46 protein-coding genes and 3 riboswitches (1 of these 49 cut by a window edge) are annotated in these 57,472 nt (G+C 73.1%); of the genes, 20 read left to right on the plus strand and 26 right to left on the minus strand.

The genetic code is table 11. The features are described from left to right. Window positions 1-133: 133 nt before the first annotated feature. The 4 genes from IF45_RS0117300 to IF45_RS0117315 form a co-directional block, all read right to left on the minus strand. Complete coding sequence (locus IF45_RS0117300) at window positions 134-1,600, minus strand: maltokinase N-terminal cap-like domain-containing protein (RefSeq protein ID WP_003950950.1); 1,467 nt, start codon at window positions 1,598-1,600, stop codon at window positions 134-136. A 319-nt stretch (window positions 1,601-1,919) separates the two neighbouring features. Continuing rightward, on the minus strand, window positions 1,920-3,659 hold the full coding sequence (gene treS, locus IF45_RS0117305) for a maltose alpha-D-glucosyltransferase (protein WP_003950951.1): 1,740 nt from the start codon (window positions 3,657-3,659) through the stop codon (window positions 1,920-1,922). After that, window positions 3,656-5,659, minus strand: a complete 2,004-nt coding sequence (locus IF45_RS0117310) for an alpha-1,4-glucan--maltose-1-phosphate maltosyltransferase (protein ID WP_030308257.1) — start codon at window positions 5,657-5,659, stop codon at window positions 3,656-3,658. Before IF45_RS0117310 ends, treS begins: the two co-directional genes overlap by 4 nt. 536 nt (window positions 5,660-6,195) lie before the next feature. Continuing rightward, a complete protein-coding gene (locus tag IF45_RS0117315) occupies window positions 6,196-7,410 on the minus strand; it encodes a S8 family peptidase (protein WP_030308259.1) in 1,215 nt (404 codons plus the stop codon). Between the two features lie 332 nt (window positions 7,411-7,742). Here IF45_RS0117315 and glgP point away from each other — a divergent pair, with 332 nt between their 5' ends. Next, window positions 7,743-10,403, plus strand: coding sequence for an alpha-glucan family phosphorylase (glgP, locus tag IF45_RS0117320; RefSeq protein ID WP_026282216.1), 2,661 nt, complete (start codon window positions 7,743-7,745; stop codon window positions 10,401-10,403). A gap of 79 nt (window positions 10,404-10,482) precedes the next feature. Here the strand turns inward: glgP and IF45_RS0117325 are convergent, their stop codons facing one another. Further along, the gene (locus IF45_RS0117325) at window positions 10,483-12,057 is read right to left on the minus strand and encodes a M4 family metallopeptidase (protein ID WP_008406742.1); all 1,575 of its coding nucleotides are present in this window, start codon (window positions 12,055-12,057) and stop codon (window positions 10,483-10,485) included. Between the two features lie 391 nt (window positions 12,058-12,448). Beyond that, window positions 12,449-12,832 carry a winged helix-turn-helix transcriptional regulator gene (locus IF45_RS0117330; RefSeq protein WP_030308261.1) on the minus strand — a complete coding sequence of 128 codons (384 nt, stop codon included), beginning with the start codon at window positions 12,830-12,832 and terminating at the stop codon, window positions 12,449-12,451. 99 nt (window positions 12,833-12,931) lie between these two features. Here IF45_RS0117330 and IF45_RS0117335 point away from each other — a divergent pair, with 99 nt between their 5' ends. Beyond that, entirely contained in the window at window positions 12,932-13,576 is a 645-nt protein-coding gene (locus tag IF45_RS0117335; protein WP_008406740.1) for an NADPH-dependent F420 reductase, read from the plus strand. A 58-nt stretch (window positions 13,577-13,634) separates the two neighbouring features. Here IF45_RS0117335 and IF45_RS0117340 read toward each other — a convergent pair whose 3' ends face one another. Next, window positions 13,635-15,500 carry an ABC transporter ATP-binding protein gene (locus IF45_RS0117340; RefSeq protein WP_018893504.1) on the minus strand — a complete coding sequence of 622 codons (1,866 nt, stop codon included), beginning with the start codon at window positions 15,498-15,500 and terminating at the stop codon, window positions 13,635-13,637. Beyond that, the gene (locus tag IF45_RS0117345; RefSeq protein ID WP_078842888.1) at window positions 15,497-17,368 is read right to left on the minus strand and encodes an ABC transporter ATP-binding protein; all 1,872 of its coding nucleotides are present in this window, start codon (window positions 17,366-17,368) and stop codon (window positions 15,497-15,499) included. The genes IF45_RS0117340 and IF45_RS0117345 overlap by 4 nt, the downstream gene beginning before the upstream one ends. 176 nt (window positions 17,369-17,544) lie before the next feature. Here IF45_RS0117345 and IF45_RS0117350 point away from each other — a divergent pair, with 176 nt between their 5' ends. After that, complete coding sequence (locus tag IF45_RS0117350; protein WP_030308263.1) at window positions 17,545-18,447, plus strand: ABC transporter ATP-binding protein; 903 nt, start codon at window positions 17,545-17,547, stop codon at window positions 18,445-18,447. Further along, window positions 18,444-19,211, plus strand: a complete 768-nt coding sequence (locus tag IF45_RS0117355; RefSeq protein WP_003950961.1) for an ABC transporter permease — start codon at window positions 18,444-18,446, stop codon at window positions 19,209-19,211. Before IF45_RS0117350 ends, IF45_RS0117355 begins: the two co-directional genes overlap by 4 nt. Before the next feature lie 36 nt (window positions 19,212-19,247). On the opposite strand, the gene glgX is transcribed toward IF45_RS0117355, so the two are convergent. Further along, entirely contained in the window at window positions 19,248-21,407 is a 2,160-nt protein-coding gene (glgX, locus tag IF45_RS0117360) for a glycogen debranching protein GlgX (protein ID WP_174905217.1), read from the minus strand. A gap of 343 nt (window positions 21,408-21,750) precedes the next feature. Here glgX and IF45_RS0117365 point away from each other — a divergent pair, with 343 nt between their 5' ends. The 5 genes from IF45_RS0117365 (at window position 21,751) to IF45_RS0117385 (ending at window position 27,080) form a co-directional block, all read left to right on the plus strand. Beyond that, window positions 21,751-22,923 carry a L,D-transpeptidase gene (locus tag IF45_RS0117365; RefSeq protein WP_037638183.1) on the plus strand — a complete coding sequence of 391 codons (1,173 nt, stop codon included), beginning with the start codon at window positions 21,751-21,753 and terminating at the stop codon, window positions 22,921-22,923. A 197-nt stretch (window positions 22,924-23,120) separates the two neighbouring features. Then, complete coding sequence (locus IF45_RS0117370) at window positions 23,121-24,377, plus strand: L,D-transpeptidase (protein WP_015507074.1); 1,257 nt, start codon at window positions 23,121-23,123, stop codon at window positions 24,375-24,377. A gap of 104 nt (window positions 24,378-24,481) precedes the next feature. Then, window positions 24,482-25,249 carry an enoyl-CoA hydratase/isomerase family protein gene (locus tag IF45_RS0117375; protein WP_003950965.1) on the plus strand — a complete coding sequence of 256 codons (768 nt, stop codon included), beginning with the start codon at window positions 24,482-24,484 and terminating at the stop codon, window positions 25,247-25,249. A gap of 347 nt (window positions 25,250-25,596) precedes the next feature. After that, complete coding sequence (locus IF45_RS0117380; RefSeq protein WP_018893499.1) at window positions 25,597-26,055, plus strand: ATP-binding protein; 459 nt, start codon at window positions 25,597-25,599, stop codon at window positions 26,053-26,055. 404 nt (window positions 26,056-26,459) lie between these two features. Beyond that, window positions 26,460-27,080, plus strand: a complete 621-nt coding sequence (locus tag IF45_RS0117385; protein ID WP_015507073.1) for an ADP-ribosyltransferase — start codon at window positions 26,460-26,462, stop codon at window positions 27,078-27,080. A 79-nt stretch (window positions 27,081-27,159) separates the two neighbouring features. Here IF45_RS0117385 and IF45_RS0117390 read toward each other — a convergent pair whose 3' ends face one another. After that, window positions 27,160-27,714, minus strand: a complete 555-nt coding sequence (locus IF45_RS0117390) for a glycoside hydrolase family 25 protein (protein WP_003950968.1) — start codon at window positions 27,712-27,714, stop codon at window positions 27,160-27,162. Between the two features lie 180 nt (window positions 27,715-27,894). On the opposite strand from IF45_RS0117390, the gene IF45_RS0117395 reads away from it, so the two are divergent. After that, window positions 27,895-28,638, plus strand: coding sequence for an NADPH-dependent F420 reductase (locus tag IF45_RS0117395; protein WP_256251080.1), 744 nt, complete (start codon window positions 27,895-27,897; stop codon window positions 28,636-28,638). An 8-nt stretch (window positions 28,639-28,646) separates the two neighbouring features. On the opposite strand, the gene IF45_RS0117400 is transcribed toward IF45_RS0117395, so the two are convergent. Then, window positions 28,647-29,258, minus strand: coding sequence for a histidine phosphatase family protein (locus IF45_RS0117400; RefSeq protein WP_030308269.1), 612 nt, complete (start codon window positions 29,256-29,258; stop codon window positions 28,647-28,649). Window positions 29,259-29,439: 181 nt separating this feature from the next. Further along, window positions 29,440-29,532: riboswitch (adenosylcobalamin (AdoCbl) riboswitch) on the plus strand. 42 nt (window positions 29,533-29,574) lie between these two features. Between IF45_RS0117400 and IF45_RS0117405 the strand changes: the two genes are divergently transcribed. Together IF45_RS0117405 and IF45_RS0117410 are read left to right on the plus strand one after the other, a co-directional pair. Continuing rightward, window positions 29,575-29,793 carry a CbtB domain-containing protein gene (locus IF45_RS0117405; RefSeq protein ID WP_003950971.1) on the plus strand — a complete coding sequence of 73 codons (219 nt, stop codon included), beginning with the start codon at window positions 29,575-29,577 and terminating at the stop codon, window positions 29,791-29,793. Between the two features lie 22 nt (window positions 29,794-29,815). Beyond that, complete coding sequence (locus IF45_RS0117410) at window positions 29,816-30,580, plus strand: CbtA family protein (protein ID WP_003950972.1); 765 nt, start codon at window positions 29,816-29,818, stop codon at window positions 30,578-30,580. A 144-nt stretch (window positions 30,581-30,724) separates the two neighbouring features. On the opposite strand, the gene IF45_RS0117415 is transcribed toward IF45_RS0117410, so the two are convergent. The 11 genes from IF45_RS0117415 to kdpF all read right to left on the minus strand — a co-directional run bounded on the left by IF45_RS0117415 (window position 30,725) and on the right by kdpF (window position 43,823). Beyond that, window positions 30,725-31,144, minus strand: coding sequence for an Asp23/Gls24 family envelope stress response protein (locus IF45_RS0117415; protein WP_003950973.1), 420 nt, complete (start codon window positions 31,142-31,144; stop codon window positions 30,725-30,727). Between the two features lie 165 nt (window positions 31,145-31,309). Then, the gene (locus tag IF45_RS0117420) at window positions 31,310-32,257 is read right to left on the minus strand and encodes a carbon-nitrogen hydrolase family protein (protein ID WP_003950974.1); all 948 of its coding nucleotides are present in this window, start codon (window positions 32,255-32,257) and stop codon (window positions 31,310-31,312) included. After that, complete coding sequence (locus IF45_RS0117425) at window positions 32,254-33,249, minus strand: LysR family transcriptional regulator (protein WP_015507071.1); 996 nt, start codon at window positions 33,247-33,249, stop codon at window positions 32,254-32,256. Before IF45_RS0117425 ends, IF45_RS0117420 begins: the two co-directional genes overlap by 4 nt. Before the next feature lies 1 nt (window position 33,250). Beyond that, window positions 33,251-34,363 carry a phenylacetaldoxime dehydratase family protein gene (locus tag IF45_RS0117430; RefSeq protein WP_003950976.1) on the minus strand — a complete coding sequence of 371 codons (1,113 nt, stop codon included), beginning with the start codon at window positions 34,361-34,363 and terminating at the stop codon, window positions 33,251-33,253. Further along, window positions 34,360-35,745, minus strand: coding sequence for an MFS transporter (locus IF45_RS0117435; protein WP_030308271.1), 1,386 nt, complete (start codon window positions 35,743-35,745; stop codon window positions 34,360-34,362). Before IF45_RS0117435 ends, IF45_RS0117430 begins: the two co-directional genes overlap by 4 nt. 246 nt (window positions 35,746-35,991) lie before the next feature. Continuing rightward, entirely contained in the window at window positions 35,992-38,517 is a 2,526-nt protein-coding gene (locus tag IF45_RS0117440; RefSeq protein WP_030308273.1) for a DUF4118 domain-containing protein, read from the minus strand. Between the two features lie 35 nt (window positions 38,518-38,552). Further along, a complete protein-coding gene (locus IF45_RS0117445; protein WP_008406727.1) occupies window positions 38,553-39,236 on the minus strand; it encodes a response regulator in 684 nt (227 codons plus the stop codon). A gap of 47 nt (window positions 39,237-39,283) precedes the next feature. Further along, window positions 39,284-39,952: a potassium-transporting ATPase subunit C gene (locus tag IF45_RS0117450; RefSeq protein ID WP_030308275.1), complete on the minus strand. Its 669-nt coding sequence runs from the start codon at window positions 39,950-39,952 to the stop codon at window positions 39,284-39,286. A 6-nt stretch (window positions 39,953-39,958) separates the two neighbouring features. Continuing rightward, entirely contained in the window at window positions 39,959-42,064 is a 2,106-nt protein-coding gene (gene kdpB, locus IF45_RS0117455; protein WP_030308277.1) for a potassium-transporting ATPase subunit KdpB, read from the minus strand. Continuing rightward, window positions 42,061-43,725 (minus strand): potassium-transporting ATPase subunit KdpA, encoded by a 1,665-nt coding sequence (kdpA, locus tag IF45_RS0117460; RefSeq protein WP_030308279.1) that lies wholly within the window; start codon window positions 43,723-43,725, stop codon window positions 42,061-42,063. Before kdpA ends, kdpB begins: the two co-directional genes overlap by 4 nt. A gap of 8 nt (window positions 43,726-43,733) precedes the next feature. Beyond that, entirely contained in the window at window positions 43,734-43,823 is a 90-nt protein-coding gene (gene kdpF / locus IF45_RS32425; protein ID WP_008406723.1) for a K(+)-transporting ATPase subunit F, read from the minus strand. 492 nt (window positions 43,824-44,315) lie between these two features. On the opposite strand from kdpF, the gene IF45_RS0117475 reads away from it, so the two are divergent. Then, window positions 44,316-45,101: an SAM-dependent methyltransferase gene (locus IF45_RS0117475; protein WP_030308281.1), complete on the plus strand. Its 786-nt coding sequence runs from the start codon at window positions 44,316-44,318 to the stop codon at window positions 45,099-45,101. A gap of 79 nt (window positions 45,102-45,180) precedes the next feature. On the opposite strand, the gene IF45_RS0117480 is transcribed toward IF45_RS0117475, so the two are convergent. The 4 genes from IF45_RS0117480 to gcvT form a co-directional block, all read right to left on the minus strand. Continuing rightward, a complete protein-coding gene (locus IF45_RS0117480) occupies window positions 45,181-46,563 on the minus strand; it encodes an L-serine ammonia-lyase (protein WP_018470872.1) in 1,383 nt (460 codons plus the stop codon). Between the two features lie 168 nt (window positions 46,564-46,731). Beyond that, complete coding sequence (glyA, locus tag IF45_RS0117485; RefSeq protein WP_003950986.1) at window positions 46,732-48,003, minus strand: serine hydroxymethyltransferase; 1,272 nt, start codon at window positions 48,001-48,003, stop codon at window positions 46,732-46,734. Window positions 48,004-48,022: 19 nt separating this feature from the next. Continuing rightward, window positions 48,023-48,400, minus strand: coding sequence for a glycine cleavage system protein GcvH (gene gcvH, locus IF45_RS0117490; protein WP_010642089.1), 378 nt, complete (start codon window positions 48,398-48,400; stop codon window positions 48,023-48,025). A 98-nt stretch (window positions 48,401-48,498) separates the two neighbouring features. Next, window positions 48,499-49,623: a glycine cleavage system aminomethyltransferase GcvT gene (gene gcvT / locus IF45_RS0117495; RefSeq protein ID WP_010642087.1), complete on the minus strand. Its 1,125-nt coding sequence runs from the start codon at window positions 49,621-49,623 to the stop codon at window positions 48,499-48,501. A 39-nt stretch (window positions 49,624-49,662) separates the two neighbouring features. Beyond that, window positions 49,663-49,782, minus strand: a riboswitch (glycine riboswitch). After that, a riboswitch (glycine riboswitch) is annotated at window positions 49,783-49,888 on the minus strand. Window positions 49,889-50,128: 240 nt separating this feature from the next. On the opposite strand from gcvT, the gene IF45_RS0117500 reads away from it, so the two are divergent. From IF45_RS0117500 to IF45_RS0117530, 7 genes are all read left to right on the plus strand, one after another. Further along, entirely contained in the window at window positions 50,129-50,851 is a 723-nt protein-coding gene (locus IF45_RS0117500; RefSeq protein ID WP_010642085.1) for an AAA family ATPase, read from the plus strand. A gap of 106 nt (window positions 50,852-50,957) precedes the next feature. Further along, window positions 50,958-51,728, plus strand: a complete 771-nt coding sequence (locus tag IF45_RS0117505; RefSeq protein ID WP_003950990.1) for an enhanced serine sensitivity protein SseB — start codon at window positions 50,958-50,960, stop codon at window positions 51,726-51,728. A 120-nt stretch (window positions 51,729-51,848) separates the two neighbouring features. Beyond that, the gene (locus IF45_RS0117510) at window positions 51,849-52,631 is read left to right on the plus strand and encodes an enhanced serine sensitivity protein SseB C-terminal domain-containing protein (RefSeq protein ID WP_003950991.1); all 783 of its coding nucleotides are present in this window, start codon (window positions 51,849-51,851) and stop codon (window positions 52,629-52,631) included. A 636-nt stretch (window positions 52,632-53,267) separates the two neighbouring features. Continuing rightward, window positions 53,268-54,944: an ABC transporter substrate-binding protein gene (locus tag IF45_RS0117515; RefSeq protein WP_008410644.1), complete on the plus strand. Its 1,677-nt coding sequence runs from the start codon at window positions 53,268-53,270 to the stop codon at window positions 54,942-54,944. 213 nt (window positions 54,945-55,157) lie between these two features. After that, on the plus strand, window positions 55,158-56,162 hold the full coding sequence (locus IF45_RS0117520) for an ABC transporter permease (protein ID WP_003950994.1): 1,005 nt from the start codon (window positions 55,158-55,160) through the stop codon (window positions 56,160-56,162). Window position 56,163: 1 nt separating this feature from the next. Further along, window positions 56,164-57,117, plus strand: coding sequence for an ABC transporter permease (locus tag IF45_RS0117525; protein ID WP_003950995.1), 954 nt, complete (start codon window positions 56,164-56,166; stop codon window positions 57,115-57,117). Between the two features lie 2 nt (window positions 57,118-57,119). Then, window positions 57,120-57,472 carry the 5' end (the start) of an ABC transporter ATP-binding protein gene (locus IF45_RS0117530; RefSeq protein ID WP_030308282.1) on the plus strand. 817 nt of this gene lie beyond the right edge of the window, so 353 of the gene's 1,170 nt are visible here — the first part of the coding sequence; it begins with the start codon at window positions 57,120-57,122; its stop codon lies off the right edge, out of view.

A 57,472-nucleotide genomic window follows, 5' to 3' on the forward strand; every position in this document is an offset into this window, starting at 1 on the left:
GCTCGGGGCCGGGCCGGAGCGGGTCGGGTGGGGAGGGGTGGTGGGCGGCGCCGGGGCGGGCCGCTCCGGCGGGGACCGGCGCGACCTGCCCGGGGCGCGGGACAGGGGAGTGGTGGGGGAGGGAGGCGGCCGGTCAGTCCAGGCCGTGGCCGAGCGGGCCGCCGGTGTCGGCGCGCGCCCCGGCCGGGACGGGGGCGGCCAGCCGCTCCACCGCCGCCAGCGGGACGGGCAGCCAGTCGGGCCGGTGCCGGGCCTCGTAGAGCGCCTCGTAGACCGCCTTGTCGGTCTCGAAGGCGCGCAGCAGAACCGGTTCGTCGCGGGGGTCGCGGCCGTGCGCCTCCGCGTATCCGGCGCAGTACGCGTCCCGGCAGCGGTCGGCCCACTCCGGTGCCCACGGCTGGTGGGAGCGGGCCGCGTAGTCGAAGGAGCGGAGCATGCCGGCGACGTCGCGGACCGGGGGCTGGGGGAGCCGCCGTTCGGCCAGCGGCTTGACCGGCTCGCCCTCGAAGTCGATCAGCGACCAGTGGCCGTCGGGCCCGCGCAGGCACTGCCCGAGGTGCAGGTCGCCGTGGACCCGCTGGGCGGTGAGCGAGGTCCCGGCCAGCGAAGGGTCGGCCATCGCCTCGAAGGCGGTGCGCAGCCCCGGTACGTGCCGGTGGAGCGCGGGGACCGCCTGTGCGGCGGCGTCCAGCCGCTCCGTCATCTGCGCGGCCAGCGCCGCCAGCCGGGCCGGGCCCAGCGTCACGGTGGGCAGCGCTTCGGCCAGTGCCGCGTGCACCTCGGCGGTGGCCCGGCCCAGCGCGCGGGCCTCGCCGGAGAAGTCCTCACCGCGGGCGAGCGCGCCGAGCGCCAGCTCCCAGCCGTCGTCGCAGCCGCGCAGGAACGGCTGGAGGACGCCGAGGACCAGCGGCTCCGCGCCCCCGTCGGCCTCCAGCCAGGCGAGGGGCGCCGGCACCCGGGTGGAGCGGCCGGCGGCCAGTGCCCGGGGCAGCTCCAGGTCCGGGTTGACGCCGGGGACGACCCGGCGGAAGAGCTTGAGGATCAGCCGTTCGCCGTAGACGAGGGAGGAGTTGGACTGCTCGGCGCCGAGGACCCGGGCCGGCAGCCCGGCCGGGATGTCGCCCTGGCCGGCGCGGGCGAAGCGGAGCGCCCCGAGCCGCCCGGGCAGCCGCAGCCGCTCCAGGAGGACCTCGGTGAGGCGGGCGTCGTGCAGCGCGTCGTAGACGGCCTGCCCGGCGAGCGGTCCGTCGGCCGGACGGCCGATCAGCGCGGGGGCCAGGCGCGGCGGGAGGGTCCGGCGGACCCCGATGAGGAGCTGGTAGGTGTCACCCGGATCGGTGGCGGCGCCCGGGCCGGGACCGGCCGGCTGCTGGGCGCGGACCAGGAGGTGGAGCAGGCCGGGGCTGTCCGGTTTCGGACGGCCCGGCGGGCCCGGCGGCAGCAGTTCGGTGGCGGCGACCAGGGTGAAGCCCGTGACCGGGCGGCCCTTGCCGGCGAACCACCGCTGTCTGGGCAGCCAGGGGCGCAGCAGCGGGTCCAGGGAGGCGAGCAGCCCCCCGGACGCTGGGGAAGGAACGAGCGTGCTGGAGGCATCCGACATTGGCGGCGTCGCGTCCTTTCCCCGGGTACACCTCAATATCGCCCGACAGTGACCCGGATTGCGGCATTTGACGGTCCGGCGGTGCGCCCGGTCCCCTCATCGGCCGCAGAAGGCGGGCGTACGGGGTGGTGAAGTGCCCCGGACGGTGCGGGGCTCAGGGAGCGTGAAGGGGCGGGCTTGGTGCTCCGGGCGGGGCCGGGGGAGGTGCTCCCCGGTCCCGGTGACCGGCGTGCTGCGCGCGCTTGATGCGGTTACGCGTGCCCGGTGCGGGAGGGCCGTAACCGTCCCGCACCGGACACTTGGGGCTTCGCGGCCGCCGTCAGGGGGTGACGGCGGTGACCGCCGCCTCCTTGCGCAGGCGGAACCAGTAGAAGCCGTGGCCGGCCAGGGTCAGCAGGTACGGCAGGTCACCGATGGCGGGGAAGCGCACCCCGCCGGTCAGCTCCACCGGATGGCGTCCGGCGAAGGTCTGCAGGTCCAGCTCGGTGGGCTGGGCGAACCGCGAGAAGTTGTGCACGCACAGGACCAGGTCGTCCTCCTCCCCGTCCGGCCCGGGCGGGGCCTCGCGCAGGAAGGCGAGGACGGCCGGGTTGGTGGAGGGCAGTTCGGTGTACGACCCGAGCCCGAAGGCACGGTTCTGCTTGCGGATCTCGATCATGCGCCGGGTCCAGTGCAGCAGGGACGAGGGCGAGGACATGGCGGCCTCGACGTTGGTCACCTGGTAGCCGTAGACCGGGTCCATGATCGTGGGCAGGAAGAGCCGGCCCGGGTCGCTGGAGGAGAATCCGGCGTTCCGGTCGGGCGTCCACTGCATCGGCGTGCGGACCGCGTCGCGGTCGCCGAGCCAGATGTTGTCGCCCATGCCGATCTCGTCGCCGTAGTAGAGGATCGGCGAGCCCGGGAGGGAGAGGAGGAGGGCGGTGAAGAGTTCGATCTGGTTGCGGTCGTTGTCGAGCAGCGGGGCGAGGCGGCGCCGGATGCCGATGTTGGCCCGCATCCGCGGGTCCTTGGCGTACTCGGCGTACATGTAGTCGCGCTCTTCGTCGGTGACCATCTCGAGGGTCAGCTCGTCGTGGTTCCGCAGGAAGATGCCCCACTGGCAGCCCGAGGGGATGGCCGGGGTCTTGGCCAGGATCTCCGAGACCGGGTAGCGGGACTCCCGGCGGACCGCCATGAAGATGCGCGGCATCACCGGGAAGTGGAACGCCATGTGGCACTCGTCGCCGCCCTTGGCGTAGTCGCCGAAGTAGTCGACGACGTCCTCCGGCCACTGGTTGGCCTCGGCGAGCAGGACGGTGTCCGGGTAGTGGGCGTCGATCTCCTCGCGGACCCGCTTCAGCATGGCGTGCGAACGGGGGAGGTTCTCGCAGTTGGTGCCCTCCTCGGCGTAGAGGTAGGGCACGGCGTCGAGGCGGAAGCCGTCGATGCCGAGGTCCAGCCAGAACTTCAGCGCGGAGAGGATCTCCTCCTGGACGGCCGGGTTCTCGTAGTTGAGGTCCGGCTGGTGGGAGAAGAAGCGGTGCCAGTAATACTGCTGGCGGACCGGGTCGAAGGTCCAGTTCGACGCCTCGGTGTCGACGAAGATGATCCGGGCGTCCTGGTACTGCTTGTCGTCGTCGGCCCAGACGTAGTAGTCCCCGTAGGGGCCGTCCGGGTCGCGCCGGGACTCCTGGAACCACGGATGCTGGTCGCTGGTGTGGTTCATGACGAAGTCGATGATGACCCGCATGCCCCGCTGGTGGGCCGCGTCGACGAACTCCACGAAGTCGGCGAGGTCGCCGAACTCCGGGAGCACCGCCGTGTAGTCCGAGACGTCGTAGCCGCCGTCCCGCAGGGGCGACTTGAAGAACGGCGGCAGCCAGAGGCAGTCCACCCCCAGCCACTGGAGGTAGTCGAGCTTGGCGGTGAGGCCCTTGAGGTCGCCGATGCCGTCGCCGTTGCTGTCCTGGAAGGACCGGACGAGCACCTCGTAGAAGACGGCTCGCTTGAACCACTCGGGGTCACGGTCCTTGGCAGGGGTGTCCTCGAAGGTGTCCTGGACGGGTTCGTTGACGATCATGGTGTGGGTGACCCTCCGATCGGTGAGGACGGTCGCAGGACGAACAGGTGCGCGGGCGTGACGCCCGGCTCTAGACGCACGTAGTTGGCCCTGCCCCAGTGATAGGTCTCGCCGGTGAGCTCGTCGCGCACCGGTGTGGTGTCGTCCCAGCCGAGGCCGAGGCGCGGCATGTCCAACGAGACCGTGGCTTCCTGGGTGTGGTGCGGGTCGAGGTTGACGACCGTCAGGACCGTATTGCCACCCGATTGCTTGCTGTAGGCGAGCAGCGCGTCGTTGTCGGTGTGGTGGAAGTGCAGATCACGCAGTTGCTGGAGGGCCGGATTGCGGCGCCGGACCCGGTTCAGCGCGGTCAGCAGCGGGGTCAGGGTGCGCCCCTCCCGCTCGGCCGCCGCCCAGTCGCGCGGACGCAGCTGGTACTTCTCCGAGTCGAGGTACTCCTCGCTGCCCTCGCGCAGAGGCTGCGCCTCGCACAGCTCGAAGCCCGCGTAGACCCCCCAGCTGGGCGAGAGGGTCGCCGCCAGCACCGCCCGCGCCTCGAAGGCGGGGCGGCCCCCGTGCTGAAGGTACGCGTGCAGGATGTCCGGCGTGTTGACGAAGAAATTCGGCCGCATGTACGCGGCCGCGTCGCCGGTCAGCTCGGTCAGGTAGTCGGTCAGCTCCTGCTTGCCGTTGCGCCAGGTGAAGTAGGTGTACGACTGCTGGAAGCCGACGGCGGCCAGCGCGTGCATCAGCGCCGGCCGGGTGAACGCCTCGGCGAGGAAGACGACGTCCGGGTCGGTCCGGTTGATCTCGGTGATCACCCGCTCCCAGAAGACCACCGGCTTGGTGTGCGGGTTGTCGACGCGGAAGATCCGCACCCCGTGGTCCATCCAGAGCCGCAGCACCCGCAGGGTCTCGGCGACCAGGCCGTCCATGTCCTTGTCGAAGGCGATGGGGAAGATGTCCTGGTACTTCTTGGGCGGGTTCTCGGCGTACGCGATCGAGCCGTCGGGCCGGTGGTGGAACCACTCGGGGTGCTCCGTCACCCATGGGTGGTCCGGGGAGCACTGGAGGGCGAAGTCCAGCGCGATCTCCAGCCGCAGCTCGGTGGCGGTGCGCACGAAGGCGTCGAAGTCCTCGAAGGTGCCCAGCTCCGGGTGGATCGCGTCGTGCCCGCCGTCGGCGGAGCCGATCGCCCAGGGCACGCCCACGTCGTGCGGGGTGGGGGCGAGGGAGTTGTTGCGGCCCTTGCGGTGGGTGGTGCCGATCGGGTGGATCGGCGGCAGGTACACCACGTCGAAGCCCATCGCGGCGATCGCGGGCAGCCGGGCCGCCGCCGTCCGCAGCGTGCCGGAGACCGGCGGGCCGCCGTCCTCGGGCACCACGGCGCCCTCGGAGCGCGGGAAGAACTCGTACCAGGAGCCGAAGAGCGCCCGCCTCCGTTCCACCAGCAGCGGCAGCGGTTCGGAGGCCGAGAGCGGCTCGCGCAGCGGGTACCGCTCCAGCGCCGCCACCGCCTGCGCCTCCCCGGCCGCTGCGAGCCGCTGCCCGTCGCCGAGCGAGGTGTCCCGCAGCGCGTCGGCGACGGCGAGCACCGCCTCCCGGCGCCCCTTGGCCTTCGGTACGCCCTTGGCGGCGCGTTCGTGCAGCTGGGCGCCCTCTTCGAGGACCAGCTCGGTGTCGATCCCGGCCGGGATCTTCACGGCGGCGGTCCGGCGCCAGGTGGTCAGCGGGTCGCCCCACGCCTCCACCCAGTACGTCCAGTGGCCTTCCTCGGCCGGGGCGACCACGGCGCCCCAGCGGTCGGTGCCGGGCGCCAGCTCGCGCATGGGCGTCCAGGGGCCGGAGCGGCCGTCCGGGCCGCGCAGCACGACGTTGGCGGCGACGGCGTCATGGCCCTCGCGGAAGACGGTGGCGGTGATCTCGAAGGACTCGCCGCTCACCGACTTGGCGGGGCGTCTGCCGCCCTGGACGAGCGGTCGGACGTCGAGGACGGGGATGCGTCCAATGGGGGTGTTCACGGCATCACCTGCGGATCGTGCGGGTACGGGGGTGGCCGGGGACTCGGGCGTCCCGGCCGTCGTCCTCTCTATCGGCAGCTTTCGCCGTCCCTTTGACGCCTCGTAAGGGCGGGGGACCGGGCCGGGGACGCGATGGGGGCATGGAGGCTCCTTGCCGTTCGCTTCGACCGCGCGCCGGGGGGACGCGCCGGGGGACGTACGTCGGGTGCCTGCGGCGGAACCGCGGCACCGGGCCGGACGGGGCCGGCGGGGCCGTGCGGGAAAGCGTGACGCGGGAGTACCGGGACAGCCTTCCCCCACCCGAAGGGCGACCAATCCGCCCCTCACCCACCTACTGACGCGTACCCCCGATTTCCCCCACCCCCACTGCCCCTGGCATGTGCCCTCCGCGAAAACCCCAGGTTGTGACGGGTGTGACCAGTGGGGCGCAATGCACCTCGGCCCCCTTAGCCCGGCCGGCGCTTGAGGCCAACGAAAACGGCCCGCAGGCCGGGGGCTGGACGTCCCCCGATCTGCGGGCCAATGGGCCCGCCCCGCTAGGGCGAGACCTGGAGAAGCCGGTCCGGCGACCCGATCCGCCGGCCCGAGATCTGCCCCGTGGCGGCCTTGCCGACAATCCCCTTCTCGACCGTCGCCGGCGTCGCCTTCGGGTTGGCCGCCAGGTACAGCGCGGCAGCCCCGGCGACGTGCGGCGCCGCCATCGAGGTCCCGTCGAAGGTCACGGTGCCGGTGTCGTTCTTGTGCGAGGCGGACTTGATGTCCTCGCCCGGGGCGAACAGGTCGACGACCGGACCCCAGTTCGAGAAGTACGAGCGCTCGTCCCAGCGGTTGGTCGCCCCGACGGTGATGGCCTGCTTCACCCGGCCGGGCGAGGTGGTCTCGGCCGGCAGCCCCTCGTTGCCCGCGGCCACCGTGTAGGTGATCCCGGAGGCGATGGAGGTGCGGACGGCCTTGTCCAGCTCGGGGCTGACCCCGCCGCCGAGGCTGAGGTTGGCCACGGCCGGCTTGACGGCGTTCTTCGTCACCCAGTCGATGCCCGCGATGACCTGCGCGAGGGTCCCCTCGCCGTAGGCGTCGAGCACCCGCACGCCCACGACCTTGGCCTTCTTCGCCACGCCGTAGGTGGAGCCTACGGCGGTGGCCGCGACATGCGTGCCGTGGCCGTTGGAGTCCTGGGCGACCTTGTCCTTGCCGACGAAGTCGTACCCGTTGCGGGCCCGGCCGCCGAACTCCTGGTGGCTGATCCGGATGCCGGTGTCGATGACGTACACCGTGGCGCCCGCGCCGCCGCCGTCCGGCGAGGTGTACCGCTTGTCCAGCGGCAGGGCCGGCTGGTCGACGCGGTCCAGGCCCCAGACCGGGTTGGTCTGGGTGGCCGAGGCGCGCACCTTGACGTCCTGGGCGACCGAGGCCACGGCGGGGTCCGCCGCGAGCCGCCGGGCCTGGACGGCGTTGAGCTTCACCGCGTACCCGTTGAGGGCCCGCTGGTAGGTGTGGCTGATCTTGCCGCCGTACCGGCTCGCGAGCTTGACGCCCGCGGCCGACGGTGCCTTGACGCCGGACTTCAGCGTCACGATGTAGCTGTCGCGCACCACGTCGCGGGGGTTGTCGGCCTGACGGACCGTCCCCAGCTTCGGGCCCCCCGGCCCTGCGGGTGCCGCCTGGGCGGGCAGTGTGCCCACCGCGAGCGCCGCGACCGCGGCGGCGGCCACGGCCACCGTCCGGCGCGGAATGCGTATGACCTCGCTCATCTGCGAGTTCCCCTCCTCATGTCGACCCCGCGGTCCCGCCCATCGCGGGCCCGGCGGTGTCAGGCGTCAGCGTGTCGGGCCGGGGCCGCCCGGGCAACGGGTCAAGAGGGGGAAGACCGGGGCGAATGCGTCGTGAAGCCGCGGTAAAGGTTGTGTGATTGTTGCAACGGAACCGCCTGGCCGGGGCGACCGGGCCTCCGTCTCCGCGTGCGCCGCCGACGCCCCGTCAGCCGGGGCCGCGCGCCCCGTACGCGCCCTGCCGCGCGCCGGTCCTGACGCCCCATGATGCGAGCCGCCCCGCAAAAGCGGATGAATCCTGCGAAGGTGGAACCGTGAAGGCAATGCGTCGATTCACCGTGCGTCCCGTCCTCCCCGAACCCCTCCGCCCCCTCAGCGACCTGGCCCGCAACCTGCGCTGGTCCTGGCACGCGGAGACCCGCGAGCTGTTCCAGTCGGTCGACCCGGCCCGCTGGGCCGCCACCGGCGACCCGGTCCGGCTGCTCGCCGCCGTCCCGCCCGAACGCCTCGACACCCTCGCCGCCGACCGGCGCTTCCGGCTCCGCCTGGCCGCCGCCGTCGACGACCTCACCGACTACCTCGAAGGCGACCGCTGGTACCAGCGCCAGGAGGGCTCCCCGCCCGCCGCCGTCGCCTACTTCTCCCCCGAGTTCGGCGTCACCGCCGCCCTGCCGCAGTACTCCGGCGGCCTCGGCATCCTCGCCGGCGACCACCTCAAGTCCGCCAGCGACCTCGGCGTCCCGCTGATCGGCGTCGGGCTCCTCTACCGCCACGGCTACTTCCGCCAGTCCCTCTCCCGGGACGGCTGGCAGCAGGAGCACTACCCGGTCCTCGACCCGGACGAGCTGCCGCTCACCCTGCTCCGCGAGACCGACGGCAGCCCCACCCTGATCCGCCTCGCCCTGCCCGGCGGCCGGCTGCTGCGCGCCCGCGTCTGGCAGGCCCGGGTCGGCCGCGTCCCGCTGCTCATGCTCGACTCCGACGTCGAGGACAACGACGCCGCCGCCCGCGAGGTGACCGACCGGCTCTACGGCGGCGGCAGCGAGCACCGGCTCCACCAGGAGATGCTGCTCGGCATCGGCGGCGTCCGCGCGGTGCGGGCGTACTGCCGGCTCACCGGGCACCCGGCGCCCGAGGTCTTCCACACCAACGAGGGCCACGCCGGCTTCCTCGGCCTGGAGCGCGTCCACGAACTGGGCACGCCCGCCCCCGACGGGCCCGGCCTCGACTTCGACCAGGCCCTCCAGGTGGTGCGCGCCGGCACCGTCTTCACCACCCACACCCCGGTCCCGGCCGGGATCGACCGCTTCGACCGCTCGCTGGTCGCCCGCCACTTCGGCGAGGGCGCGGAACTCCCCGGCATCGACACCGGGCGCGTCCTGGCGCTGGGCACCGAGACCTACCCGGGCGGCGACCCGGGGCTCTTCAACATGGCCGTGATGGGGCTGCGGCTCGCCCAGCGCGCCAACGGCGTCTCCACCCTGCACGGCCAGGTCAGCCGGGAGATGTTCGCCGGGCTCTGGCCGGGGTTCGACGCCGAGGAGGTGCCGATCACCTCGGTCACCAACGGCGTGCACGCCCCCACCTGGGTCGCCCCCGAGGTGCTGCGGCTCGGCGCCCGCCGGGTCGGGACCGCCCGCGCAGAGGAGGCGCTGAGCGTCGGCGGCCCCGAGCGGTGGGACGCCATCGGCCAGATCTCCGACCAGGAGATCTGGGAGCTGCGCCGCACCCTGCGCGAGCAGCTGGTCGAGGAGATCCGCACCCGGCTCACCGCCGGCTGGCGCCAGCGCGGCGCGGGCCCGGCCGAACTCGGCTGGATCGACACCGCCTTCGACCCGTCCGTGCTGACCATCGGTTTCGCCCGGCGCGTCCCCTCGTACAAGCGGCTCACGCTGATGCTCCAGGACCGTGACCGGCTGCGGGCGCTGCTGCTCCACCCGGAGCGGCCGGTGCAGATCGTGGTGGCCGGCAAGGCGCACCCGGCCGACGACGGCGGCAAGCGGCTGGTGCAGGAGCTGGTCCGGTTCGCCGACGACGCGGGGGTCCGCCACCGCATCGCCTTCCTGCCCGACTACGGCATGGCGATGGCCCAGAAGCTCTACCCGGGGTGCGACGTCTGGCTCAACAACCCGCTGCGCCCGCTGGAGGCCTGCGGCACCTCCGGGATGAAGGCCGCCCTCAACGGCTGCCTCAACCTCTCCGTCCTCGACGGCTGGTGGGACGAGTGGTACGACCCGGACTTCGGCTGGGCCATCCCCACCGCCGACGGCGGCGGCGACCTCACCGCCAAGGAGACCGAGCGCCGCGACGCCCTGGAGGCCACCGCCCTCTACGAACTGCTGGAGCAGCGCGTCGCCCCGCGCTTCTACGAGCGGGGCCGCGAGGGGCTGCCCGACCGCTGGATCGGCATGGTCCGCGAGACCCTGACCCGGCTCGGCCCGAAGGTCATCGCGGGCCGCATGGTCCGCGAGTACGTCGAGACCCTCTACGCCCCGGCCGCCCGCGCCCACCGCGCGCTCGGCCCTGAGCAGGCGCGCGAACTGGCCGCGTACAAGGAGCGGGTGCGCTCCGGGTGGGCGCAGGTCGCGGTGGAGCACGTGGACGCGGGGGCCGACGGTCCGGACGGCGACGGCTCCCCGGCCCAGCTCGGCGCCACCCTCGCCCTGCGGGTCCGGGTGCGCCTGGGCGAGCTGGCGCCCGAGGACGTGGAGGTGCAGGCGGTCTCCGGGCACGTCGACGGGGACGACCGGATCAGCGGGGCCACCCGGGTGCCGCTGAAGCCCGCGCCGGGCGGGCCGGACCTGGACGGCCGCTGGACCTTCGAGGGCCCGCTCGCCCTCGACCGCACCGGCAGCTTCGGCTACACGGTCCGGGTGCTGCCCAGCCACCGGCTGCTGGCCTCCGGCGCCGAGATGGGGCTGATCGCCGTCCCGGCGGAGGCGGCGGGCCGGGAGGCCGGCGTCCTGCTGCGCTGAGCACGACGAAGAGGCGACGGAAAAAGCGGCACCCGGGGCGAGCGCTCAGCCCCGGGTGCCGCGGTCTTCCGCCGGTGCGTCAGCTGACGTTGACCGCCGCCCAGGCGCGGTCGACGCCCTGGTACTCGGCCGAGTCGGCGCCGTACAGCTCGCTCGCCGCCTCCAGGGTGGCCTCGCGGGCCGCCGCGTAGTCGGTGGTGGAGGTCATGTACTGGGTGAGCGCCTTGAACCAGATCTGCTCGGCCTTCTCGATGCCGATGCCGGTGACCGGCTCGCCGTCGGAGGTCGGCGAGTCGTAGGAGACGCCGTTGATCTCCTTGGCGCCGCTGCCCTCGGAGAGCAGGTAGAAGAAGTGGTTGGCGACGCCCGAGGAGTAGTGGACGTCGACGTTGCCGATGCCGTCGTACCAGTAGTCCTCGGAGGAGCCGTCCTTCGACGGTTCGTCCATGTAGCGCAGCGGGGAGCCGTCGCCGTTGATGTCGATCTTCTCGCCGATGAGGTAGTCCGGGACGTCGTCCTCGCTGTCGGCGTGGAATTCGACCGCGGTGGCGAAGATGTCGCTGGTCGCCTCGTTGAGGCCGCCGGACTCGCCGGAGTAGATCAGCCCGGCCGTCACCGAGGTGACGCCGTGGGTCATCTCGTGGGCGGCGACGTCGAGCGAGGTGAGCGGGGCGGCGTTGCCCGCGCCGTCGCCGTAGGTCATGCAGAAGCAGGAATCGGTCCAGAAGGCGTTGACGTAGTTGTTGCCGTAGTGGACGCGCGAGTACGCGCCGACGCCGTCGCCCTTGATGCCGGAGCGGCCGTGCACCTGCTCGTAGTAGTCCCAGGTGGCGCCCGCGCCGTAGGCGGCGTCGACGGCGGCGGTGGCCGGGTCGTTCGGCGTGCCGTCGCCCCACTTGTCGTCGTCGTCGGTGAAGAGGGTGCCGGTCCCCGAGGAACCGTTCTTCAGGTCGTAGGTCTTGTGGCCGCCGCGCTCGCCGTCGGTCAGCTCGAAGGCGCCGCCGGAGGCGGTGGTGCCGATCTCGACGGTGCCGCTGTACTGGCTCTCGCCGGTGCCGGCGTGGACCGCGTCCCACTGGAAGAGCTGCTTGCCGGTGGCGGCGTCGGTGACGGTGTGCAGCTCCTGCGGCGTGCCGTCCTTCTTGGTCCCCTTGGTCACCTTCTCGAAGGCCAGCTTCGGGGTGCCCTCGGCGGCCCAGACGACCTTGCGGGCGCCCTTCGGGGTGGCGGCCGTGGTGACGGTGTCGACCTTCAGCTCGGCCTTGACGGCCTTGGTGACGCCCTCGGTGGCGCCGGCCTTGTCGGTGTGGACCACCAGGTCGCCGCCGAGGACGGGCAGGCCCTGGTAGGTGCGCTCGTACCGGGTGTGCAGGCTGCCGTCGCGGTCCTTGACCACGTCGCGGACGACCAGCTTCTCCTGGGCGCCGAGGCCGATCGCACGGGCGGTGTCCGCCTTCGCGGTGTCCGCCTCCTTGAGCAGGCTCGCCTTGGCGCCCGCGGAGAGGGTGGCGGGGGCGGCCGCGGGCACCTTCTCGGCGGCGGCGGGCTGGGCGACGGCCCCGCCGGAGGAGAGCCCGGCGGCGAGCAGCGCGCCGGCGGCGACGGCGGTGGACAGGGCAAGGCCGGTACGGCGGCGGGATATGTGGGGGGTCACGCGCGCTCCCTGGTGAGGACCGGCCGGGGCGGTGGCCGCCGGGCCGGATGTGGGGGACCGGGCCGCATGGCTGCGGTCCGGGTGGGGAAGTAGCGGTGTACGTGCGGCCACCCGGGGGCGTGGGGCGCTCCGGGTGACGCGGCTGAGGTGCGGGTGAACAGTGGTTGTCGTGCGGGGGAAGCGTGTCACTCGTGGCGTGTACATGCCATGCATGGGGCGGAGGTTGGCCGGAAATCGTCCGCCCAGAGGTGGCCGAAGTCCGCTATGCGGGGACTGTCCTGGCAGGGCCGCGCACGGCCGGTGACATGAGGTGAGGGACGGCCGGGCCGGCAACTCATTTCCGGCCGTGGCTTGTTGCTGCCGGTCGCCGGAGAGGGGAGGCCGCCCGCGCTCAGGGGCCCGTCGTTCTCCGAGCCGCGTTCTCCTGGGCTGCCAGCAGCTCGTCACCGTGGTCGACCGCCCAGCGTCCGAGCGCCACCATGGGGCCTTCGACGAGGCTCTGCCCCAGGACTGTGAGGCCGTACTCGACGCGAGGGGGCGCTTCGGCGTGTGCGTGGCGGCCGACCAGGCCGCCGGCGAGCAGACGGCGCAGGGTGTCGGTCAGGACCTTGTCGCTGATGCCGCCGATCGCGGCGCGCAGCTCGCGGCGTCGGCGCGGGCCCGCGCGCAGAGCCGCCAGCACCACGGGGTCCCAGGTGTGGGTGAAGAGATCGGTGGCCGCCCGCAGACGGCAGTCGGCGACCCACTCGTGGCCGCGCCCTTCGTGATCAGTCATCTCGCTCCCCATCATCGCGCGGGTGTCACGCACCGACCGGTGCGTGACGGCTTCCCTAGCGTGAGGGCCCGACTGACCGCCACGGGAGAGGAAGCGACGATGCGTATCGGGATCCTGGGAACAGGAAGGCTGGCGGCGGCCCTGGGGGAGGGCTGGTCAGGCGCGGGCCATGAGGTGGCGATCGGCGGGCGGTCGCGGGACAAGGCCGAGAGGCTGGCCGAGCGGCTCGGGCGCGGAGTGCTCGCCGTCACGCCCCGGGAGGCGGCCACCGGGCGCGACGCGGTGCTGCTCGCCGTGGCCTGGGACGGCGTCGCCACCATGCTGGGGCTGGCGGGCGCCTTCGACGGCGCCCTGGAGGGGACGCCGTTGATCGACCCCACCAACGCCGTGGCGCACGGCGTGGGCGCTCTGCTCACCGAGCCCGGCGAGTCGATGGCGGGGCGGATCGCCGGGCTCGCTCCGGGAGCCCGGGTCGTCAAGGCGTTCCACCTCTTTCCCGCTGACCGGTGGGGGAGTTCTCCCGGCGGAGGCCGGTCCGGCGTGACGGTGGCGATGTGCGGCGACGACGACGCCGCCCTGCGTGTCGTCGGCGAGCTGGTCCGTGACGTCGGCGGGACGGCGGCCGTTCTCGGGGCGCTGGACCGCGTCCGCCAGCTGGAGGAGGCGGCGGGCTTCGTCATCGGGCTGTCCTTCGCCGGCTTCGATCCCCGCTCGGCGGTCCCCGGGGTCCCCGCGTCGGCGTGACGCGAGCGGTTCACGGCCCTCCGCCCGGGCGGCCGCGAACCGCTCACCGGCGGGCCCCTCAGCCCGCCATACTCTCCCGCCACGCCCGGTGCAGTCCCGCGAACTCCCCGGTGCCCGCGATGAGTTCCTCCGGGGTGCCGTCCTCGGCGATCCGGCCGTCCGCCATCACCAGGACCCGGTCGGCGATGGCCACCGTCGAGAGGCGGTGGGCGATGACCACGGCGGTGCGGCCGCGCAGCACCGTCGCCAGGGCCTGCTGGACGGCGCGCTCGCCGGGGATGTCCAGCGAGCTGGTCGCCTCGTCCAGGATCAGCACCGCCGGGTCGGCGAGCAGGGCGCGGGCGAAACCGACCAGCTGGCGCTGGCCCGCCGAGATGCGGCCGCCGCGCTTGCGCACATCGGTGTCGTAGCCGTCGGGCAGCTCGGCGATGAACGCGTGGGCGCCGATCGCGCGGGCCGCCGCCTCCACCTCGGCGCGGGTCGCGTCGGGGCGGCCGATGGCGATGTTCTCCGCGACGGTGCCGGAGAAGAGGAACGCCTCCTGGGTCACCATCACCACGCCGCGCCGCAGGTCGGGCGTGGCCAGAGTGCGCAGGTCCACGCCGTCCAGGAGGACCTGGCCGGCCGAGGGGTCGTAGAAGCGCGCCAGCAGCTTGGCCAGGGTCGACTTGCCCGCGCCGGTGGAGCCGACCACGGCGACCGTCTGCCCGGCCGGGATGGTGAGGTCGAAGCGGGGGAGCACCTCGCCGCCGGTGCGGTAGCCGAAGGAGACCCCGGCGAACTCCACGGTCCGGCCCGGTCCGGCACCGGTCGGCGCGGGCAGCGCCACCGGCGTCTCCGGCTCGGGCACGGCGGGGCGCTGCGCCAGCAGGCCCGCGATCTTCTCCAGGGAGGCGGCGGCCGACTGGTAGGCGTTGAGGAACATGGCCATCCGGTCGATCGGGTCGTACAACCGCCGGACGTACAGCACGGCGGCGGCCAGGACGCCGAGGGCGAGGGCGCCGTCCGCGACGCGCCAGGCGCCCCACAGGACCATCCCGGCGACCGCCGTGTTGGCGACCAGCCGGGAGCCCACCACGTACCGGGCCATCTCCAGCAGGGCGTCGCCGTTGGAGCGTTCGTGGGTGCGGTTCAGCTCGGCGAACTCCGCGTCGTTGGCCTCCTCGCGGCGGAAGGCGCGGACCGGGCGGATGCCGTTGACCGTCTCGGTGAACTTGACGATGACCCGGGCGATCGCCGTCGACCGGCGTGCGTACACCCGGCCCACCCGGCGCTGGTAGAGCCGGATCAGCAGGTAGAGCGGGACGAAGGAGAGGACCGCCACCGAGCCGATGCCCAGGTCCAGCCAGAGCAGCATCCCGCCGATGTAGACGAAGGAGACCAGGACCGTCACCAGCTCCTGGAGCCCCTCGTCGAGCAGTTCGCGCAGCGACTCCACGTCGGTGGTGGCCCGGGAGATCAGCCGCCCCGAGGTGTACCGCTCGTGGAAGTCCAGGCTCAGCGCCTGCCCGTGCCGGAAGATCCGGCCCCGCAGGTCGAGCAGGACGTCCTGGCTGACCACCGCCGACCGGGTCAGGAAGGCGTACTGGAGCAGCCCGCCGGCCAGCGCGCACCCCAGATACCCGGCGCCGACCGCCACCAGCGGCCCCCACCGGCCCTCCCGCACGGCCGGCACACCCTGGTCGATCGCGTACGCCACCAGCAGCGGCCCGGCCTGGATGGCGGCCTGCTGGAGCAGGAGGAGCAGGACGACGAGGCCGACCCGGGCGCGCATCGGCGCCAGCAGGGAGCGCAGCAGCGAGGCGGTGGCGCCGGGCGGGGTGGGCAGGTCGTCCTGGTCGAACGGGTCGGGGGCCGGGACGGCGAGGGCCGCCGGCGTCCGGCCGTCCTCCGGGGTCTCCTTCGGGCGGGACTCGGTGGTCATCGGCTCGTTCCCTTCGCCAGCTCGGCCGGGCCGGGCCCGCCGGTGCCGGGCGGCGCGTCGGCCCCCGACATCAGCCAGGCGTACTCGGCGTTCTCCCGCAGCAGTTCCTGGTGGGTGCCGACGGCGGCGATCCGCCCGCCGGAGAGCAGCGCCACCCGGTCCGCCAGCAGCACCGTGGAGGGGCGGTGCGCCACCACCAGCGCCGTGGTGCCCTTCAGCACCCGGCGCAGCGCCTCCTCGACCAGTGCCTCGGTGTGCACGTCGAGGGCGGAGAGCGGGTCGTCCATCACCAGGAAGCGGGGCGCGCCGACCACCGCCCGGGCCAGGGCGAGCCGCTGCCGCTGGCCGCCGGAGAGGCTGAGCCCCTGTTCGCCGACCTCGGTCGCCGTGCCGTCGGGGAGCCGGTCCACGAAGCCGGCCTGGGCCACCTCCAGGGCGCGGCGCAGCTCCGCCTCACCGGCCCCGCCGTCCGCGCCCATCAGGACGTTCTCCCCGACCGAGGCCGAGAAGAGGGTCGGTTCCTCGAAGGCGAGCGCCACCCGCGACCGCAGCTCGGCGCGGGGCAGCGCGGTGATGTCCTCCCCGTCCAGGGTGATCCGCCCGGCCGTCACCTCGTGCAGCCTGGGCACCAGCGCCGTCAGGGCCGTCTTGCCGCTGCCGGTCGCGCCGACCAGCGCCATCGTCTCGCCGGAGCGGACGTGCAGGTCGATGCCGTCGAGCACCGGCGGCGAGTCCGGTGCCGCGTCGGGGAAGCGGAAGACGACGTCGGCGAAGCGCAGCCCGTCGGCGGGCCCGTCCGGGTCGCCGCCCGGCGCCGCCCCGGGGAGCGCGTCGGGCCCGACCGACTCGCGGGCCGTGTCGATCACCTCGAAGTACCGCCGGGTCGCCGTCGCCGCCTCCTGGCACATCGCCAGCAGGAAGCCGATCGACTCCACCGGCCAGCGCAGCGCCAGCGCCGTCGTCAGGAAGGCCACCAGGGTGCCCGCCGACAGGGCGCCGTCGGCGACCTGGACCACGCCGAGGACCAGCGCCCCGCCGAGCGCCAGCTCCGGGAGGATCACGATGACCGCCCAGATCGAGGCGAGCAGCCGGGCCTTGGCCAGCTCGGTGGTGCGCAGCTGCCGGGACTGCTCGCCAAAGGCCCGCGCCTGGCTGCGGTGGCGGCCGAAGCCCTTGATGATCCGGATGCCGAGCACGCTCTCCTCGACCACCGTCGTCAGGTCGCCCGCCTGGTCCTGGGCGCGCCGGGCGACCCGCGCGTACCGGGACTCGAAGAGCGAGCAGACCGCGATCAGCGGCAGGACGGGCAGGAGCAGCACCAGGCCCAGCGTCCACTCCTGCGCCAGCAGGACGGCCATGCCGACGACGATGGTGGCGCCGTTGACCACCAGGAAGGTCAGCGGGAAGGCGAGGAACATCCGCAGCATCATCAGGTCGGTGGTGCCGCGCGACAGCAACTGGCCCGAGGCCCAGCGGTCGTGGAAGGCGACCGGCAGCCGCTGGACGTGGGCGAAGAGGTCACCGCGCAGCCGCGCCTCCACCCCGGCCAGCGGTCGCGCCACCAGCCACCGCCGGAAACCGAAGAGCACGGCCTCCGCGACCCCGATGCCGAGCAGCAGCAGGGCGCCCAGCCAGACCCCGCCGGGATCGCCGCCGGCCACCGGGCCGTCGACGATCCACTTGAGGACCAGCGGGATCACCAGGCCGACGCAGGAGGCGGCGATGGCGACGACCACGGCCGTGAACAGCCGCGCCCGTACGGGACGGACGTACGGCCACAGCCGCAGCAGCGTCCGCACCGCCGACGGCTCGGGTCTGTCCGGCGGGGTGTCGGGGGCGGTCTCGGGGTGCGAGGGAGAGTCAGACATCAGGAGTGAGCGTACGGTTCGCCCCTGACACCGACCAGCGACTTTTGACCCAGCCGGGCTCGGTCCCCGGACCTGCCCCTGACCCCTCGTCCCCCGCTCCTGGGGGTCCGTCCAGGGACCCGCCTCATCCGATCGGATGAGGCCCGCGTCACACCTTGACGGCCATACTCCCGTCCATGCCCATCATCGAAGTCAGCGGAGTACGCAAGGCGTACGGCGGCCGCACCGTCGTGGACGGCATCTCGTTCACCGTCGAGGAAGGAGAGATCTTCGGCATCCTCGGCCCCAACGGCGCCGGCAAGACCACCACCGTGGAGTGCGTGGAGGGGCTGCGCCACCCCGACGCCGGGACGGTCAAGGTGGCCGGACTCGACCCCGTACGGGACCGGGACGGCGTCACCCGGGTGCTCGGCGCCCAGCTCCAGGAGAGTGAGCTGCAGCCGAAGATCACCGTCCAGGAGGCGCTCCAGCTCTACGCCGCCTGCTACCCCGACCCCGCCGACTGGCGCGCGCTCGCCGAGCGCCTCGGCCTCACCGAGAAGCTCTCCACCCGGTTCGCCAAGCTCTCCGGCGGCCAGAAGCAGCGCCTGTTCATCGCGCTGGCCCTGATCGGCAACCCGCGCGTCGTCGTCCTGGACGAGCTGACCACCGGCCTGGACCCGCGTGCCCGCCGGGAGACCTGGGCGCTCATCGAGGAGGTCCGCGACAGCGGCGTCACCGTCCTGCTGGTCACCCACTTCATGGAGGAGGCCCAGCGGCTCTGCGACCGGATCGCCGTCATCGACAAGGGCCGCGTCGCCGCCCTCGACACCCCGGCCGGGCTGGTCAGCCGCGCCGCCGGAGCGGTCGTCACCACCTTCACCCCCTCCGCCCCGCTGCCCGCCGCCGACCTGGCCGCGCTGCCGCGGCTCGCCTCCCACGAGGAGCGCGACGGGAACGTCACCCTCACCGGCACCGACGAGACCGTCACCGCGCTGCTCGCCCTCCTCGCCCGCACCGGCACCACCGCGCACCGGCTGCGGATCGTCGAGGCCACCCTCGACGACGCCTTCCTCGACCTGACTGGAGAAGCCGCATGACCAGCGCCGCCGCCCCCGCCAAGGCGTCGCCCGGCCGCGCCGTGCTGCGCACCGAGACCCGCCTGTTCCTGCGCGAGCCGGGCAGCCTCTTCTGGATCATCGGCTTCCCCGTCCTGCTCCTCGCGATCCTCGGCGCGATCCCCGGCTTCCGCGAGCCCGACCCGGCCAACGGCGGGCAGCGGATCATCGAGTTCTACGTGCCGACCGCCGTGGTGCTCGCGATGATCATGGCCGGGCTCCAGGCGATGCCCCCGGTCATCACCGGCTACCGGGAGCGCGGCATCCTGCGCCGGATGTCGGTCACCCCGGTCCGCCCGCAGGCGGTGCTCGGTGCCCAGATGGGGCTGCACGGGGTGGCCTCGCTGGTCTCCGCGCTGCTGGTGATCGTCGTCGGCCGGCTCGTCTTCGACGTGGCGCTGCCCGGACAGCCGGCCGGTTACGTGCTGGCGCTGCTCCTGGCCATCGTCTGCGCGCTGGCGCTGGGCGCCTTCATCTCCGCCGTCGCCCCCACCACCAAGATCGCCACCGCCATCGGCTCGATCGTCTTCTTCCCGTCGATGTTCACCGCCGGCGTCTGGCTGCCGATCCAGGCCATGCCCGACCTGCTGGCCGACATCGTCTCCTTCACCCCGTTCGGCGCGGCCGTGCAGGCCCTCGACCAGGCCGCCGCCGGGGACTGGCCCTCCTGGTCGCACCTGGGGGTGGCCGCGCTGTGGGCGGCGCTGCTGTCGCTGGGCGCCGTCCGCTGGTTCCGCTGGGAGTGAGGCGTACGCGCCGGGGTCCCGGCGCGTACGCCCGGCTCACTCCACGACCCGCAGCACCAGCACCGAGCGGCCCGGCACGGTGACGGTGGCGCCGCCCGGGTGCGCGGTGCCCGGCTCCGCCGCCTGCTCCTCGGCGGCGGTGTCGACGGCCACCTCGTACCGGGCGGCCCAGGGCGTGCCCGGCAGGGTGACCTCGACGGGGGCGTGCCCGGCGTGCAGCACGATGTGGAAGCTGGCCCCGGTGACCGGCGTACCGCGTTCGTCCTGGTCGGGGATGTCGCGGCCGGAGAGGTAGAGGGCGAGGGTGTCGGTGGGGGCGTACCACTCGTCCTCGGTCATCTCGGTGCCCCGAGCGGTGAACCAGGCCAGGTCCCGCAGCCCGTCCTCGGCCTGGGCCCGCCCGGCGAAGAAGGAGCGGCTGCGCAGGACGGGGTGGGCGCGGCGCAGCGCGATCAGCCGGCGGGTCAGGGCCAGCAGGCCGGCCCAGTCCGGGTCCTCGCGCAGCGACCAGTCGACCCAGCTCGTCCCGTCGTCCTGGCAGTAGGCGTTGTTGTTGCCGCCCTGGGTGCGGCCCATCTCGTCGCCGGCGGTGAGCATCGGGACGCCGGTGGAGAGCAGCAGGGTGGTCAGCAGGTTGCGGAGCTGGCGGTGGCGGAGCGCGGTGACGGCCGGGTCGTCGCTCTCGCCCTCGGCGCCGCAGTTCCAGGAGCGGTTGTCGTCGGTGCCGTCGCGGTTCTCCTCGCCGTTGGCCTCGTTGTGCTTGCGTTCGTAGGAGACCAGGTCGCGCAGGGTGAAACCGTCGTGGGCGGTGACGAAGTTGACGGAGGCGTGCGGGCGGCGGCCGCCCCAGGCGTAGAGGTCGCTGGAGCCGGAGAGCCGGTAGCCGAGGTCGCGTACGTCGGGCAGGGCGCCGCGCCAGAAGTCGCGGACGGCGTCGCGGTAGCGGTCGTTCCACTCGGTCCACAGCGGCGGGAAGGCGCCCACCTGGTAGCCGCCCGTGCCGACGTCCCACGGTTCGGCGATCAGCTTGACCCGGCGCAGCACCGGGTCCTGGGCGATCACTGCGAGGAACGGCGAGAGCATGTCCACGTCGTGGAAGGAGCGGGCCAGCGCCGCCGCCAGGTCGAAGCGGAAGCCGTCCACGCCCATCTCGGTGACCCAGTACCGCAGCGAGTCGGTGATCAGCCGCAGCACGTGCGGCCGGACCACGTGCGGGGTGTTGCCGCAGCCGGTGTAGTCGGCGTAGCGGCGGGCGTCGTGCTGGAGGCGGTAGTACCCGGCGTTGTCGATGCCCTTGAGGCTGAGGGTGGGGCCCAGCTCCCCGGCCTCGGCGGTGTGGTTGTAGACCACGTCGAGGACGACCTCGATGCCGGCCGCGTGCAGCGCCCGGACCATCGCGCGGAACTCGCCGACCTGCTGCCCGGTGCTGCCGCCCGCGGCGTAGGCGGCGTGCGGCGCGAACCAGCCCAGCGAGTTGTACCCCCAGTAGTTGCCGAGCCCGCGCCGCAACAGGTGGTCCTCGTGGGCGAACTGGTGCACCGGCAGCAGTTCGACGGCGGTCACTCCCAGCTCGACCAGGTGGGCGACGGCCGCCGGGTGGGCGAGCCCCGCGTAGGTGCCGCGCAGCTCCTCCGGGATGTCCGGGTGGCGCATGGTGAAGCCGCGCACGTGCAGCTCGTAGATGACGGTGTCGGCCCACGGCGTCTTCGGCCGCACGTCGTCCCGCCACTCGTCGGGCCCGTCGTCCTGGACGACGACGCCCTTGGGGACGTACGGCGCCGAGTCCCGGTCGTCGCGGACGGTGTCGGCGTACTCCTGCTGGGGCCAGTCGCGGACGTGCCCGTAGACCTCGGGCGGCAGCCGCCGGTAGTCGGCGCCGCGCGGGGCGTCGACGGCGCGGGCGTAGGGGTCTAGGAGGAGCTTGGCCGGGTTGAAGCGGGCGCCGGTCCACGGGTCCCAGGGGCCGTGCACCCGGTAGCCGTACCGGCGGCCGGCGCCGACGCCCGGCAGGAAGCCGTGCCAGATGCCGTGGGTGAACTCGGGCAGCGGGCAGCGCGTCTCCCGGCCGTCCTCGTCGAAGAGGCAGACCTCCACCGCCTCGGCGCCGCCCGCCCACAGCGCGAAGTTGGTGCCCCTGACCCCGCCGGGCCCGGTGCGCGGGCGGGCGCCCAGCGGATGGGGGGCGCCGGGCCACACCGGCACACCCGGGGCGCCCGGGGAGCGGGACGGCCCGCTCGGGTACGGGGTGGGCGCGGGGGGCCCTGCCCCGCCCGGCCCGTCCTGGAGGGTTCGCTGTTCGGCTGCGCTCGACACCTGCCGGCCTCCCGCGGTCGAATCGGACCGGCACGGCACCGACGGGTCCCGGCCGCCGCCCGTACCCGGTCCTGTTCCTCTGTTACTGCCCAGGCCGCGGGCTTCGTACTGTCACTGGGCCGAAGTGGCGGCGCGCACTGGGGTGACGTTTCCCCAGGCGCGGCCCGTCGTTGCATCCGTCGTGAAGAACGACAGAGCGCGCGTGCGGCGCGCAGCGGCGGCAGCGGTGGCGGTGCTGGCCCTGGTGGCGGGCCTCGCCGGGTGCGGGGCGGGGGAGGGCCCGGGCGACGATCCGGCGGGCGGGGGCGGTCCCGGCGGGCCGGTGCGGATCACCGTCACCCCTTCGGACGGCAGCGTGGAGGTCGGTCCCGACCGGCGGCTGGAGGTGCGGGTGGACCGGGGGCGGCTGGAGTCGGTGAAGGTGGTCCGGGTGCGGGACGCCCGCGAGGAGCAGGTCCCCGGCGAGCTCTCCGGTGACGGGCGGCGGTGGCGGCCGGTGGACGGGGCGCTGGCGCTGGCCGCCAGGTACACCGTGGACGCGGTCGCCTCGGACGGCGGGCGCCGGGCGGCCCGGCACGCCTCCTTCACCACGGTGGTGCCCCAGGAGCGGTTCATCGGCTACGTGACGCCGGAGAACCGCGCGACGGTCGGCACCGGCATGATCGTCTCGCTGGAGTTCAGCCGGGAGATCACCGACCGGGCGGCGGTGGAGCGCGCGGTGCGGGTCACCGCCGACCCCGAGGTACCGGTCGCCGGCCACTGGTTCGGCCGCGACCGGCTCGACTTCCGGCCCGAGGAGTACTGGCGTCCCGGCACCGAGGTCACCGTCGACCTCGCGCTGCGCGACGTCGAGGGGGCGCCCGGGGTCTTCGGCCTCCAGCGGAAGGCGTTCACCTTCACCGTCGGCCGCAGCCAGGTCTCCACGGTCGACGCGGCCGCGCACACCATGCGGGTGGTCCGCGAGGGCGAGGAGCCGGCGCTGGTGCCGGTCACCGCCGGCGCGCCCGAAACCCCCACGTACAACGGCAAGATGGTGGTGACCGAGATGCTCGACGTCACCCGCATGGACGGCTCCACGGTCGGCTTCGGCGGCGAGTACGACATCCCGGACGTGCCGCACGCGATCCGCCTCAGCCGCTCGGGCACCTTCCTGCACGGCAACTACTGGGCCGACTCCTCGGTCTTCGGCCACGGCAACGTCAGCCACGGCTGCGTCGGGCTGCGCGACGTCAAGGGCGGGGGGCGCGCCACCCCGGCCCGCTGGTTCTACGACCGGAGCCTGATCGGGGACGTGGTGGAGGTGGTCAACTCCGACGACCGGACCGTGGCGCCCGACAACGGGCTGGGCGGCTGGAACCTCGACTGGCGTGCGTGGCGGGCCGGTTCGGCACTCGGCTGACCTTCGCACGGCCTGTGGGCACGCCCTTGCGCCAGTTGGGACCGAACGGTGACATCCCTCCGGGGTCACCCCCCTGAGCTGTGTGGTTATCTAACCGGTGCCGCCCCCGTGACCGATCCGGGAGCGGCGCTGGGCGGGCGCGGATCACGCGCCGCGAGTGCGGGCCTGGGGGCAGGCCGTGCGAGGGGAGAAAGACTGTGAACGGGCGACCGATATCGGGGGCGTCGGTTGGCGTGCGCGCCAGGCGTACGCGGGGCGCGACGAGCCTCGTGCTGGGGGCGATGCTGGTGGCGCTGACCGCCTGCGGCTCCGGCGGGGACGGCGCGGCGGAGGACGGCAAGGGGGGCGGGGGCAAGCCGGCGGCGGCCGACAGGACGGCCCCGTCGAAGGCGGTCGTGTCGATCGCGCCGAAGGACGGCGCCAAGTCGGTGGCGACCAGCGGGGCGCTGAAGGTCACCGCCGAGCAGGGCAAGCTCTCCTCGGTGAAGGTCTCCGACACCAAGGGCAACGAGATCGAGGGCACCGTCGCCAAGGACGGCGCCTCCTGGAAGCCGGCCCACCACCTGGCCGCCGCCACCGAGTACCGGGTGCACGCGGTGGCGAAGGACGGTGAGGGCCGCGAGTCCGCCAAGGACCAGACCTTCACCACGCTGGTCCCGGAGAACACCTTCGTCGGGCACTTCACCCCGGAGGACGGCTCCAAGGTCGGCGTCGGCATGCCGGTCTCGCTCCGCTTCACCCGGGGCATCACCGCGCCGGAGGCGGTCGAGCGGGCGGTCACCGTCACCGCCGAGCCGAAGGTCGAGATCCGCTCGCAGTGGTACGGCAACGACCGGCTCGACTTCCGGCCCGAGGAGTACTGGGAGCCGGGCACCAAGGTCACCGTCAAGCTCAACCTGGACGGCGTCGAGGGCCGCCCCGGGGTCTACGGCGAGCAGGCCAAGGAGGTCTCCTTCACCATCGGCCGCTCGCAGGTCTCCACGGTCGACGCCAAGAAGAAGACGATGAAGGTCGAGCGGGACGGCAAGGTCCTCAAGACCATCCCGATCACCGCGGGCGCCCCCGGCACCACCACCTACAACGGCGAGATGGTCATCACCGAGAAGCACGAGGTCACCCGCATGAACGGGGAGACCGTCGGCTTCGGCGGCGAGTACGACATCAAGGACGTGCCGCACGCGATGCGCCTGTCGACCTCGGGCACCTTCATCCACGGCAACTACTGGTCCGGCGGCGCCTTCGGCAACTACAACGCCAGCCACGGCTGCGTCGGCCTGCGCGACACCCGCGGCGGCTGGGACAAGAAGGCCCCCGGCGCCTGGTTCTACGACAACTCGATGATCGGCGACGTGGTCGTGGTCAAGAACTCCGACGACAAGAAGATCCAGTGGTGGAACGGGCTCAACGCCTGGAACCTCGACTGGGAGAAGTGGAACCCGCAGCCCAAGCGCTGACCCTCCGTCCCGCACACGGGCCCCGGCCGACGACCAGGCCGGGGCCCGTCGGCGTTCTTGGGGGTACGGATGGGGCCGGCGGGGCGGCCGATAGCCTGCCCGCCATGACTGTGCATCTCGACGTCGCCGACGGCATCGGCACCATCCGGCTCGACCGCCCTCCGATGAACGCCCTGGACATCGCCGTCCAGGACCGCCTCAAGGCCCTCGCCGAGGAGGTGACCCACCGCGACGACGTACGCGCCGTGATCCTCTACGGCGGCGAGAAGGTCTTCGCGGCCGGGGCCGACATCAAGGAGATGCGGGAGATGGACCACGCGGCGATGGTCGCGCGCTCCCGCGGCCTCCAGGAGGCGTTCACCGCCATCGCCCGCATCCCCAAGCCGGTCGTCGCGGCCGTCACCGGGTACGCCCTGGGCGGCGGCTGCGAACTGGCGCTCTGCGCCGACTACCGGATCGCCGCCGACAACGCCAAGTTCGGCCAGCCCGAGATCCTGCTCGGCCTGATCCCGGGCGCCGGCGGCACCCAGCGGCTGCCCCGCCTGATCGGCCCGTCCAAGGCGAAGGACCTCATCTTCACCGGCCGCCAGGTCCGCGCCGACGAGGCCGAGCGGATCGGCCTCGCCGACCAGGTGGTCCCGGCCGCCGAGGTGTACGAGGCGGCCCGCGCCTGGGCCGCGCGGCTCGCCAAGGGCCCCGCCCTCGCGCTGCGCGCCGCCAAGGAGGCGGTCGACGCCGGGCTGGAGACCGACATCGACACCGGGCTCACCGTCGAACGCACCTGGTTCGCCGGGCTGTTCGCCACCGAGGACCGGGAGCGCGGGATGCGCAGCTTCGTCGAGGACGGCCCGGGCAAGGCCCAGTTCCTCTGACCCCTCCCCGGACCGGCCGGGGTCATGTCAACTCGCGCGAAGAGGCGCGGAGTTGACCGCCCCAAGGGTGAACCGCACCCCCGAGACCCCCGTTCGGGGGTGCGGGCCCCGCCGCCGTCCGCCGCGCACATGACCTCCGGTGACCGCGCCCGGACGGTGTGTAAGCACAGGTCAGCCCGTACTTTTCCACCCCTGCTATGCCCACGGCATATGTCCGGAGCCGACAGGGTCCCTCCCGAGAGGCGGGTCCTATTCCTCGGGAACGGGCCCGAACGGCCCTATCGGCCGCCATGATGGTGCGCATGGCGGGGTTGGAGGGCATCGAGCAGCCGCAGCGACGAGGCGGCATGGTCGCGGACCGGCGAGGGCCGGCCGTGGAGGACGAGCAGGCGCGCGAGGCGCTGGCGGAGTACGGCAGTCCGGCCGATCACGAGGTGACCATCCCCTCGCGGTCCGACGCCGCGCGCACCGTCCGCCGGCTCACCCGGCTCGTCGTCATCCACCAGTGGGGGCTGAGTCCCCAGCTGAGCGAGGTGGCCGTGCTGCTCGCCTCGGAACTGGTTTCCAACGCCGTCCTGCACACCGGCGCCAGCCGTTTCGGCCTGCGCATCACCCGCACCCGCGGCCGGATCAAGGTCGAGTTACGCGACCCCTCGCGCGGCCTGCCCTGCATGCTGCCGGTCCGGCCCACCGACATCGGCGGCCGCGGTCTCTTCCTGGTCGACAAGCTCTCCGACCGCTGGGGCGCCGACCTGCTGCCCATCGGCAAGTACGTCTGGTTCGAGCTGCGCGTCATCGACCGCTGAGCCGGCCGGGTCCGCCGGGCCCCGCATACGCAGAAACCCCCTGTCGCCGTCGGTGGGGCGCTGCGGGGGTTTCTGGGAACGCCGCGGACAAGGGGGTGTGGTCCGCGACGTCGAGGACAGCCTCGCCCGGGTCAATGGGGGCCGTGTCCCCGACTATGGCAGAGAGGTGTCCTCGCGGCCAAAAGGCCGAAGAGGGTAAAAGCGGGCAATTCCGGGCATCGCTTCGAAAATCTATGGTGAGGTCGGCCACGCGCCGCAGGAAAGGCAGGCGTGAGGCGGGAAATCCTGCCGATTGACATGATCGGGACGGGTGGCCGCCGCCGGTCGTCAGCTTCGCGCCCGCGACACACCGCCATCAGGTGACGGTCCCCGCCCCGGGGTGCGCCGTCCCCGATCGTGCCCGCGTGATCATGACCCGTCTGCGCCGCCGTGCCGCCGCGCTCACCCTGTCCCTGTCCGCGCTGCTCGCCGCCCCGGCCGTCTCCGCCGCCGAGCCCGCGGCTCCCGCCGCCCCGGCCGCGCCCCGCGCCGCCGCCGCGAACTGCCCGGTCGTCGAGGACCCGCTGACGGCCGCCGCCGACCCCCGGGTGGACGCGGGCCGCATCACCCCCGAGCCGGCCTTCCGCGACAACTGCTCCCAGCTCTACCGCGCCGACGGCCGCCCGCCCGCCGTCATCTTCGACGAGGGCTTCCTGCCGAAGGACACCGTGAACGGCCAGTACGACCTGGAGGCGTACGTCCTCGTCAACCAGCCCTCCCCGTACGTCTCCACCACGTACGACCACGACCTGTACAAGCAGTGGAAGAGCGACTGGAACTACTACATCGACGCCCCCGGCGGCATCGACGTGAACCGCACCATCGGCGACACCCACCGCTGGGCCGAGCAGCGCGAGGTGGCCTTCGCGGGCGGTATCCGCAGTGAGTTCATCGTGGGCGCCTGTCCGATCGACCGCGCCGCCAAGCAGGAGATCATGGGCGAGTGCGTCGACAACCCCCAGTACCGCCCCTGGCGCCGCCGCTGACGCGCGGGGTGCGGTGACAGGTCGCCCGGAACTGCTGGTTCCGGGCGACCTCGTGCGTACGGGGTCGTCCCGCCGGAGGTCAGCCCCGGCGTGCCCAGGCCGTCAGCTCCTCGCGGTCGCCGAAGTCGGCGACGTTCTGGTCGAGCGGGGTGTCCGTGTACTGGTGGATGCACCAGTCGGCCTTGATGCGGGGCTTGCCCTTGGTGACGTAGTCCGCGATCCACAGGCCGTCGCCCGCGTAGGAGGTGGTGTCGCGGTTGAGCCAGAAGTCGCGGTTGCAGTAGAGCAGGACGCGGTGGTCCGGGCGGAGCCGCTTGATCTCGCGGAGGAAGGCGTCCTTCTCCTTGCCGGTGGCGGCGGTGCCGTCGCCGGTGCGCTCCCAGTCGAGGGCGAGCAGGTCGCCCTCGCGCTCCTCGGTCTTGGCGAGGAAATACTCCGCCTGCGCCTCGATGTTGCCCGGCCAGAGGAAGTGGTAGAAGCCGACGGTGCATCCGGCGTCGCGGGCCCGCTTGGTCTGGTCGGCCAGCTGCGGGCTGACGTAGGACCTGCCCTCGGTCGCCTTGATGAAGACGAAGTCGACCCCGTCGGTCTCGAACGACTTCTGGTGGGAGCTGATGTCGATGCCGTGCAGCACGGTCCCTGCCTCCTGTGGTCGCCGGTGCGCTCTCGTCCCCTCGGCCTACCCGGGAAGGTCCCGCCGACGCCCCCACGCCGCCTTGGAGCGTCCGATGCGCCGCTCACGCCCCTCGAAAGGGTGATGAGGGGTGAGGAATGCGGAGATGGACGGGAATAGCTGGTCGGCATCGTCCCGTTGATGGCCTGTCAGGAGCCCCCGCCGGGGGCCGCCGGACGCGCCGTGCGGGCGTCCGCCCACCGCAGCACCGTCGGAAGGTCTGACATGAGGATCGGCATCATCGGAGCGGGCAACATCGGCGGCAACCTCACCCGCCGCCTCACCGCCCTCGGCCACCAGGTGACCGTCGCCAACTCCCGCTCGCCCGAGACGCTCGGCGCCCTCACCGAGGAGACCGGGGCCACCGCCGCCGAGGCGGCCCACGCGGCCGACGGCGCCGAACTGGTCATCGTCACCGTCCCGCTGAAGAACGTCCCCGACCTGCCCGAGGGCTTCCTCGAAGGGGCCGTGCCCGGCGCCGTCGTGATCGACACCAACAACTACTACCCGCAGCAGCGGGACGGCCGGATCGACGCCATCGAGGACGGCCTGCCCGAGAGCCGCTGGGTCTCCGCCCGGATCGGCCACCCGGTGGTCAAGGCATTCAACGGCACTTACGCCCAGGACCTCCTGGACCGCCCCACCGCGCCCGGCACCCCGCACCGCCACGCCCTGCCCGTCGCCGGCGACGACCCGGCCGCCAAGCAGGTCGTCCGGGACCTCATCGACGCCCTCGGCTTCGACACCGTCGACACCGGCACCCTCGACGACTCCTGGCGCCAGCAGCCCGGCACCCCGGTCTACGGCAGCCGGGGCGACGCCGAGGAGGTCCGCCGCCTGCTGGACGAGGCCCGGCCGGAGCGTCCGGCCGAGTTCCGCGCCTGACCCGGGGGTCAGCCCTCGCCGCGTGCCGCTCCGGCCGGGGCGAGGGGCCGGCCGGTCGCCAGGTTCCAGCGGCCCGGCCGGCCGGTGAGGGTGGTCAGGGTCAGCGGGCCCGTGTCCAGGCGCCAGAAGGCGGCGGGCGGGAGGGTCAGGGCGTGGGTGACGGCGGCGCGGACGACGGCCGGTTCCACCACGGCGAGCAGGCGGACCACGCCCCGCGCCGGGGGCCCGCTCCCGCCGTTCCCCGCGCCCGCGTCCAGCCAGGCGCCCACCCGGTCGAGCAGCTCGTCGAGGCTCTCCCCGCCGTGCGGGGCGGCCCCGGGGTCGCTCGCCCAGGCGGCCACCGCCTCCGGCTCGGCGGCCGCGACCTCGTCCAGCCGCAGCCCAGACCAGCGGCCCAACTGCCATCCCGCGGGCGCCACTTGGAGGTCGTCCGGCGCGCCCAGGCCCAGCTCGCGGGCGGTGGCGCGGCAGCGGCCCGAGGCCCCGGCGGCGTACCGGTCGGCGGCGGGCAGGTGCGGGGCGGCCGTGCGGGCGGCGCGGGCGCCGGACGGGTCGAGCGGGGTGTCGCCGTCCAAGCGGGCCTCGCGCAGGGCCGGGTTGAGGGCGGGTGAGACCAGCATCACCCGCAAGGTCGGCGTCGTCACCCTCAGTGCTCCCGTCCGGCGTCCCGGGCGGTGCGCGCGGGGGCGCCCGCCACCCTCAGTTGGTCATGAGCACCACATCACGCCTGGCCAGAGGGGTCCAGTTGGTGAGTGGCCGTAGCGGTGGGGGCGACAGCGGCGGTATGGTCCCCTCGTTCATGACGACGGGCGGACGGAAGCCGGTGGGAATCCGGCACGGTCGCGCCACTGTGTACCCGCGAGACGCGGGAAGTCAGACCCGCCCCCGGTCGTCCCAGGCACCACGATCGGGACGCGTGTTCCCACAGGAGCTGTCATGGCGCAATCAGTCGCCCCCGCCGACGCGGGCATACCCGCGATCACCCCCCTCTCGCTGAAGGCCATCGCCCCGTGGGCGGTCTTCATCGGCCTCCTCGCCCTGGTCCTGCTCTACTTCGTCGGCGCCGAACAGGGCGCCACCGCCCTCGTCTCCGGCGAGGGCATCCACGAGTGGGTCCACGACGGACGCCACCTCCTCGGCTTCCCCTGCCACTGAGCGAAGAGGGGAACCGGAACCCATGAACACCCTCTCGGTCCGCGCCCTGCTGGTCCGCGGCATGCTCGCGGGCCTCGCGGCCGGCGTCGCCGCCCTGCTCGTCGCGTACTTCCTCGGTGAGTCCCGGGTGGACGCCGCCATCGCGCTGGAGGAGCACGCGGCCGGCGGCCACCACGACCACGGCGGCGGCGAGGAGGAACTCGTCAGCCGCGCCCTGCAGGCCACCGGCGGCCTCGCCACCGGCGTCCTGGTCTTCGGCGTCGCCATCGGCGGCATCGCGGCCATCGCCTTCTGCGTCGCCCTCGGCCGGATCGGCCGCTTCGGCCCGCGCGCCACCGCCGCCTTCGTCGCCCTCGGCGGCCTGATCGCGGTCTACGTGGTGCCGTTCCTCAAGTACCCGGCCAACCCGCCGGCCGTCGGCGACGGCGACACCATCGGGAAACGCACCGCGCTCTTCTTCCTGCTGGTGCTGCTCAGCGTGCTGCTCGCGGTCGGCGCCGTCCTCCTCGGCCGCCGGCTCGCCCCGCGCCTCGGCAACTGGAACGCGACCGTCGCCGCCGGCGCCGCCTTCCTGCTCGCGGTCACCCTGGCCTACGTCTTCCTGCCCTCGTACAACGAGGTCGGGCCGGACTTCCCGGGCCAGCTGCTGTGGCAGTTCCGCCTCGCCACCCTCGCCGTGCAGGCCGTCCTGTGGACCGTCTTCGGCCTGGTCTTCGGGGCGCTGGCGGAGCGGCTGCTCACCCCGGAGTCCGCGCGCCCCCGGCCCGCGGAGACCGTGGCGGCCTGACCGCGCACCGGACGCACGTGACAGCGGGGTCCCGCCGGGCCGTTGCCCGGCAGGGACCCCGCCGCGTGCGCCGTCCGCTCCACCGCCGTACCCGCGCTCGTGCGCGGGCTTGGCGGACCGAGGGGGCCCGGTGGCCCGGCCCGGTCACTGGACGCGGGACGTGGACTGCTCCTCGTCCTCGTCCTCCTCGCCCTCGATGTGCACGTCGTCCACCGCGATGTTGACCTCCACGACCTCCAGCGCCGTCATCTGCCCGATGGCCCGGGCGACGTTGGAGCGGATCTGGCGGGCCACGTCGGAGATGGACTCGCCGTACTCGACGACGATGTCCAGGTCGACGGCGGCCTGCTTCTCGCCCACCTCGACCTTGACGCCCCTGGTGGGGTCGCTGCTGCTGGAGACCCGGTCGCGCACGGCTCCCAGCGCGCGTTTCATGCCGCCGCCCATCGCGTAGACCCCGGAGGTCTCCCGGGCGGCGATACCGGCGATCGTGGCCACCACCGAGTCGGCAATGGTGGTCCTGCCCTTGACGGGACCGTTGCGGTCCGCACCGTTCTCGGCCATACGGCTGTCCTCACTGCGCTCGCGCGGTCACGCTCCACCCGCCGACCCGTCGGCGACGGACCGGCCGCGATGTCGCGAAAGCGGCCTTCTGCGCGCTTCCCTCCCAGTCTGCGACGGGGTGGAGCGGCCCGCCATTCGAGTGAGCGGCGGGCCGGTCCCCGCCGCTCAGGCCGGGGCGGGCCCGGCGGTCCCGTTCCCGTAGGTGACGGGGCGCTTGGGGGCCGTGTCCACGGCCAGGGAGAAGATGTCCGGCCGGGCGTAGTGACCGGTGACGTCCATGTCCAGGCTCTGCCGGACGATCTCCGCGCGGTCGATCTCCGCGTACAGCAGGGTCTCCTCGCCCCAGACCGGGCCCGCCACCACCTCCCCGCGCGGGGAGACGACCGCCGAGCCGCCGCGCATCAGCACGTCGTCCGGCTCGGTGGCGAAGAGGGCGGCGTAGTCGTCCGGGTAGTCGGAGCGGCGCATGACCTGGCAGGCCGTCACCACCCAGCAGCGGCCCTCCAGCGCGATGTGGCGCATGGTCGGCAGCCAGGTCTCGCGGTCGTCGGCGGTCGGCGCGCAGTACACCTCGACGCCCTGCCCGTACATCGCCGCCCGCAGCAGCGGCATGTAGTTCTCCCAGCAGATGACGCTGCCCAGCGCCCCGGCCGGCGAGTCGACCACCGGCAGCGTCGAGCCGTCGCCGAAGCCCCAGATCAGCCGCTCGGCGCCGGTCGGCATCACCTTGCGGTGGTGCCCGGCGAGGCGGCCCCGCTCGTCGATCATGACGACCGTGCAGTACAGGGTGCGGCCGGCCCGCTCGATGATCCCCATCACCACGAAAACGCCCTGTTCACGGGCGGCCTCCGCGACCGCCGCCAGCTCCGGCCCGTCCAGCTCGACCGCCGCCTCCCAGGAGCGCAGGAACTCGTCCCGCCCCTCCTCGGTCCGCCGCCCCACCGGCGAGCCGAACGACAGCGCCTTCGGGTACGTCCCGAGGAACGCCTCCGGGAAGACGATCACCTCGGCCCCCTCGGCGGCGGCCTCGGCGAGCGCGGCGACGGCCTTGCGGACGGTCGCCGCGGCGTCGAAGGCGACCGAGCCGAGCTGGGCGACGGCGATTCTGGTCATACGGGGTCTCCGTTCATCGAGGGCGCCCCGTCCCAGGGCGCGGGGGAGTCGGTGCCGCCGGGCGGCGGCATCAGGGTGCGGGCCAGTTCGCCCAGGGTCTCGACCAGCCAGCGCACCCGGGGGTCGCCGGAGCTGCTGCGGTGCCAGAGCGCGGAGACGGTGAACCGGGGCAGGGTGATGGGCGGTTCGCAGACCTGGAGGCCGAAGCGGGCGCCGAGGACCTCGGCGGCGTGCCGGGGCATCGTCGCCACCGAGGCCGTCCCGGCCAGCAGCAGCGGTGCCATGGCGAAGTGGGCCGTCGAGGCGACCCGGCGCCGGGTCAGGTTCTCGGCGTCCAGCACGTCGTCGACGACGCCGCGGGTGCCGTCGGCCGAGATCATCACGTGCGGCAGGGCGAGGTAGGCGGCCCGGGTGAGCGGAGCCGGGCTGCCGACCGCCACCGGGTCGTAGAGGCAGGCGTACCCCGACTCGAAGAGGGTGCGGCTGCGGATGTCCGGGCCCCAGGCGGCCGAGGCGGCGACGCCGACCTGGGCGCCGCCGGAGTCCAGCAGGTCGGCGACGGTCATCCGGTTGGCCTGGAGGCAGAAGACCGAGGAGGCCGGGCTCGCCGCCGTCACCGTCGCGATCAGCTCCGGCAGCAGCAGCGCCTCCAGGTCGTCGGACATGCCGAGCCGGAAGACGGCGGCGTCCCGCGCCGGGTCGAACTCCGGCTCGCCGGCGATCGCCACCTTCAGGCTGTCCAGGCCCTGGCGGACGGGGCCTTGCAGGCTCCGCGCCCGCGCGGTCGGCGCCATCCCGCCGGGCGCGCGGACGAAGAGCGGGTCGCCGAAGAGCTTGCGCAGCCGCCCGAGGGCCGCGCTCACCGCCGCCTGCGACATGTGCAGCTGCTCGGCGGTCCGGGTCACGTTCCGCTCCCGCAGCAGCACCGCGAGGACGACCAGCAGGTTCAGGTCGTACCCGCGCAGGTCGGTCACGGGATCGTCGGCGGCCACCTCAACCCCCGTACGCGGCCGGGGAGTCGCCCGCCGGGCCGTCCGGCTCGACCGCCAGCACCGAGGTGGCGTAGGGCAGGATGCCCGTCGCCGGATGGCAGTTGACGTAGGCGAAGGCGGCGGTGCGGGGCAGGACGAAGACCTCGTGCCAGGTGACGACGGTGCGGGCCTCGCCGTACTGCCGGTTCTTGGCGATGGCGTGCTCGTAGATCGCGGCGTGCGTGGCGTGCCCGGCCGCCCACCCCTCCAGCGCGGCGAGGGTGTGGAAGTGGCCGAGCACCGAGGTCTCCCGCAGCGGCCGCAGCGTCTCGCGGTCCAGGCTGGTCATCACCCGCAGCGACAGAGTGCCCTCGGCGTCGGCCGCCTCGCGCAGGTGGGCCATGCCCGCCATCAGCTTGGGCTCCAGCGCCTCGGTGTAGTCGGCCAGTTGCTCGCCCTCGGCTTGCTGCCAGTACTGGCCCGAGCGGATCACCGCCGTGTTGTGCCCGCACTCGGCGCGCAGCCGGCGCCCCTCGGAGGCGGCCGGGCGTGCCCGGCGGCGGTGCGGGACCGCCGCCTCCAGCGGGTCGATCGCGGAGAGGGGGAGCCGGTCGCGGGCGGCACCGAAGTAGCCGTTCACCGTCATCGACTCGCGCCGGGTCCCTGGGCAGGCGGCGAGGCCGAAGGCGCGGCGCGGGTCGGAGTAGATCGTCTCCACCCGGTCCAGCGGCACCTGCACCACCTCGTGCCAGGCGCCGAACGGCACGGCGGCGGCGTCCAGTTCCGCGAACCAGCGCGGCAGCGGGGCGGTGGCGAGCCAGCGGGCGTGGGAGGTCGCGTCCCGCCAGTAGCCGAGGTGGACCAGGTTGTGGCGGCCCGCCTCGTCGGTGAAGGAGAGCAGTTCCCACGCCTCGGGGGCGTCGGCGCCGTCCCGCCCGGTGTGGCAGGCGCGGACCCGCTCCAGGAACGGGCCGACGGCCGGGTCGTCGGGGCCGGCGCACTGGAGCGCCAGGTAGTCGCTGGTCACCAGGGAGAGCGGCGCGTCGAAGCCGAGGGTCCAGCGGGGAGCCCGGGGCCGGTGGCCGGGCGGGCGCCGCTCGGGAACGGTGCGCGGGTAGTCGGGGGTCCAGCTCATCGCGTGGCGCCTTCCTGCTCGGTACGGGCCGGGCCGCGCTCCCGGAACGGCGAGGTGACCGCGCCCAGGTCGATGCCCTTCGTCTCCCGGACGAGGGTGCCACCGAGGATCGCCAGCGAGGAGAGCACCCCGACCCAGATCCAGAAGCCCCAGCCGATCCCGGACTGGTCGAACCAGGTCATGAGGTACGGCGCGGTGCCGCCGAAGAGCGCCACCGAGACCGAGGTGGCGAAGGCGACCCCGGCGGCCCGGGTGTGGGTCGGGAACAGCTCGGAGATGAACGCCGGGTACATCGCGGCGCCCATCGCCCACACGCCCATGCCGACGGTCTGGGCGACGAAGAGCGTCCACGGGGCGTCGCTGATCAGCAGCGACAGCGGGTAGTAGAGGACGATCGCGGCGACGCCCATCGCGATGATCATCGGGCGGCGGCCGACGCGGTCGGAGAGCGCGCCCCAGCCGATCAGCATGACCAGCGCCACCGCCTGCGCCAGCAGACTGGCGACGAAGGCGCTCTGCGCGTCCATCCCGCGCGAGGAGATCGCGAACGACGGGGCGAAGGTGGCCCACACGTAGTACGCGCAGTTGTGGCCGCAGGCCAGCAGGACCACCAGCAGGCCGGTGCGGAACGCCTGGCCCTTCGACAGGCGTGGCCGCACCGCGTCCGGCTCCGCCTCGCCCTCGGTGAAGCGGCTGGTCTCCTCGGCCGTCTTGCGCAGCCACAGCACCAGCAGCCCGAGCACCGCGCCGAGGACGAACGCCGCCCGCCAGCCGTACGAGGCCATGCCGTCCTCGCCGAAGGCCGCGGTGCTCACCGCGCCCAGCGCCGTCGCCAGCATCACGCCGAGCGTCACCGCGAAGAAGACCGAGCTGGACCAGAGCCCGCGGTGGCGCGGCGGCGCGATCTCCGACACGTAGGTGTACGAGACGCCGGACTCCCCGCCGTGCGCGAGCCCCTGCGCGAGGCGCGCCACCAGCAGCAGCACCGACGACCAGACGCCGATCTGCTCGTACCCGGGGACCAGGGCGATCATCAGGGAGGCGACGGACATGATCGTGATGGTGACGACCAGCACCGTCTTACGGCCCCGGGCGTCGGCGAGCCGGCCGAAGACCAGCCCGCCCAGCGGCCGGGCGAGGAAGCCGACGGCGAAGACGGCCAGCGTCGACAGCAGTGCCGAGGAGCCGTCCGCCTTGTCGAAGAAGTGGGCGGCTATGTAGGTCGAGAAGATCGCGTAGAGGGTCCAGTCGAACCACTCCAGCACGTTGCCGGCGACGGCCGCCCGCAAGGAGCGGAACTGCCCGCCCTGGGGTCTCCAGTCGCTCTCGGCACGGGTCGGGGTGTCGGCCTCGGCCGACGGCGAGGACGGGGAAACAGACACGCTGGCCTCCTGGCCCGGCGCCCTTCACGGGGTGCGCCGGGCACGGTCAAGGGGTCGTGGGTGCACGGAAGAGGGGGGAGGCCGGCCGCGCCGTCGGGGGAGTGGCGGGGCCGGGAGCACGAACGTACGTCCGGCAGCGCGTTCAGGAAAACAAATACCGGTCATGTGCGACATCGACGGCATCGATAACGACACAATCCGGTAAAGGGGCAGGTGGCGTCTGTGCCGGTGAGGTTTCCGGGAGGGCTACGCGCGCTGCCCGGACGCCTCGCCGGCGTCGGCGCGGGGGAGGCCGAGGACCATCGTCAGCCCGCCGCCGGGGGTGTCCTCGGCGGTGAGCGTGGCCCGGAGCGCCTCGGTGAAACCGCGCGCCACCGCGAGGCCGAGGCCGACCCCGGCGCCGCGCGGCGCGTCGCCCAGCCGCTGGAAGGGCTCGAAGATCTGCTCCTTCGACGCGTCGGGGACCCCGGGACCCCGGTCCACCACGCGCAGCTCCACCCGGTCGCGCAGACTGCCGGCGGAGATCAGCACGGGCCTGTCCCCGGGGCTGTACTTGACCGCGTTCTCGACCAGGTTGGCGACCACCCGCTCCAGCAGCCCCCGGTCGACGGTGACCAGGGGCAGCGACTCGGGGACGTCCAGGACGACGCTGCCCTCTCGAACCCCGGCGAGCGCCCGGGGCACCACCTCGTCCAGGCCGGTCTCGCGCAGCAGCGGGACGACCGTGCCCGTGGTGAGGCGGGACATGTCCAGCAGGTTGCCGATCAGCGCGTCCAGCCGGTCGGCCCCGTCCTCGATCCCTTCGAGCAGGGCCGCGCGGTCCTCCCGGGACCACTCCACCTCGGCCGAACGCAGGGAGCTGACCGACGCCTTGATCCCGGTGAGGGGCGTGCGCAGGTCATGGCTGACGGCGGCCAGCAGCGCCGTGCGGAACCGCTCGCTCTCGGCGAGCCGGCGGGCCTCCCCGGCCTGGCCGACCAGGCGCTGCCGGTCCAGGGCGACGGCCGCCTGCGCGGCGAAGGCGCTCAGCACCCTGCGGTCCTCGGCGGGCAGCGCGCGACCGCTGAGCACGAGGGCCAGGCCGTCGCCGGCGGGGATCTCCACGGCGGCGTCCTCGGGGCGCCGGGGCGGCTCCTGTCCGGCCGCCGCCACGCAGCTCCACGGGGCGCCGTCGCCGCCGCGTTCCAGCAGGGCCACCGCCTCCATGGCGAAGGTCTCGCGCAGCCGTGCCAGCAGGGCGTCGAGGGAGTCCTCCCCGCGCAGGACGCTGCCCGCGAGGAAGGAGAGGATCTCCGACTCGGCGCGCAGCCGGGCCGCCTGGTGGGTGCGGCGGGCGGCGAGGTCGACGACCGAGGCGACGGAGACGGCCACCCCCTCGAAGATCACCAGGGCGACCACGTTCCGCGGATCGGCGACGGCCGGCTCCCGCAGCGGCGGGGTGAAGAAGTAGTTGAGGAGGACGGAGCCGGCGGCGGCCGAGGCGAGCGCGGGCAGCATCCCGCCGAGCAGGGCGGCGGCGACGGTGGCGGTGAGGAAGAGCAGCATGTCGTTGGTGAGCCCCACGTCGGGGAGGACGCCGCCGAGCAGCAGCGTGAGCAGGAGCGGACCGCCGAGCCCCACCCCCCAGCCCCAGGCGACCCGGGCCCGGCCCAGCCGCGCCCCCCGGGCGGTCGGCAGCCCCCGGCCCCGGGCGACGGCGTCGTGCGTGACGATGTGCACGTCGAGGTCGGGGCCCGAGTCCCGGGCGACGGTGGCGCTGACGCCGGGGCCCAGCAGGTACTGCCAGCTCCTGCGGCGGCTGGCCCCCAGGACGACCTGGGTGGCGTCGGCGCCCCGGGCGAACTCCAGCAGCGCGGACGGCACATCGTCCCCGATGACGTGGTGGAAGGTCCCGCCGACCTCCTCCACCAGGGCCCGCTGCCGGGCCAGTTCCCTCGGCGAGGCCGCGCGCAGTCCCTCGCTCGTGGCGATGTGCACGGCCAGCACCTCACCCCCGGCGCCCTTCTCCGCGAGGCGGGCGGCGCGGCGGATCAGCGTGCTCCCCTCGGGGCCGCCGGTCAGCCCGACGACGATGCGTTCCCGGGCCGGCCAGGTGGCCCGTATCCGGTGCTCCCCCCGGTACCGCCGCAGGTGTTCGTCGACCCGGTCCGCCGTCCACAGCAGGGCCAGTTCGCGCAGGGCGGTGAGGTTGCCGGGGCGGAAGTAGTGGGCGAGGGCGGCGTCCAGCTTCTCCGGCTGGTAGATGTTGCCGTGCGCCATCCGCCGCCGCAGCGCCTGGGGCGCCATGTCGACCAGCTCGATCTGGTCGGCCCGGCGCACCACCTCGTCGGGGACCGTCTCCCGCTGGCGGACCCCGGTGATCGACTCCACGACGTCGCCCAGCGAGGCGAGGTGCTGGATGTTGACCGTCGAGACGACGTCGATCCCCGCCGCCAGCAGCTCCTCGACGTCCTGCCAGCGCTTGCCGTGGCGGGAGCCGGGGACGTTGGTGTGGGCCAGCTCGTCCACGAGGACGACGGCAGGGGCCCGCTCCAGGACCGCGTCGAGGTCCATCTCCGCGAAGCTGCCGCCCCGGTACGCGCGGGTGCGGCGCGGGACCACCTCCAGCCCGCGCAGCAGCGCCTCGGTGCGCGGCCGCCGGTGGTGCTCGACGAGGCCGACGACCACGTCGGTGCCGCGCTCCGCCCTGCGGTGGGCCTCCGAGAGCATCGCGTACGTCTTGCCGACGCCCGGGGCCGCGCCCAGGTAGATCCGCAGCTTTCCGCGTCCCATGCCGGTTCTTCCGTTCTTCCTGTGGGGGCGCCGGGTCAGGGCTCGAAGCGGTAGCCGAGGCCGGGCTCGGTGATGAGGTACCGGGGACGGGACGGGTCCGCCTCCAGCTTGCGCCGCAGCTGGGCCATGTAGACCCGCAGGTAGTTGGTGTTCTCGGCGTAGGCGGGGCCCCAGACCTCCAGCAGCAGGGCGCGCTGGGAGACCCGGCGGCCGGGGCTGGCGGCCAGGATCTCCAGCAGGTGCCACTCGGTCGGGGTCAGCCGGACCGGGTGGCCCTCGCGGAGCAGCTTCTTGGCCGACAGGTCGATGGTGAAGTGATCGGTGGTCACCACCGTCAGCGCCTCGGCCTCCGCCGTCGCCCGGCGCCTGCGGGTGGCCGCCCGCAGCCTGGCCAGCAGTTCGTCCATGCTGAACGGCTTGGTCACGTAGTCGTCGGCGCCCGCGTCCAGCGCCCGGACCTTCTCCCCGGACAGGTGGCGCGCCGAGAGCACCAGGATCGGCGCCCGGCTCCGGCTCCTGATCGCCTTGATCAGTTCGACGCCGTCCGTGTCCGGCAGACCGAGGTCCAGCAGGACGGCGTCCGGTTCGCCGGCCGCGAAGAGCCGGAGCGCGCCGTCCCCGTCCCGGGTGGCCGCCACCTCGTAGGAGCGCACCTCCAGATTGATCCGCAGGGCGCGCGCCAGTTGCGCGTCGTCCTCCACCACGAGCACCCGGGCCATGGCCGGTTCCTCCTTTCTCGGGGAGCGGGCGGTCTCCCGCCGGCCGGTCAGTTCCGGGCCAGGTCGCGCAGGGCCGTGTTCAGCCCCAGGACGTGGACGCGGGGCTCGCCGACGAAGCCGAGCGTCCGGCCCTCGGTGTGCCGGGCGACCAGCCGCTCGACCTCCCGCACCGTCAGGCCGTTCCGCGCGGCGACCCGGTGGACCTGGAGCGCGGCGTACGCGGGGGAGATGTGCGGGTCCAGCCCGGAGCCCGAGGAGGTCACCGCGTCGGGCGGCACGTCGGCCGGCCGCACCCGGTAGGTGGCGGTGGAGTTCTCCCGGACCACCGCGGCCCTGGCTGCCTTCACCCACGCGAGCAGTTCCGGGTTGTCCCCGGAGCGGTTGGTGGCGCCGGACAGCAGCAGCTCGTACCGGGTGTTGACGGTGCTGGCGCCCAGGCCCCGGGACGGCCGGGGCTGGAACCAGCGCAGGTCGGGGCGGGGTTCCTCCCCGGCCTTCCCGGGCAGGTCGTAGCGCTGGCCGATCAGGGCGGAGCCCACGACGCGGCCCTCGGCGTCCCCGGTCTTCGAGCCGTCGGCCCGGCCGGGGAAGAGGGCCTGGGCGACGCCCGTGACGGTGAGCGGGTAGAGCACGCCGCAGACCAGGGTGAGGACGAGCAGGGCGCGCAGCCCCGCCCCGAGCAGGCGCGCCGAGCGGCGCACGGAGTTCTTGGTCATGGCGGATCAGCCGATTCCGGGGAGGAGGGAGAGCAGCAGGTCGATGAGTTTGATGCCGAGGAACGGGGCGACGAGGCCGCCCAGCCCGTAGACGCCGAGGTTGCGGCGGAGCATCCGGTCGGCTCCGGCGGGCCGGTAGCGCACGCCGCGCAGGGCGAGGGGGACCAGCGCCACGATGATCAGCGCGTTGAAGATCACCGCGGAGAGGATGGCGGACTCGGGGGAGGCCAGCCCCATGATGTTGAGCCGGTCCAGCGAGGGGTAGGCCGCCGCGAAGAGCGCGGGGATGATCGCGAAGTACTTCGCCACGTCGTTGGCGAGCGAGAAGGTGGTCAACGCTCCCCGGGTGATGAGGAGTTGCTTGCCGGTCGCGACGATCTCGATGAGCTTGGTGGGGTCGGAGTCGAGGTCCACCATGTTCCCGGCCTCCTTGGCGGCCGAGGTCCCGGTGTTCATCGCCACGCCCACGTCGGCCTGGGCGAGCGCCGGGGCGTCGTTGGTGCCGTCGCCGGTCATCGCGACGAGCTGCCCGTTCGCCTGTTCCCGCCGGATGAGCGCCAGCTTCTCCTCGGGGGTGGCCTCGGCGAGGAAGTCGTCGACACCGGCCTCCTCGGCCACGGCCCGGGCGGTCAGCGGGTTGTCGCCGGTGATCATGACGGTGCGGATGCCCATCCGGCGCAGCTCCGCGAACCGCTCCCGCATCCCCTCCTTGACCACGTCCTTGAGGTGGACCACCCCGAGCACCCGCCGCCCGCGCACGTCCTCCACCGCCACCAGCAGCGGGGTGCCGCCGGCCTCGGCGATGCGGTCGGCGAGCGCCCGCGCGTCCGCCGCGACCGGGCCGCCCGACTCCTCCACCCAGGCCACCACGGAGGCGGTCGCGCCCTTGCGGACCCTGAGCCCGTCCAGGTCGACGCCGGACATCCGCGTCCGGGCGGAGAAGGCGACCCACCGCGCCCCCGCCGGCGCCTCCTCGCCGGGGCTCCCGAGGCCGTACTCCCGCTCCGTCAGCGTCACCACGGAGCGGCCCTCGGGGGTCTCGTCGGCGAGCGAGGAGAGCCGGGCGGCCCGCGCGAGTTCGTCCTCGGCCACGCCCCGGAGCGCGCGGAGCGCCACCGCCCGCCGGTCGCCCAGCGTGACGGTGCCGGTCTTGTCGAGGAGCAGGGTCGAGACGTCGCCCGCCGCCTCCACCGCCCGCCCCGACCCGGCCACCACGTTCCGCCGGACCAGGCGGTCCATCCCGGCGATCCCGATGGCCGGCAGCAGCGCGCCGATCGTGGTCGGGATCAGGCAGACCAGCAGGGCGGTCAGCACGATCACCGAGGTCTCGTCGTCCGCGCCCGCGTGGACCGCGAAGGGCTTCAGGGTGACCACCGCCAGCAGGAAGACGAGGGTGAGGGAGGCGAGCAGGATGTTCAGGGCGGTCTCGTTGGGCGTCTTGTGCCGGGCCGCGCCCTCCACCAGCCCGATCATCCGGTCGAGGAAGGTCTCGCCGGGACCGGTGGTGATCCGGACGACGATCCGGTCGGAGAGCACCCTGGTCCCGCCGGTGACGGCCGAGCGGTCGCCGCCCGACTCCCGGATCACCGGGGCCGACTCCCCGGTGATCGCGGACTCGTCGACCGAGGCCACGCCCTCGACCACGTCCCCGTCGCCGGGCACGACGTCCCCGGCCTCGCAGACGACCAGGTCGCCCACGCGCAGCCCGGTGCCCGGGACGCGTTCCTCGCGCCCGCCGGCCAGCCGCCGGGCGACGACGCCGGTCCTGGCGCCGCGCAACGCCTCGGCCTGCGCCTTGCCCCGGCCCTCGGCCACCGCCTCGGCGAGGTTGGCGAAGAGGGTGGTCAGCCAGAGCCACGCGGCGACGGCCCAGCCGAACCAGTCGGTGGGGTCGGCCAGCGCCAGCCCGGTGGTGACCACGGAGCCGACCAGGACCACGAACATCACGGGCGACTTCACCATCACGCGCGGGTCGAGCTTGCGCAGCGCCGCCGGCAGGGCCCGCAGCAACTGCTCCGGGCCGAACGGCCCGCCGCCGGGCCGGCTTCCCGGGCGCGGCCCCCCGGTCGTGGCGGCGTCCCGGGAGGTACGAGGGGGAGTGACGGTGCTCATGAGGCGAGCCCTTCGGCGAGCGGACCCAGCGCCAGGGCCGGGAAGTAGGTCAGTCCGGTGACGATGAGGATCGTTGCGACCAGCAGCCCCGAGTAGAGGGGCTTGTCGGTGCGCAGGGTGCCGGCGGTGGCGGGCACCGGCCGCTGCTCCGCCAGGGAGCCGGCCAGGGCCAGGACGAAGACCATCGGCAGGAAACGGCCGAGCAGCATCGCGATCCCGGTCGTGGTGTTGAACCACGGGGTGTCGGCGTTCAGCCCCGCGAAGGCCGAGCCGTTGTTGTTGGCCGCGGAGGTGTAGGCGTAGAGGATCTCCGAGAAGCCGTGCGGCCCGGAGTGGGTCATCGACTCCGCCGGGCCGGGCAGGGCCAGGGCGAGGCCGGTGAAGCCCAGCACGAGGGCGGGGGTGACGAGGAGGTAGCAGGCGGCGTAGGTGATCTGGCGGGTGCCGATCTTCTTGCCGAGGTACTCGGGCGTCCGGCCGACCAGCAGGCCCGCGACGAAGACGGCGACGACCGCCATGATCAGCATTCCGTACAGCCCGGAGCCCACCCCGCCCGGAGCGATCTCGCCGAGCTGCATCCCCAGCAGGGTGATGCCGCCGCCGAACCCGGTGTACGAGGAGTGGAAGGAGTTCACCGCGCCGGTCGAGGTCAGCGTCGTCGCCACCGCGAAGAGCGAGGAGCCGGCGATGCCGAACCGGGTCTCCTTCCCCTCCATGGCTCCGCCCGCCGCCTCGAAAGCGGGCCCGCGCCCCGCGAATTCGGTCCACATCATCAACGCGGTGAATGCGAGCCAGATGACGGCCATCGCGCCGAGAACGGCGTACCCCTGCCGCAGCGAACCGGCCATGCGGCCGAAGGTCCGGGTCATCGAGAAGGGGATGAGGAGGATGAGGAAGATCTCGAAGAGATTGGAGAACGGGGTGGGGTTCTCGAAAGGGTGGGCCGCGTTGGCGTTGAAATACCCGCCCCCGTTGGTGCCCAGTTCCTTGATTGCCTCCTGCGAGGCGACCGCTCCGCCGTTCCATTGCTGCTCGTCGCCCGAGAACTGGCCGACCGCGTGAATTCCGGAGAAGTTCTGGATGACCCCGCAGGCGACCAGGACGAGCGCGCCGGCCACCGAGAGCGGCAGGAGCACCCGGGTGATCCCGCGTACCAGATCGGCCCAGAAGTTGCCGAGTTCACCGGTGCGCGAGCCGGTGAAACCCCGGACGAGGGCGACGGCGACCGCCATGCCCACGGCGGCGGAGACGAAGTTCTGCACCGCCAGGCCGCCGGTCTGCACGAGGTGGCCCATCGCCTGTTCGCCGTAGTACGACTGCCAGTTGGTGTTGGTGACGAAGGAGACCGCGGTGTTGAACGCCTGGTCGGGGTCGATCGAGGCGAAGCCGAGCGAGCCGGGCAGTGCGCCCTGCGCCCGCTGGAGCAGGTGAAGGAGGAGGACGCCCACCGCCGAGAAGGCGAGCACGGCGCGCAGGTAGGCGGGCCAGCGCATGCCCGCCGACGGGTCGGCGCCGATCGCCCGGTACATCCATCTCTCGGGCCGGTAGTGCTTCCCGGAGGAGTAGACGCGGGCCAGATGATCACCCAGCGGACGGTGGGCGAGAGCCAGGGCGGCCAGCAGGGCGAGCAGCTGGAGTATGCCGGCAAGGGGGGAACTCATACCGGCATCTAAAACCTTTCCGGGAAAAGGAGAGCCAGGACGAGATATCCCACCAGGGCGGCGGCCACGACAAGTCCGACGATGTTCTCGACGGTCATATCCTGGTCACTCCCCGGGCGATGAGGGCCACCAGCGCGAATATCGCGATCGTGGTGGCGACGAAAGCCAGGTCGGCCATCGCGTGCTCCTGTTTGAGGTGTGGAAGAAATCGGCCGTGGGGCCGGTGACCAGTAAGAGGAAACCTCACCCCAGGGCGGGTGGTGCGCCATTTTGACGGGGTCCATACGAGCGCGCCCGAACCCTTGACGGGAATCTGACGCGACCGCCGCCGGAGGTGACGAAGAGTTCCGCGTGTTCTACGGAAAGGAACGAAAGGCGGGGTCCGGCAGGTGCGGCGCGGAAGGCCGCCACGGGGCCGGAGGCATCCCTCCCGGGGCCGGACAACCGCCCTGCCCTGCGGCCGAGTTGACCCCTCCGCCATCATGGGGGCCACCCCGTGAGCCGACGGGGACGGACCAGGCGAGAGGGGCGACGTGGTGAGTGGCGGCCAGGCGGCGGAGGGACAGCGGGGACCGGGGGACGCCGAGGGGGTGCGGGACGGTCAGCGGATCGCGCACAACGCCCGGGTCTGGAACTACTGGCTCGGCGGCAAGGACCACTACGCCGTCGACGCCGAGGTCGGCGAGCAGGTCGCCGGGTTCCACCCCGGCATCCGCGACGTGGCCCGGGCCGACCGCGCCTTCCTCGGACGGGCCGTGACGTACCTGGTCCGGGAGGCGGGCGTCACCCAGTTCCTGGACATCGGCACCGGACTGCCCACCGTCGACAACACCCACGAGGTCGCCCAGCGCATCGACCCCGGCGCCCGCGTCGTCTACGTCGACAACGACCCGATCGTCCTCACCCACGCCCGCGCGCTGCTCGCCGGCACCCCGGAGGGCGCCACCTCCTACCTGGACGCCGACGCCCACGACCCCGCGGCGATCCTCGCCGGGGCCGCCCGCACCCTGGACCTGACCCGGCCGGTCGCGGTGATGCTGCTCGGCATCCTCAACTTCGTCTCCGACACCGCCGAGGCCCGCCGCATCGTCCGCCACCTGGTCGACGCGCTCCCCTCCGGCAGCCACCTCGCGCTCACCCACCCCACCCTGGAACTGGGCGGCACCGCCAACGCCGAGGCCATGGCCTTCTGGAACGCCAACGCCAAGCCCCCCATCACCGCCCGCTCCGCCACCGACCTCACCAACATCCTGGACGGCCTGGAACTCCTCGAGCCCGGCATCGTCTCCTGCGCCCACTGGCACGCGACACCGGACCCGACCGGCACCCTCCCCGAGGAGGTCCCCCAGTACGGCCTGATGGCCCGGAAGCCCTGAGCGGCCGTCCCCCCCGGCCGACCTCTCCGGCCAGAGCCGGAGCCCGACCCCGCCCTGAGGCGGCCGCGAAGGCCACCCCTCAGCACTCGATGATGTTCACCGCCAGCCCGCCCCGGGCCGTCTCCTTGTACTTGACGGACATGTCGGCGCCGGTCTCCTTCATGGTCTTGATGACCTTGTCGAGGGAGACCTTGTGGGAGCCGTCGCCGCGCAGGGCCATGCGGGCGGCGGTGACGGCCTTGACGGCGGCCATGCCGTTCCGTTCGATGCAGGGGATCTGGACCAGGCCGCCGACCGGGTCGCAGGTCAGGCCGAGGTTGTGCTCCATGCCGATCTCGGCGGCGTTCTCCACCTGCTCGGGGGTGCCGCCGAGGACCTCGGCCAGGGCGCCGGCCGCCATCGAGCAGGCCGAGCCGACCTCGCCCTGGCAGCCGACCTCGGCGCCGGAGATCGAGGCGTTCTCCTTGAAGAGCATGCCGATGGCGCCGGCGGCGAGGAGGAAGCGGACGACGGCGTCCTCCTTCTCGGCCTCGGTGGCCGAGCCGGCGGCGAAGTTCACGTAGTAGTGGAGGACGGCGGGGATGATGCCGGCGGCGCCGTTGGTGGGGGCGGTCACCACGCGGCCGCCCGCCGCGTTCTCCTCGTTGACGGCCATCGCGTAGAGGGTGATCCACTCCATGGCGAGCGCCGCCGGGTCGCCTTCGGCGCGCAGCTGGCGGGCGGAGTGGGCGGCGCGGCGGCGGACCTTCAGGCCGCCGGGGAGCAGGCCCTCGCGGGACATGCCCCGGCTGACGCAGGCCCGCATGACCTGCCAGATCTCCAGCAGCCCGGCGCGGATCTCCGCCTCGGAGCGCCACGCCTTCTCGTTCTCCAGCATCAGCGCGGAGATCGACAGGCCGGTGTCCCCGGCCAGCCGCAGCAGCTCGTCGCCGGTGCGGAAGGGGTGGGTCAGCACGGTGTCGTCGAGCTTGATGCGGTCCTCGCCGACCGCGTCCTCGTCGACGACGAAGCCGCCGCCGACCGAGTAGTACGTCTTCTCCAGCAGGGTCGCGCCGGTGTGGTCGAAGGCCCACAGGGTCATGCCGTTGGCGTGGTAGGGCAGGGCGCGGCGCCGGTGCAGGACCAGTTCCTCGTCGGCGTCGAAGGCGATCTCGTGGACGCCCAGCACGTTGAGGCGGCCGGTGGCGCGGATCTCGGCAACACGGTCGTCGGCGCGCTCCACGTCGACCGTGCGCGGGGACTCGCCCTCCAGGCCCAGCAGGACCGCCTTGGGCGTGCCGTGGCCGTGCCCGGTCGCCCCCAGGGAGCCGAACAGCTCGGCCCGCAGCGAGGTGGTGTGGACGAGCAGCCCCTCGTTCTTGAGGCGGCGGGCGAACATCCGCGCGGCCCGCATCGGGCCGACCGTGTGCGAGCTGGACGGGCCGATGCCGACCGAGAACAGGTCGAAGACCGAGATGGCCACAGGAACTCCTAGCGGGTGGCGGACGGCGCTGTCCGCCGAAGGGGGCAGGGGCGCGGGGACCTGCGGGGGACCCCGGGCGCGGAGGAGGGTGCGGGCCGGTGAAAGCGGACCCGCACCCTCCAGTGTGCGCGGTGCGACGCCGGCGGAGGTGGACCGCCGGCGTCCGGACTACTTGAGTCCGGTGTACAGCGGGTGCTTCTCGGCGAGGGCGGTGACCCGCGCCTTCAGGGCCTCGGCCTCGTAGCTGGGCTTGAGGGCCTCGGCGATGATGTCGGCGACCTCGGCGAAGTCCTCGGCCTGGAAGCCGCGGGTGGCCAGCGCCGGCGTGCCGATGCGCAGGCCCGAGGTGACCATCGGGGGCCGCGGGTCGTTCGGGACGGCGTTGCGGTTGACGGTGATGCCGACCTCGTGGAGGCGGTCCTCCGCCTGCTGGCCGTCGAGCTCGCTCTCGCGCAGGTCGACCAGGACCAGGTGGACGTCGGTGCCGCCGGAGAGGACCGAGACACCGTGGTCGGTGACGTCGGGCTGGACCAGGCGCTCGGCGAGGATGCGGGCACCCTCGACGGTGCGCCGCTGGCGCTCCTTGAACTCCTCGGAGGCCGCCACCTTGAACGCGACGGCCTTGGCGGCCACCACGTGCTCCAGCGGACCGCCCTGCTGGCCGGGGAAGACCGCGGAGTTGATCTTCTTGGCCAGCTCGGCGGTGGAGAGGATGACGCCGCCGCGCGGGCCGCCCAGCGTTTTGTGGGTGGTGGTGGTGACGACGTGCGCGTGCGGCACCGGCGAGGGGTGCAGCCCGGCCGCGACCAGCCCGGCGAAGTGCGCCATGTCCACCATCAGGTACGCGCCGACCTCGTCCGCGATGCGGCGGAAGGCGGCGAAGTCCAGCTGGCGCGGGTAGGCCGACCAGCCGGCCACGATCAGCTTCGGGCGGGACTCCTTGGCGAGCCGCTCGACCTCGGCCATGTCGACCTGGCCGCTCTCGGCGTCGACGTGGTAGGCGACCACGTTGTAGAGCTTGCCGGAGAAGTTGATCTTCATGCCGTGGGTCAGGTGACCGCCGTGGGCCAGGTCCAGGCCCATGATCGTGTCGCCCGGCTTCAGCAGCGCGAACATCGCGGCGGCGTTGGCCTGCGCACCGGAGTGCGGCTGGACGTTGGCCGCCTCGGCGCCGAAGAGCTCCTTGATGCGGTCGATCGCGATCTTCTCGATCACGTCGACGTGCTCACAGCCGCCGTAGTAGCGGCGGCCCGGGTAGCCCTCGGCGTACTTGTTGGTGAGGACGGAGCCCTGCGCCTCCATGACGGCGACCGGAGCGAAGTTCTCCGAGGCGATCATCTCGAGGGTGGACTGCTGACGGAGCAGCTCGGCGTCGACGGCGGCGGCGACGTCCGGGTCGAGCTCGTGGAGGGGGGTGTTCAGAAGCGACTTCGAAGACATCACAGTCCCTGGGGTGGTCTCAGTTGCCGGAGAACTCGGTGTACGCGTCGGCCGAGAGCAGATCGTCCGGCTCCTCGCTGACGCGCACCTTGAACAGCCAGCCGCCCTCGAAGGGGGCGGTGTTCACCAGCGACGGGTCGTTCACGACGTCCTCGTTGATCTCGGTGACCTCACCGGAGACGGGGGAGTACAGGTCGCTGACCGACTTGGTCGACTCCAGCTCGCCGCAGGTCTCGCCCGCGGTGACCGTGTCGCCGACCTCCGGGAGCTGGGCGTAGACGACGTCACCGAGCGCGCCTGCCGCGTACTCGGTGATGCCGATCGTCGACACGCCGTCCTCGGCGGCCGACAGCCACTCGTGCTCCTTGCTGTAGCGCAGCTGCTGGGGGTTGCTCATGGGGTGAATTCTCCTGTACGCGGGGGTGTGCTGGTGAACGGAAGGTCTCGCGATCCGGGACGGAGCGGGTGCGTCGCGTCACGTCGCGCGGCGGCGGGCTACTTCTGACGCTTGTAGAACGGCAGCGCCACGACCTCGTACGGCTCGTGGCTGCCCCGGATGTCGACGCCGACGCCGGGCGTGCCGGGCGCCGCGTGGGCGGCGTCGACGTAGGCCATGGCGACGGGCTTGCCCAGAGTGGGGGAGGGGGCGCCCGAGGTGACCTCGCCGATCACCTGGCCGTCCACGACCACCGGGTAGCCCGCCCGCGGCACCCGGCGGCCCTCGGCGACCAGGCCGACCAGGGTGCGGGGCGGCTGCTCGGCGGCGTCCGCGGCGGCCTTCTCCAGGGCGGCGCGGCCCACGAAGTCGCCCTCCTTCTCGAACTTCACCACCCGGCCGAGTCCGGCGTCGAAGGGGGTGAGCGCCGTGGTCAGCTCGTGCCCGTAGAGCGGCATACCCGCCTCCAGGCGCAGCGTGTCGCGGCAGGAGAGCCCGCACGGCACGAGGCCCGCCCCGGCCCCGGCGGCGGTCAGCGCCTCCCAGAGGGCGACCGCGTCGCCGGGCGCCACGAACAGCTCGAAGCCGTCCTCACCGGTGTAGCCGGTGCGCGCGATCAGCGCCTCGACGCCGGCGACGGTGCCCGGCAGCCCCGCGTAGTACTTCAGCCCGTCCAGGTCGGCGTCGGTGACCGAGGCGAGGATGGCCGGGGAGGCCGGGCCCTGCACGGCGATCAGCGCGTACGCGTCGCGGTCGTCGCGGACCTCGACGTCGAAGGAGGCGGCGCGCCCGGTCAGCGCGTCCAGCACCACCTGGGCGTTGCCCGCGTTGGCGACGACCATGAACTCGGGGGACTCGACCGGACCGCGCCGGTAGACGATCAGGTCGTCGAGGATGCCGCCGTCCTCCTGGCAGATCATCGTGTACCGGGCCCGGCCGGGGCCGATCGTGGCGATGTTGCCGACCAGGGCGTAGGCGAGGAAGCGGGTGGCGTCCGGGCCCAGCACGGTGATCTCGCCCATGTGGGAGAGGTCGAAGAGCCCGGCGCGGGTGCGCACCGCCTGGTGCTCGTCGCGCTCGCTGCCGTACCGCAGCGGCATGTCCCAGCCGGCGAAGTCGGTCATGGTGGCCCCGAGCGCACGGTGCGTGGCGTCGAGTGCGGTCGTACGGGGGGTCTGGCTCATATCCGGGCGCTCCCAGGGCATGACGGCGAGGGGAATCGATCCTCCCCATCTGTCATCGAAACCTGAGAGGTTCGCCGCGGCCACCCGGACGAGCGACCGGGCAGGCCATGACTTGCACCTTGGGTGGGGCCGACGGAGCGGCCCGCTTTTCAGATGTGCCTCGCCCGCGCGGTACGGGGCCTGAGAGATTCAAGGGAGGGACTTGCTCCTTCGGCGTCCTGGCCAGGGCTTCGGGGCCCCGGCAGAACTCTCCCGCGCGGATTCAAGCGGCCGGTATGCAGTTCGCCGCCCATCATTGCACGCACCCCCGCCCGGCAGAACCCCTCCCCGGACGCGACCGCGGCGGCGGCTTCCGGCCAACCCGCGACCCCCGCCCCCACCAGGGGGAACCAAACGGCCCCCGCCCGGCGTGACCAGCCAGTGAAACCGCCGGCGGCGGGCGACGGGACCGGTAATCGGCTTGTGCCGCATTACCTTCTCTTTACACTCGGGGGAGATGACGCACGTGACCGCACGGGGGGAGCCCACCACGGTGCAGAGCAGCAGCGGCCGGGCGGTGTCCGCCCCGCCTCCGAGTCCCGGCGGGCCGGCGCCCGCCCTCGCCACGACCCTGCCCGCCCTGCCCGCCCAGCCGGGCGCCCGGCGGATTCCGGCCACCGTCCGCGACCTGCGGGCCACCGGGGACCGCCCCGCCCCCGACACCCTCACCTTCGGCCAAGGCGACCTCGTCGTCGTCTCCGGCCTGCCCGGCAGCGGCAAGTCCACCCTGATCCGCCGCACCGTCCGGGCCGCCCGCGCCGACTCCCAGGACACCCGCGAGCAGTGGGAGGCCCGCCTCCCCGCCGCCCTGCCCTACGCCCTGTACCGCCCCCTCGCCCGCCTCGCCCACTACGCCGCCCTGCGCCGCCTGCTCCGGGCGGGCCGCAGCGTCGTCGTCCACGACTGCGGCACCCAGCGCTGGGTCCGCCACTGGCTGGCCCGCGAGGCCCGCCGCCGGGGGCGCACCCTGCACATGGTCTTCCTCGACGTCGACCCGGACACCGCCCTCGACGGCCAGCGCGCCCGCGGCAGGGGCGTGAGCCGGTACGCCTTCCTGCGCCACCGCCGCGTCGTCGCCCGCCTCCTCGCCACCCTCGACGCCGGCACCCCGCCCCCGGGCTGCGGCTCGGCCACCCTCCTGGACCGCGCCGCCGCCGACCGGTTGCGTACGCTCACCTTCCGCGCCTGAGCCAACTCCCGCTTCCCGGCCGGGCCTGCGCCGGGGCATGCCCCGGGGCCCGGTCGCGGGTAGGGTCGGGGCGCAGGCGAGGTATGTGTGATCAGGCGGTGAGCAGATGAGCATCCCGGCCCAGGCCCCCCACGGGCTCTACGGCGGATGGCCGAGCAACGAACTGGAGGAGGCCCTCGCGGCCTCCCTGGGCGCCGAGGCGGCGGGCGGACGGCTGGTCGAGGTCCTCGGCCGCAGCAGTGTCTGGGTCCCGCTGCCCAACGGCGGCAGCCCCGAGAGCGGGTCGCTGGACCTGCCGACGCTGGACATCGACGGGGGCGCGTACGTCCCGGTGTTCAGCTCCGAGCAGCAGTTCCGCTCCTGCGTCGGCGGCCATCTGGCCTTCGCCGTCGCCCCGGCCACCGAGTTCGCCCGCGGCCTGCCCCCGCAGCTGGGCATCGCCGTCAACCCGGGCGGCACCGTCGGCGTCCCGCTGCCGCCGCCGGCCGTGGCCGAGCTGTGCCGCACCGGCCGCTCGCCGCTCGACGGGCCGGCCACCGGCGGCCGGGTCCGCACCTACGAGCCCGACTGGCAGGAGGACCCGGTGGACTTCCTCGGCGTCGCCGCCGGGGAGTTCGAGGAGTCCGGCGTGGTCGCCACCGCCCGCCGCTGCCTGGCCAGCGTCGAGGGCGGGGACCCGGTCCTCTTCGTCGGCGTCGAGCTGAACCGCCACGACGACGACGCCGCCCAGCGCGCCATGGACGCCCTCGGCCGCGCCCTGGGCCGCACCCCGGTCCCGTGGCCGGTCAACCTCGTCCTGCTGGACGCCACCGACGACCTGGTGGCCCGGTGGATGGCGAACAAGCTGCGCACCTTCTACCGGCGTGAGCCGTCCTGACCGACGGACGGAGGGCCTAAGCTGTTTTCATGACCTGGCCGGTTCCGTGTCACACGGAACCGGTCCTGGCATGACGGGGGCAGGCCCCGGGGGACGAAGTGACGAAGGGGCGGTCAACAGGTGAGTGCGTCGGGCACGGCCGCGGCCGGGCAGGTCGAGCACATGCTGCGCCAGGTCGCCCCCGGGCGGTACGACGCCTACGAGGGGCTGCTGCACGCGCTCGCCGACCCCGGCGGGCAGGTCTGGATGCTGCTCTGGCACGGCCAGGCCGGCTCCCCCGACGCGCAGTACGCCGCCATGGAGGTCGACGGCCTCGGCTACGCCCCCTGCGTCACCTCCGCCCAGGAACTCTCCGCCAGCGGCTGGACCCGCGCCCACGAGGTGGTCCCCACCCGTGAGGCCGCCGCCGGGCTCTACCAGGACCAGGTCGGCCTCTGGCTCAACCCGCACGCCCCCGGCGGCGGCGTCGGCGTCCCCTGGGCGGACCTGCGCCGCCTCGCCGTCGGCCTCGACGCCCAGCCGCCGGGCCCGCTGCGCATCTCCGAGCCGGTCATCGAACTCCCGCAGTTCTACGCCCTGCTGGCGCAGAACGCGCACCGCACCCCCGCGCTCCGCTCGCTGCGCCGGGCCTGGGTCCAGCCCGCCCTCGGCGTGCCGTACCTGGCCATCGGCCTCGACGTCTACGACCCGGGCGCCCAGGCCGTGGAGTCGGTGCGGGCGATGATGCGCCAGTCGGTCGGCGCCGTCCCCGACGGGCTCGCCGTCTCCACCGTCGCCATGTCCGACCCGTACGACCCGGTCGCCCTCTGGCTGCGCGCCCACGCCCGCCCCTTCTACGACCGCGACGCCCACGCCGCCCCGCCCGCCTCGGGGTACGGGTACCCGCAGCCGTACGGGCGCTGAGCCGGGGCCCGCCTCGCCCCTTACGCGGCGGCGACCGCCCGCAGGGTCTTCCGTCCGTGCGCACGCTCCCGGCGCGCGAACCGCCCGGAATTCCGCCCATCATTCATCAGGCGCCCCTTTTCACGCCTTTCGCTCCCCGCGCACTCCGCGCGCACGCCCATTCCGCTCCCGGTCGCCGGAATTCTGTCGGCACTTCCGCTGGCCAGAGGTTTGCGGGGGCTTCCGGTGGACACGAATGAGGCGAGCGGAATGAGGGCCCACCGACTTTCGCCGTCCAGCATTCGAGATCGTCCCCCTGCCCGCCGCCCACCGGTGTGAGGGGACATAAGGGGGCTCGCCCGGCCAATGGGGCGAAGGGGTGCGCAGGTTCGGCTGACGGGGTGTGAAAGTCCGGTGTCGCGCAGCGTGTTCGTACGGCAGCGAATGGTACGGAATCGCCTTCGCGGCGCCCCTGAAGGCACGCTTCTGTCCGGTAAACGGCGCCGGAGGGAGTGATGTCCTGGATATACGCGGTTTGTTGTCTGTCCGGGTCTCAGGTCGGTATCACCGCTATGCGGATCATTCTCCCCGGTGAGAGACGTGGGTAGTGTTCAGCCGGTCAAGACCTCTGTATGAATGCTGATCCGGGGTGGGCCCATGCGCATTTTCAAGTCCCGAGTCACTCGGGCGATCACGGTCGCGGCTGCGACCGCGCTGATCGTCACCGGGTGCTCCAGTGAGCGAGACACCACGGAAGGGAAGGGCAAGGACGGCGCCAAGGACACCTTCGTGTTCGGTGGCGCCGGCGACCCCGGTTCCCTCGACCCGGCGCTGGCGTCCGACGGTGAGACCTTCCGCGTCACCCGCCAGGCCTTCGAGGCGCTGCTGGAGCACGAGCCCGGCGGCTCGGAGCTCGTCGGCGGCCTCGCCGAGAAGTGGGACTCGAACGACGAGGGCACCGTCTGGACGTTCAACCTGCGCAAGGGCGTCAAGTTCCACGACGGTGAGGCGTTCAACGCCGAGGCGGTCTGCGCCAACTACGACCACTGGTTCAACTGGACGGGCACGTACCAGAGTTCCGCCGTGTCGTACTACTGGCAGACCATCATGGGCGGCTTCGCCAAGAACGAGGACAAGGACGCCCCCAAGGCGAACTACAAGTCCTGCACGGCGAAGGACGAGAACACCGCCGTCATCGAGGTGAACAAGGCCTCCGCCAACCTTCCCGGCGGCTTCTCGCTCCAGGCCCTCGCGATCCACTCGCCGAAGGCGCTGAAGGCGTACGAGAAGGAGGAGGCGTCCGCCAAGGGCGACGCCATCACCTACCCCAAGTACAGCCAGCAGGCCGGCACGGTCGCCGGTACCGGCCCGTACAAGATCACGAAGTGGAACAAGGGCAACAAGGAAGTCCAGCTCGAGCGCTTCGACGACTACTGGGGCAAGAAGGCCGGGGTCAAGAACCTCGTCTTCCGCACCATCGACACCGAGGAAGGCCGCCGTTCGGCCCTCCAGGCCGGTGACATCGACGGCTACGACCTCGTGTCGCCCGCCGACGTGAAGACCCTGGAGAAGGCCGGCTTCCAGGTCCCCACCCGTGAGGTCTTCAACATCTTCTACCTGGGCTTCTCCCAGGAGAAGAACAAGGCGCTCCAGAACAAGGACGTCCGCGCCGCCATCGCCCACGCGATCGACAAGGACAACCTGGTCAAGACCCAGCTCCCCGAGGGCGGCGTCGCGGCCACGCAGTTCATCCCGGACACCGTCGAGGGCTACTCCGACAAGGTCGAGAAGTACGACTACGACCCGGCGAAGGCCAAGAGCCTGCTGAAGAAGGCCGGCGAGGAGAAGTTGAAGGTCGAGTTCTGCTACCCGACCGAGGTCAGCCGTCCGTACATGCCGTCCCCGGGTGACCTCTTCGAGCTGATGAAGTCCGACCTGGAGAAGATCGGCATCACCGTCACCCCGAAGCCCGCCAAGTGGGCCCCGGACTACATCGACGCCACCGAGGCGGGCGGCTGCGAGCTGCACCTGCTCGGCTGGACCGGTGACTTCAACGACGCCTACAACTTCATCGGTACCTGGTTCGCCGAGTACGACAAGCAGTGGGGCTTCAAGGACAAGAAGGTCTTCGAGGCGATGGAGGAGGCCTCCAAGGAGGTCGACCACGCCAAGCGCGTGAAGCTCTACGAGCGCGCCAACGAGGTCGTCATGGACTACCTGCCCGGCGTCCCGGTCTCCTCGTCCCCGCCGGCGATCGCCTTCGCCAAGGACGTCAACCCGCCGCTGGTCTCCCCGCTGACGCAGGAGAACTTCGCCGAGGTCACGTTCAAGTAGGCACACCGCACCACGCGGTACCAGCACCTCACGGTGCGTCAGGGTCCGCCCGGCCACGGCACGTTCGCGGCCGGGCGGACCCGCCGCGTGAAGGCCCTGGACGGTGCGCGGTCACCACCGCGGGCCGCCCTCCCACCACCCCCCACGCGCCCGGCCGCGACCCGGCCCGAACACGGGCGCACCACGAACTACGCAAGAAAGGGGCATCGCGGGGTGTTGCGTTTCGTCGTACGAAGACTGCTTCAACTCATACCCACCCTGCTCGGCCTGTCGGTTCTGCTCTTCATCTGGCTGAACCGGCTGCCCGGCGGACCCGCCTCGGCGATTCTCGGAGAGAAAGCGACCGAGGCCGAGGTGGCACGTATCAACCGGGCTCTGGGGCTCGACCAGCCGGTGTACGTGCAGTACGGCCGCTTCATCAAGCGGCTGATCGAGGGCGACCTCGGCACGTCCACCCAGACCGGCCAGCCGGTCATGGACGAGTTCCTCCTGCGATTCCCCGCCACCGTCGAGCTGTCGCTGATGGCCATCGTCCTCGCGGTCGCCGTCGGTGTGCCGCTCGGCTACTTCGCCGCCAAGCGGCGCGGCGGCTGGCTCGACGTGGCCGCCGTCTCCAGCTCGCTGATCGGCATCTGCATCCCCGTCTTCTTCCTCGCCTTCATGCTGCGGACGGTCTTCTCGGTCAACCTCGGCTGGTTCCCCAGCTACGGGCGGCTGACCACCGGCATCAACGCCACGGAAGTGACCGGCCTGGCCGTCCTCGACGGCTTGCTCACCGGCGAGTTCGACGCCACCTGGGACGCGCTCAGTCACCTGATCCTGCCGGCCATCGCCCTCGCCTCCATCCCGGTGGCGGTCATCGTGCGCATGACCCGGGCCAGCGTCCTGGAGGTGCTCGGCGAGGACTACGTCCGTACCGCCGAGTCCAAGGGCCTGCGCAAGGGCGTCGTCCGCACCCGCCACGTCCTGCGCAACGCGCTGCTGCCCGTCATCACCTCGGTCGGCCTGCTCACCGGCTCGCTCCTGTCGGGCGCGGTGCTCACCGAGTCGGTCTTCACCTTCGGCGGCATCGGCTCCTTCATCCGGACCGCGATCGACGGCCGGGACTATCCGGTCCTCGTCGGCTTCATCATGTTCATCGCGATGGCGTACGTCCTGATCAACCTCCTGGTCGACCTCGCCTACAGCCTGATCGACCCGAGAGTGCGGGTGCACTGACATGAGCACCAAGACGGACAAGATCGACCGCCTCGCGGAACTCACGGCCCAGCAGGAGAGCTCCAGCGGCGCCAGCCTCTGGAGGGAAGCCCTCAAGCGGCTGCGGGCCAGCAAGATGGCGCTGGTCGGAGCCTGGATCATCGCGGTCTTCCTGCTCCTCGCCATCATCGGCCCGTGGGTCGCGCCCTACGCCCCCGGGCAGCAGTGGCGCGGTGAGGTCTTCGTCAACCGGGCCGAGTTCGTCGGCGCCCGCGCCGAGAACTGGTTCGGCCTCGACCACCTCGGCCGCGACATCTTCTCGCGGATGCTCGTCGGCGCCCGGCAGACCCTGCTCCTCGGCGTCGTCTCCACCCTGATCGGCCTCAGCGTCGGCGCCCTCATCGGCAGCTTCTCCGGCGCCTGCGCCACCCTGGGCGGCCGCGTCGGCCAGCGCATCGACTCCGTCGTCATGCGCTGCATCGACATCATGCTGGCGCTGCCCTCGCTGCTGCTCGCCGTCTCGGTGGCGGCGGTCCTCGGCCAGTCGATGACCACCGTGATGATCGCCATCGGTGTCGTCCAGATCCCGGTCTTCGCCCGCCTGCTGCGCGGCGCGATGCTGGTCCAGGGCGGCTCGGACTACGTGCTCGCCGCCCACTCGCTGGGCATCCGCAAGCGCCGCATCGTCCTCACCCAGATCATGCCGAACTCGCTGAGCCCGGTGATCGTCCAGGCGACGCTCTCGCTGGCCACCGCCATCATCGAGGCGGCCGCCCTGTCCTTCCTGGGCCTCGGCAACCCGGACAGCGCCAAGAACCCCGAATGGGGCGTCATGCTCACCCAGGCGCAGAACTACGCCGACTCCGCGCCGATGATGGCGGTCTACCCGGCCCTGGCCATCATCATCACGGCACTCGGCTTCACCCTGCTCGGCGAGGCGATGCGCGAAGCCCTCGACCCGAAGCTGCGAGGTTGACCATGCCCCTGCTCTCCGTGGACGAACTGTCCATCACCTTCACCGGCCGCGGCCGGCGTGACGTGCGGGCCGTGGACGGCGTCTCCTTCGACGTCGACCAGGGCCAGGTCGTGGGCCTGGTCGGCGAGTCCGGCTGCGGCAAGTCGGTGACCTCGCTCGCCCTGATGGGGCTGCTGCCCAAGAAGGGCGTCAAGCTCGGCGGCCGCGCCGAGTACGACGGCAAGGACCTGCTGACGCTCTCCTCGAACGCCATGCGCGACATGCGGGGCAAGCACCTGGCGATGATCTTCCAGGACCCGCTCTCCTCGCTGAACCCGGTCATCCCGGTCGGCCTCCAGGTCACCGAGATCCTGGA

The sequence above is a fragment of the Streptomyces albidoflavus genome (genome assembly GCF_000719955.1).
GTDB lineage: Bacteria > Actinomycetota > Actinomycetes > Streptomycetales > Streptomycetaceae > Streptomyces > Streptomyces albidoflavus.

Bases quoted from the DNA above. Each gene is read 5' to 3' on its own strand.
- IF45_RS0117300 (WP_003950950.1), bottom strand. From the start codon at position 1,600: ATGTCGGATGCCTCCAGCACGCTCGTTCCTTCCCCAGCGTCCGGGGGG.
- treS (WP_003950951.1), bottom strand. From the start codon at position 3,659: ATGATCGTCAACGAACCCGTCCAGGACACCTTCGAGGACACCCCTGCC.
- IF45_RS0117315 (WP_030308259.1), bottom strand. From the start codon at position 7,410: ATGAGCGAGGTCATACGCATTCCGCGCCGGACGGTGGCCGTGGCCGCC.
- IF45_RS0117330 (WP_030308261.1), bottom strand. From the start codon at position 12,832: ATGACTGATCACGAAGGGCGCGGCCACGAGTGGGTCGCCGACTGCCGT.
- IF45_RS0117335 (WP_008406740.1), top strand. From the start codon at position 12,932: ATGCGTATCGGGATCCTGGGAACAGGAAGGCTGGCGGCGGCCCTGGGG.
- IF45_RS0117340 (WP_018893504.1), bottom strand. From the start codon at position 15,500: ATGACCACCGAGTCCCGCCCGAAGGAGACCCCGGAGGACGGCCGGACG.
- IF45_RS0117345 (WP_078842888.1), bottom strand. From the start codon at position 17,368: ATGTCTGACTCTCCCTCGCACCCCGAGACCGCCCCCGACACCCCGCCG.
- IF45_RS0117350 (WP_030308263.1), top strand. From the start codon at position 17,545: ATGCCCATCATCGAAGTCAGCGGAGTACGCAAGGCGTACGGCGGCCGC.
- IF45_RS0117355 (WP_003950961.1), top strand. From the start codon at position 18,444: ATGACCAGCGCCGCCGCCCCCGCCAAGGCGTCGCCCGGCCGCGCCGTG.
- IF45_RS0117375 (WP_003950965.1), top strand. From the start codon at position 24,482: ATGACTGTGCATCTCGACGTCGCCGACGGCATCGGCACCATCCGGCTC.
- IF45_RS0117380 (WP_018893499.1), top strand. From the start codon at position 25,597: ATGGTCGCGGACCGGCGAGGGCCGGCCGTGGAGGACGAGCAGGCGCGC.
- IF45_RS0117395 (WP_256251080.1), top strand. From the start codon at position 27,895: ATGGCCTGTCAGGAGCCCCCGCCGGGGGCCGCCGGACGCGCCGTGCGG.
- IF45_RS0117400 (WP_030308269.1), bottom strand. From the start codon at position 29,258: ATGCTGGTCTCACCCGCCCTCAACCCGGCCCTGCGCGAGGCCCGCTTG.
- IF45_RS0117405 (WP_003950971.1), top strand. From the start codon at position 29,575: ATGGCGCAATCAGTCGCCCCCGCCGACGCGGGCATACCCGCGATCACC.
- IF45_RS0117410 (WP_003950972.1), top strand. From the start codon at position 29,816: ATGAACACCCTCTCGGTCCGCGCCCTGCTGGTCCGCGGCATGCTCGCG.
- IF45_RS0117415 (WP_003950973.1), bottom strand. From the start codon at position 31,144: ATGGCCGAGAACGGTGCGGACCGCAACGGTCCCGTCAAGGGCAGGACC.
- IF45_RS0117420 (WP_003950974.1), bottom strand. From the start codon at position 32,257: ATGACCAGAATCGCCGTCGCCCAGCTCGGCTCGGTCGCCTTCGACGCC.
- IF45_RS0117430 (WP_003950976.1), bottom strand. From the start codon at position 34,363: ATGAGCTGGACCCCCGACTACCCGCGCACCGTTCCCGAGCGGCGCCCG.
- IF45_RS0117440 (WP_030308273.1), bottom strand. From the start codon at position 38,517: ATGGGACGCGGAAAGCTGCGGATCTACCTGGGCGCGGCCCCGGGCGTC.
- IF45_RS0117445 (WP_008406727.1), bottom strand. From the start codon at position 39,236: ATGGCCCGGGTGCTCGTGGTGGAGGACGACGCGCAACTGGCGCGCGCC.
- IF45_RS0117450 (WP_030308275.1), bottom strand. From the start codon at position 39,952: ATGACCAAGAACTCCGTGCGCCGCTCGGCGCGCCTGCTCGGGGCGGGG.
- kdpB (WP_030308277.1), bottom strand. From the start codon at position 42,064: ATGAGCACCGTCACTCCCCCTCGTACCTCCCGGGACGCCGCCACGACC.
- kdpA (WP_030308279.1), bottom strand. From the start codon at position 43,725: ATGAGTTCCCCCCTTGCCGGCATACTCCAGCTGCTCGCCCTGCTGGCC.
- kdpF (WP_008406723.1), bottom strand. From the start codon at position 43,823: ATGACCGTCGAGAACATCGTCGGACTTGTCGTGGCCGCCGCCCTGGTG.
- glyA (WP_003950986.1), bottom strand. From the start codon at position 48,003: ATGTCTTCGAAGTCGCTTCTGAACACCCCCCTCCACGAGCTCGACCCG.
- gcvH (WP_010642089.1), bottom strand. From the start codon at position 48,400: ATGAGCAACCCCCAGCAGCTGCGCTACAGCAAGGAGCACGAGTGGCTG.
- gcvT (WP_010642087.1), bottom strand. From the start codon at position 49,623: ATGAGCCAGACCCCCCGTACGACCGCACTCGACGCCACGCACCGTGCG.
- IF45_RS0117505 (WP_003950990.1), top strand. From the start codon at position 50,958: ATGAGCATCCCGGCCCAGGCCCCCCACGGGCTCTACGGCGGATGGCCG.
- IF45_RS0117515 (WP_008410644.1), top strand. From the start codon at position 53,268: ATGCGCATTTTCAAGTCCCGAGTCACTCGGGCGATCACGGTCGCGGCT.
- IF45_RS0117525 (WP_003950995.1), top strand. From the start codon at position 56,164: ATGAGCACCAAGACGGACAAGATCGACCGCCTCGCGGAACTCACGGCC.